Here is a 57,493-nt window from a genome sequence, read left to right as displayed (position 1 = left end):
CTCCTGCTTGATCTGCGCGTACAGCGCGTCGAGTTCATCGAGCTTTGCAGAATCGACGCGCACGCCGGTCACGTTGCCGCCGGCTTCGCGAATTCCCTTCACTGCGGCGTCGAGTTCGGCCTGACGGCGACCGGTGATATAGACATGCGCGCCTTCTGCTGCAAAGCGTTGAGCAGTCGCGAGGCCGATGCCGCTCGTTGCGCCGGTGACCAGTGCGATCTTGTTGTCGAGTTTGCGTGCCATGGTGTTTCTCCTTCAATTCGATAAGTGGATGACTACGTCGGGAAACTACGTTGGGTGTTTCGTGCTGCGATGTAAGGAGAATATCGACGCAGCCATCTTTTCGAAATAGAATTGATTGCAATCTAACGTTGCAAAAATGAGATGATGAGGCGAGATGGCGAAACTGCCTGATTTCGAGGGACTGGCGATGTTCGCGAAGGTCGCTGAGGAGGGATCGTTCGCGGCTGCGGCGCGCGCAGTGGGCGTTTCGGTGGCGACGGTGTCGCGCGGCGTCGCGCGCCTGGAAGACCGGCTCGGCGCGCGGCTTTTCAATCGCACATCGCGTCAACTGGCGCTCACCGAGTTCGGCCGGACAATCTGCGAGAAAGCTGGCCAGATTTACCGGCAGGCCGAGGAAGCCGAAAGCGCCGCCCGCGAGATGTCGGTGCAACCGCGCGGGCTCGTGCGTCTGGCGGTGCCGATGTCGTTCGGGCTGCGCTGGGTCGCGCCGCTCCTGCCAGCATTTTTTCGTGCATATCCGGAGGTGTCGATCGACCTGCATCTGTCCGATGCGCCGGTCGACCTGGTTGCTGACGGCTTCGACGCCGCGCTGCGCATCGCCGCACTGCCCGATTCGTCGCTGGTGGCGCGACGGATATGCGCGGTAACGCAATACGTAGTCGCGTCACCGGACTATCTGAAGCGTGAGGGACGGCCTATGCATCCGCGCGAACTGGTGGACCGCCCCTGCCTTTCGTATGCGTATCGCGCGCGCAGCGATGTGTGGCGCTTTACGAACGACGCGGGCGAGGAGGAACCGATCATGCCGATCGGTCCACTGCGCGTGACGAACTCCGACGCACTGTTGCCGACGCTGCTCGATGGTCTGGCGATTGCGGAGTTGCCCGAGTTCATCGCCGGCGAATATCTGGCCGATGGCCGCCTGGAAGCTATCCTCACCGATTGGTCTTTGACGAAAGGCGGCCTTTACTTCGTCACGCCGTCGGCGCGCGCCCGACCCGCAAAGGTGAGCGCGCTGTCCGATTACTTCGCAGAACATCTTTCCGATCCGTCGTGGCGATGGCCGAAGTGATCTGCTGCAGTGTTTTCATGTGGGCTAACCGGACAGACGTTCATCATTGAATGGGTGCAACGACGCATCCGGGCTCGACATAGCTTTCGCCGAATACAATGCAAGACGAAGAAGGGTCGCTTCGACCGACCCGTATAAAACACAGTGATCGATGAAAGTCCCCAAAACGTCTGCTAATGCTGAGCCCACGGCGGCCGACCGCGGCAAGACCGCACGCCCGGCTGCGGGCGCCATCGCACCGCACAATCCGCACAATCCGGACGAACAGAACGCTCCCCACGATTCGCGCGCTCGCAGCATCGCTCTCGCGGCGAGCCTCGCCTTGATCGCTTTTTCGCTGCGCACGCCGATCACGAGCGTGGGTCCGATCCTGCTCGAAGCAGTGCGGGCCACCAACCTTTCGCGCACGGGCGCGAGCGTGCTGACGACATTGCCGTCACTATGCTTCGGTCTTTTCGGACCGCTCGCGCCGCTACTCGCGCGGCGCCTCGGAAGTGAACGCGCATTGCTCGCGCTGCTCTTGCTGCTCACGCTCGGTACTGCGTTGCGCGTCTTTCCCGTGTGGGAGGCGTTGTATCTCGGCCAGATTGTGGCCTGCTTCGCCATCGGCTTGATGAATGTGTTGTTGCCAGGCGTAGTGAAGCGCGACTTCCCGCACCACGTTCCACTGATGACTGGAGTCTACAGCGCGGCAATGTGCGTCGGCGCCGCCGCGGCGGCGGCCGGGACGGTCCCCGCGGCCCATGCGATCGAATACCTGCTGGGCGGCGCGAGCGGCAACTCCTGGGCATGGGCACTGGCGCTGTGGGCGTTGCCCGTCGCGTTGGCCACGCTGGTCTGGGGCGTGCGTCTGCCAAAGAAGTCGACCCACGCAGGAAGACACGCGCAAGTCGTTCGCGGATTGTGGCGAGATCCGCTCGCGTGGAAAGTCACGCTGTTCATGGGTTTGCAATCGTCGCTGGCGTATATCGTGTTCGGCTGGCTGCCGACGGTGCTTCGCACGCGTGGCATGAGTGCGGTCGATGCCGGTTTCATGCTGTCGCTCAGCGTGGTCACGCAGGCCGCGTCGTCGCTACTGCTGCCGTTTCTGCTGGCGCGACTGCGTGATCAGCGCGCGGTGAATGTGGGGGCGTTACTGTCGACTGGCGTGGGTCTGATGGGCTGTTTCTTCGCGCCTGCGTCAACCATGTGGATCTGGGCGCTGCTTCTCGGCGCCTCGCAAGGCGCGGCGTTCACGCTCGCGCTCACCGTCATCGGCTTGCGCTCGTACGATTCGCACGTGGCCGCGCAACTCTCCAGCATGGCTCAGGGCATCGGCTATCTGATCGCGTCGTGTGGGCCGTTCATCGCCGGATCGCTGCTCCATGCAACCGGCTCGCTTTACAGTCTCGCTGCTTTGTGCGCGGGTATCTGCGTCGTGTCTGCATGGTTCGGCTATGCAGCGGGGCGACGGGAACACGTTAACGCGCATCTCGAGTCGACGCATTGAAGACGCAATAAATACGCTGCCGCCGAGGGCAATGGCCCGTTCGTAGCCGACGTGCGCCGTGACATCACGCGTCATGGCAACGTATCGGAAAGGCTCAACAAGGTCCGCTGGATCGCGGCGCGATTAGCTGACCTGCTGCTCAGCGGGTACGAGCCATTGCCTCGCCTTGCCCGCGCTCAATGCCTCAACCAGTTCGGCGAGCGGCATGGGTCTGCCGATGTAGTAGCCTTGCGCCTCGGTTGCGCCGATGTCCCGCAATGCAGCCAAAGCGACCGCATCTTCGACACCTTCGGCCACCACGCCCAGACCGAGCGATTCCGCCATCCGCACGATCGCCCGGACGATGGCGCGCGTGCGCGGACTCGACGTCAAGCCGACGATGAACGATTTGTCGACTTTCAGCGCACTGAAGTGATACTGATGCACATAGCTGAGCGATGAAAAGCCGGTGCCGAAGTCGTCGAGCACCACCGACACGCCGTTGTCGATCAGATGCTGCATCGTCTGCCGGGCGACTTCCGGCTCCGCGATCAACGCGCCTTCAGTCAGTTCCAGACGCACGCGCGACGGTGCGACGCCGTGCTGTTGCAGCAGCGCGAGTACGTCGCCGGCGAACTCCGCGCGCGTCATGCTGTAGCTCGAACAGTTGACATGGACGGGAGGCCAGCCGGCGTGCGCAGGCTGCGCGAGAATTGCCGCGACGCAATTGAGCATGTAGAGATCGAGCCGGCCGATCAGCCGCAGTCCTTCCATCGCCGGCAGGAATTCTCCCGGCGCGAGCAGGCGGCCATCTTCCTGCCGCCAGCGTACCAATGCTTCGAGCGAGGTCAGACGGCCTGTGATCGTGCAGATGATCGGCTGGAAGAACGGGATCAGTTCGTCGTCGCGTTTAAGCGCATTTCGTAGCGCGCCTTCGCGCCGCATCCGGTCCGAGACCTCATGGCGCAACTCCTGATTGAACACCACGTAACTATCGCGGCCACCGTTTTTCGCGCGATACATCGCCGTGTCGGCGTCGCGCAAGAGGTCGGCCGGTTCCCTATGGAATTCATGCTCGGCGGTCACGATCCCGATGCTGCATGACGAGAAAACGACGTGATCGTCGATATGAAACGGCAGGTCGAACACCGACAATATCCGCTCGGCGATGGTGACTGCCGCTTCGAGCGACGCTTCGGGCGAGAGGATCGCAAACTCGTCTCCCCCGAGGCGCGCGAGCATATCGGTTCTGCTCAGGCAGTCGCGCAGCCGTTTCGCTGCCGACACCAGCAGCTGATCTCCGAAATGATGGCCGAGACTGTCGTTGACTACCTTGAAGCGGTCCAGATCGAGGAACATCACGACCAAACGTCTTCCGGAATCCAGATGCCGGATCCATTCCGCGCCGAGCCGCTCGAGAAGATGGCTGCGATTGGGCAGCCCGGTCAACGAGTCGTGGAAGTTCTCGTGCAACAGTTGCGCGTTTGCCCTATCCAGTTCGCGAGTGCGCTCCTGCACGCGCGCTTCCAGTTCGAGGTTCGCGGCATACAGTGCATCGGCGGCGCTTCGCCGGGACAATGCCGTATCGATGTGACGCGAGACGAACGTCAGCAACTCCTGATCGCGGGGCGTGTACTGTACGTCGGTCGAATAGCTCTGCACCGCGAGCATGCCTCGCACCTTACCCGCTTCGAAAAGCGGCACACCTAGCCACGAACGCAGATTCAGGTGGTCGTGGTCGAGTTCGACCTTGCCGTCGCGGATCAGGCGCTCCGCATCGGTACGATTGAAAAGACACGGTCGACGCTGTGCAATAACGTATTCCGTGAAGCCGCGTTTATAGCGCCTCGGAGCCGGCTGCTCGTCAACCAGTTCATCGACGTAATAGGGGAAAGAAACCGTTGCTGTCGCCTCGTCATACAGTGCGATATAGAAGTTGTGCACGTACAGAAGCTCGCCCAGAATGCGATGCAGGCTGCGGAAGAACTCGACCATGTCCCCCGACGCGCTCGACAACTCCGCGATACTGAAAAGCGCACTTTGCAGATGTTCCGCGCGTTTTCGCTCGGCCACTTCCTGCCGGAGTGCGTCATTCAGTTCCGAGAGTTCCGATGTCCGGCGCGCTACGATATTTTCGAGGTTCGCTCGGTGAAGAATGCGGTCGAGCGCCATTGCAACATGACGCGCGACCACGAGAAACAGCGCCCGGTCGTCGGCGCTGTATATGCGCGATACGTCATAGACCTGCATGGCGAGCATGCCAAACACCTCGTCCGATGCGTTCTTCAACGGCGCGCCCATCCAGAATTCGGGGCGATCTCCAACGCAAAAGAAGCGGCCTGCCGCTTCCGCCTCCTGAATTCCGGCGGCGTCGATCAATAACGGCTGTCCGGTCGTCAGGACCTGTGCAGTCAGCGACAAACGATCCGGATCGAGCATGTCATAGCTTTCGGATTCGAGTGCGTCGACGTCGATCACATCCACATAATACGGATACGTGATACGTCTGCTTTCCGGTTCATACAGCGCGAGATAAAAGTTCTCTGCATCGATTATCGTGGCTAGCTGCCGGTGAACGGCATGCAGGAACGCTGAGCGTTCGCCGGTCGAACTGGCCAGGTACGCGATTTCGTGGAGCACGCGCTGGGTGTGTTGCGCGCGAACGAGCGCGTCGCCAAGCAGTTGCAGTCCCAATGTGTTGGCGAACGCCGCGAGTGCTTCGTCGTTCGCGTCCTTTAGCGGCGCGAGCAGCCAGCCGAGCGCTTTGTCGCCGGTTCCGGTCGGCCAGCAATGTAATGCTTGCGACTCGCAAAACGGGACTAACGCGTCGTTCGCGAGGGCCTCGGGCCAGACCGTTTCGGCCCCGGAATATGCCGCAAGGCGCAGCTTGTCTCCCGCGCGATACCATGCCCAGTCCCGCCCGCGCATTCGATCGCGGGAGGCTTGAAGCAGTGTATCGACCCGCGCTGCCGTCGCTAGCGACGTAGTCAGCTCCGCCTCTGGATTTGCGACATCGGTGGTCTGGTTATCGCTCTGACCGTTCCCCCAGTCGCGTCGGTGTCCGGAAACAATATTCATCAACGCTCCATGCATCTCTCATTCTGCATGCATTAAATCAGGTAGCGACCGGCCCCGGTCCGCGTGCCTTTTGTAATTTGCCTACCCGCTATCTGATAACGGCATCAAGGCCTCGATACTTTATCCCAACCCGTTTCCGGCCCATCCGGATGGCTGTCATTCCCGTGCCCGATCAATGCGCGATACGTGATTTTTCGGAAAGCAAGCGTTCGGAATATGTCACTTGCCCATGCATTTGTGGCTACCTAGCATCAGTCCGACTAGTCGCAGTGGGAGCGCTCGGTACAGCCGGAGCGGGCCCGATCTTTCCTCTCAGACAGACTCTCACGATGATCGACCCCAATAAAAGCAGGCGCGCCAGTATCGCGGTATTCGCGCTGCTCTATCTCGGCTACTGCATTTCGTACATAGATCGCGCGGCGATTGCGCTGTCGCTCGTCGCCATCGGCAAGGAATTCAACGTTGGATCGGCGGCGCTCGGCGTCGTCATGAGCACCTTCTATATCAGCTACGCCGCGATGCAGATACCCGGCGGCTGGATCGCGGATCGCTGGGGCAGCAAAAAGGTCATCGTCGTATCGGTGGCATTCTGGTCGCTGTTCACGCTGATGACGGGTCTCGCATGGTCGCTGGCCTCGCTGATCGCGATCCGCTTTATCTTTGGTCTCGGCGAAGGCGGTTATCCCGGCGCCGCCGTGAAAGGCGTCACCGAATCGTGCGCGCGTGCCGATCGCCCGAAAATGTCCGCATTGCTGATGTCATCGAACTACGTGGGCAGCTTTATTGCTCCGCTTGCGATCGCGCCTCTCATTCTGTACCTGGGATGGCGTCACGCGTTCGTCGTGGCGGGCATTGCCGGCGTCGTGTTCGCGCTGTTCTACCTGTTCGCCGTCAAGGACACGCATCAGAAGCGCGATGCGTCGGGCCGTGCCACACGCATCGACGGTGCGGCGACGCGCGCGCTCCTCAAGATGCCGCTGATGTGGAAGATCCTGCTCACGTGGTTCGGCATGGGCATCGTCAACAAAGGTCTGGATGCATGGATGCCCGCGTATCTGCTGACCGAACGTCATCTCGATCTGAAAGCGGTCGGCATGTTGACGCCGCTGCCCTTCGTCGCCGCGAGCATCTCGACGGCGCTCGGCGGATGGATTCTCACGCGCTGGTTCGATGGCCGCGAGAAATGGCTGATGGCCGCGTGCTGCGCGATCTCCGGCTTTTTCCTCTACGAGATGTATACGGCTGAAACCGTGACGGGCGTGATCGCATTTCAATCGATCGTGTATTTCTTCAAGTCCTTCGTATTCGCGGGTGTCTTCGCGCTGCCCACGAAGTTCCTCCCACAGAAGTTGATCGGTACGGGCGCAGGCATGGTGAACTTCGGCGGACAGGTAGCAGGTTTCGTCGCGCCGGCTGTCATTGGCCTGCTCGTGTCCATGACGGGCAACTACAACGCCGTGTTCGGCTTCCTGATCGCGGCAACGGCGCTCGCGGCGGTCACGAGCCTGTCGATTGGGCTCGCAAGCGAAAACGATGCGCGCCGTTTGGGAACCGCTGAAGAAGCCTGATTGCATGATCGCAGTGTGCGGGCGCTATGATGCGGACTACGCGTCACTACATCGATCCAGCATGAACGCCCGCATTCTTCAGGAAGCCGCTGTCCGTTACTTTCTCGAAGTCGTCAACACCGGGTCCATCGCCGACGCCGCGCATCGGCTGAACGTCGTGCCGTCGGCGGTGAGCCGGCAAATCACGCGGCTCGAAGGCGAACTCGGCATGCCGCTCTTTGTGCGGCAATCGCGCGGCATGGTGCCGAGCAAAGCAGGAGAAATGCTCGCAGCCTATGCGCGGCGCTCGCAACTGGACGCCGAACAGATTTCGCTCGAAATCGACGCGCTTCGCGGCGAGGCGGCCCGCAGGATTCGCATTGCATGCACCGAAGGTTTCGCGGCAGCTTTTCTGCCGCGCGCAATGGCCGATTTCCGCCGCACCGTCGCGCCCGCATCGTTCGAAGTCGTGGTGGATACCGCCGCTGGCGTCACCCAGCGTGTCCGCGAAGCCGGAGCCGATGTCGGACTGACCTTCAGCTTCGGTCCCGCGAAGGACATTCATGTCGCGTTCTCAGCGCCGTCACCCATGTTCGCGATCGTTGCGGCGTCGCATCCGCTCGCGTCATCGCCGCAGGTTTCGTTTCGCGAATTGCTTGCCTATCCGCTCGCGTTGCCCGGCGCTCATTCGACGCTGCATACGCTCATCGATATCTATTGCAGCCGCGAAGGCGTAGCTTGCAAGAGCGTGCTCAGCAGCGCGACGCTAGAAACGCTGCTCGGCTTCACGCTCGCAAGCGACGCGGTCACGTTCAGCGGCGAACTCTTCGTGCGTCCGCGTCTCGCGACGGGGGAACTGGTCGCGTTGCCTGTGCCCGAGTTCGCGACGAGCGAACGCGCCATCGAAATACAAACGCTCGCGCGGCGTGAATTGCCGCCGCTTCTGCAGTCGTTCGTCGAGCGCTTGAGCGATGAACTAACGCCGCCGGCGAGCGTTGTCCAAAAGTGAAGTCAGCGTTCGATAAACATCACTAGCCGCTCAATTTCTCGTCGTCTACATTGAGCGCACTCTTTGTATCATTGCCAAAGGATCGCTCGATGACCGACCGTCACGAACTCACGCGTCATAGCGCCGTCGCGCTGCGTGCGCTCTTGCAGGCGCGCGAAATCTCCGCCGTTGAATTGCTCGATGCCTGCATTGCGCGCATAGAAGCGCTCAATCCGTATGTGAACGCGATCACCGCAACGAGCTTCGAGCGCGCGCGCCTCGAGGCGCGCGCCGCCGATGCCGCGTTCGCGCGTAGCACCACGCTGGGGCCGCTGCACGGCCTGCCGATCGCCATCAAGGATCTCGAAGAGACCGAAGGCATTCTGACGACGTACGGCTCGCCGCTGTATCGGGCGAACGTGCCCGCACGCGACAACACGCTCGTACGACGTTTGCGCGCGGCGGGCGCGATCGTCGTCGGCAAGACGAATGTGCCCGAATTGGGCGCTGGCGCGAACAGTTTCAATCCCGTTTGGGGCGCAACGGGCAACCCGTTCGATCCGCGCCTGAACGCGGGCGGATCGTCTGGCGGATCGGCAGTTGCGCTCGCACTCGACATGGTGCCGCTTGCAAGCGGATCCGACACGGGCGGCTCGTTGCGCATTCCTGCTGCGAAGTGCGGTGTGGTCGGATTGCGCACATCGCCGGGACTCGTGCCGAGTGACCGCAAGCCGCTGGGCTGGACACCGATTGCCGTTGTCGGGCCGATGGGCCGCAACGTCGAAGACACGTGGCTGCAACTCGCGGCGACGGTCGGGCAATCGGACAGCGATCCGCTCGGCTATCCGTTCACAATGGCGCCCACGATGGACGGCCGCGCGCTCACCGACCTGTCGAAGCTGCGTATCGGCTACACCGAAGACTTCGGCGTCTGTGAGGTCGATGATGAGATCCGCGCCGTGTTCCGCCGCAAGATCGAATTCCTGCGCGGCCATGTCGCCGTTTGCGAGCCGGTCCAAGTCGATTTCGAAGGCGCGCACCGCTGCTTCGACGTGCTGCGCGCGGAGGCTTTCGTTGCGGGCCTGCAAAAGGCCTACGAAACCAATCCTGAACTGCTCGGGCCCAATCCGCGTGCGAACTACGAGATGGGCATCGGCATGGGACTCGCCGATTGCGTGCGCGCCCACGCCGATCAAACGCGGCTGTTCCGCCAATTCCAGACGCTGTTCGACCGCTACGACCTGATCCTGTCGCCGACCACGCCCGTGTCGCCGTTCCCCTGGACGCAGCCGTATCTGAAGTCCGTGAACGGCGTCGAGCTGGAAAACTACTATCGTTGGCTCGCGTTGACCTATGTGGTGACGCTCGCGACAAACCCGGCCTTGTCGTTGCCATGCGGTGTCGATCATCGCGGCATGCCGTTCGGGCTTCAGATGATTGGGGCGTTCCGCGGCGATCTCACGTTGCTCGATGCAGCGCGCGCCTTTGAAAAGCTCTTCGCGTCGTCCGATGAAACGCGCCGTCCGATCCCGGATGCCGCGAAACTGCGCACATCCGATGTCGATCTCAAGTCCATCGTCACACATCCACCCGTGTTCGATGCGGTGGCTCCTTCGAACAATTCCGCTTCCTCTTCAACGTCCGCCGTCTGACCGAACATGATCGATTCCATTTATGGGAAGCCGCTCGACGCGTGGCTTCGCGACTATCCGCTCTTGCGACCGCTCATGGAGCTTCAGCCCGTCGAATGGTTCAACCCGGCTGTCGCGCCGCTGGCCGATGCGATTGACGACATTCCGCTCGATGCATCCGATGTCGCCGACGCGAGCGCACGCCTGCAACGATTCGCGCCGCTGCTCGCGCAGACCTTCGACGATGTGCGCGACGCGGGCGGCATCATCGAATCGCCGTTGACTGAGGTGCCCTTGTTCGCGGACGCATTGAGCCGGCGCTACGAGGTCGAGACACCTCGTCGCCTGCTACTCAAGCAGGATAGTCATCTGCCCATTTCCGGTTCGATCAAGGCGCGCGGCGGCATCTACGAAGTGCTCTTTCATGCTGAGCAACTCGCGATACGCCACGGCCTGCTGAATGAAGGCGAGGATTACCGCATGCTCGCCACCGACGCGTGTCGCGCGCTCTTTCGCAAGCACAGCATCGCGGTAGGCTCGACGGGTAACCTGGGCATGTCGATCGGCATCGCGAGCGCGACGCTCGGCTTCACAACTACCGTGCACATGTCCGCCGATGCACGTCAATGGAAGAAAGACCGTCTGCGCGCGCACGGCGTGACGGTCATCGAATATGCGGGCGACTACGGCGAAGCGATCGAGAGCGGCCGGCGTCTCGCGTCGAACGATCCGCTGTGCCACTTCGTCGACGATGAAAATTCGACCACGCTGTTTCTGGGTTACGCAGTCGCGGGCGAACGCCTCAAACGCCAGCTCGATCTCGCGAACGTTGCTGTCGATGCCGGGCATCCGCTTTTCGTCTATTTGCCATGCGGCGTCGGCGGCGGTCCGGGCGGCGTCGCGTTCGGTCTGAAGCTCGCATTCGGCGATGCGGTGCATTGCGTCTTCGCGGAGCCGACGCACTCGCCATCCATGTTGATGGGCGTGCTCACCGGTTTGCACGAGAAGCTCGCGGTACAAGACTTCGGTATCGACAACCTGACGGCGGCAGACGGACTCGCGGTCGGTCGCCCGTCGGGCTTCGTCGGCCGCGCGATGCAGCGGATGATCGACGGCTACTACACGATCGACGACCGCGAGTTGTACGCCCTTCTCGCTTTGATGGCGGACACTCAGGCCATTCGGCTGGAGCCGTCCGCGCTTGCGGGCGCGCCGGGTTTCGCGCGGGTATCGAAAGAAGCTCAGGGCTATCGCGCGCGCATGACTCTAGGCGACGCAGCCATGCGCAATGCGACACACGTCATCTGGGCGACGGGCGGCGGCATGGTGCCGGAGGTTGAGATGTCGTCTTATCTGCAAACCGGCCGCGCCGCGTTGTACGGCGCGTAGACATCTGGCGGCGCGGTTTCCGGCGCCGCCACCTCCATGCGCGTGCACAGTTGTTTCGAAATGCTGCTCACTCACGACCGCACGCGAAGCGTCGGCTATACAGCGTCGTGAACGACATCGTGCAGTGCTCCCGCGAAGACCGTCCCTCTTATCGGTTCAGTACTTCAGACAAGTCGCGATCAAGCAAGATTTCGACACGTTTTGACAGAAACTGGAAAGAAACGCCGGCCCCCTTCCCCTAGACTCAATCCCGTCGCCCGAAGGGTTGTGGTGCAAGTATTCGCGCAAAGCCCTGCTGCCCGAGGACACGAAGGTTCGATGCTCAATGTCTCAACAACCGGATCAAGCAGGACCATCGCAACGTAAAGTCCAGAACAAACGCGATGCCCAGCTTCAAACGTTTCAGGAACGCGGTCACCACCGTAGCGGGCATTGAATCGATGCCCGCATTCGCAAAAGGGGCAATTTCGCCCGAATTGCCTGTACCTCAAAGATGCCACCATGCCTACCGCCTGGAGTTTGGTCCTCGCTGCTCGACAAGGTGTCCTGATCTGGTGGCGTTAGCTCGCCGAAATCGTCTATTTGCCAGAGCATGTTTACTCCGAATTCCACTCCCTATCAGCAACAACCTGGCTTTCAGCGCACTTACCGCCAAGGCCGCCTGAGCCTGGGTCTTTTCTTTCCCCTCGAAGCCTTCACCGGCGATACGCCGAGTATGTTGGACCAGGTGAGCTTGGCCCAACGTGCCGAAAAGCTGGGTTTCTCTGCCCTCTGGTTTCGCGACGTGCCGTTACGCGATCCCAGCTTCGGTGATTCGGGCCAGGTCTTCGATCCCTGGGTCTACCTGGGTTTTATGACGGCACACACTCGCTCGATTGCGCTGGGTACCGCGTCGGTCATCCTGCCAATCCGCAATCCCCTACACACAGCCAAGGCCGCAACCAGTGTCGATCAGCTCAGTGGTGGCCGCCTGCTGCTCGGCGTGGCTTCCGGTGACCGTCCAGTAGAGTTTCCAGCATTCGGTGTCGACCCGGAGCAACGCGGCAGCCTGTTCCGCGAATACCTCAAGGTGTTTCGCGAGGTTCAGCTCACCAGTTTCGTGCCTTTAACCTGGTCCGGCGGCAGGCTTGAGGGGGCAGACCTGATTCCCAAGCCGACCACGGCGGAAATTCCTTTTTTCGTCACCGGCCATAGCCGCCAGACACTTGAGTGGATCGCCCGCTACAGTCATGGCTGGATCACCTATCCGCGCGCACCGAAGGCACAGCAGCTGATTGTCGAGCGCTGGCGCACGGCGGTTCGTGCCGAATGTGGTGAACAGTTCAAACCCTTCACTCAGTCGCTATACATCGACCTGACAGATAACCCTCAGACACCACCACGACCGATCCACCTGGGCTATCAACTGGGGCGATATCACCTGACCGCGCTGCTGCACAGCTTGCAGGAGGAGGTCGGCGTCAACCATGTGATCATCAATTTGAAATACGGCCAACGCTCGGCGGGTGAGGTCATTGAGGAACTCGGTCAGTTCGTTCTACCTGACTTCGTGATGTCGGCATGAGCCGGCATGGTGCTGGAAAGCACCGCACGGGGAAGCCCACGCTCAGGTGGTCGAGACCTGACCGAAGAAGGCCAGGATGCGAACCGCGATACTCTCGCGCGGCATTCAATTGACGAATCTCTCGAGAGCAGACGAACATGAAAACAGTGGTCGTAGCAGGCGCGGTCGGAGTTATCGGACGCGGAGTACTCGCACACTATGAACCCAGCGGCGTCGGCCTGGTCGCCGTTTCCCGACGCGCACCTGATTTCCCTACGCGCGCCAGGCATTTGGCGGTCGACCTGCTGGACAGGGAATCCTGCGAGGCGCTACTTGCACAAGTACCGGAAGCGACGCATCTCGTGTTCGCAGCCTACCAGGAGAAGCCGACGCCTGCGGAACTGGTCGAGGTGAATCTGCGGATGCTGAAGAACATGGTTGAGGTTATGGAGAAGCACGCGGCGAACCTGCAGCACGTCACGCTGATGCAGGGAGGCAAGGCATACGGCGTGCATATTGGCCCGATTCCGTCGCCCGCGAAGGAGAGCGATCCGCGCCATATGCCACCGAACTTCTATTACGACCAGGAGGATTTCCTTCGGGAACGTTCAGTCGGCAAATCATGGTCCTGGACTGCATTGCGTCCCGAGGGTGTTGCAGGGGTTGCCGTGGGCAATCCCATGAATCTGCTGATGGTGATTGCAGTCTATGGAACGTTAGCGAAGGCCCTGGGCGTTCCAATGTCTTTTCCCGGCCCCCGCGCCGCTTTCGACGCGCTCTACCAGATTACCGATACTCGAATTCTCGCGAGCGCCGTCGATTGGGTGGGCGAGACCGACGCATGCCGAGGCGAGATTTACAACATCACGAATGGCGATTACTTCAGATGGTCTCGCGTCTGGCCGCGTCTGGCGGAGTTTTTCGATGTGTCGGCCGGTGAGCCGTTCCCCATGCTGTTACAACAGATGATGGCCGACAAGGCAGAGCTGTGGAACAGTCTGGTCGAGAAGCACAACCTTCGACACTACCCGTACGACCAGATCGTGTCGTGGAAGTTTGGCGACATGATTTTCAAAACGACCTTTGACAACATCTCTAGCACGATAAAGGCGCGCAAACATGGCTTCCATGATTGCATCGATTCGGAGGAGATGTACATCGAGATGCTGACCGAACTCAGGGAGCAACGCTACATTCCCTGATTGTGCTGTGTGTCCGGTGCTACGTGGCCCGCTCTGCCGCGTGTCGATCAGGATGAGAGTGGTGGCGTGACAGTGCCGCAGACTTTCCCCATTCAACCGCCTCGCGCAGGCAAGACTCCCAACGTCCCGCCACTCAACCGAAGACGCGATCCCGGTCATGGAAGCGTTGCATCCAGTAGGGGAACGGCACTGATGGTTCAGATACTTCATCGAGCCGCGCGCACTGCTCGGAGGTTAATACGAGATTCTGTGCATCGAGATTAGCTGCGAGTTGCTCACACGTGCGGGCTCCGACGATGACAGAAGTGATCTGCTCGCGCGCAAGCAACCAGCCCAATGAGACTTGAGCTGGCGTGGCCGCCAGTTCGTCGGCGACTTCACGCAATACTGCGAGGATCGGCTCCGCCCTGACTGTATCGACCGGCGGAAAGTCGAGCTTGGCACGCCGCCCGGCGGCTTCCCCATTCTGCGAGTACTTGCCGCTCAGGTAGCCACCTGCGAGCGGACTCCAGACCAGGAGGCCGATTCTGTTTGTCGCTGCAACCGGCATGATTTCGTGTTCGATATCGCGGCTCGTCAGCGAGTAGTGCACCTGATTGCTGACGACATGAGCTCGATCGGTACGGGACGTTATGCCGACGGCCCGCTCGAGATCGCCTGCACTGAAATTGCACACGCCAATATGGCGGACCTTGCCCTGGGTGACGAGGTCGTCCAGAACACGAAGCGTCTCGTCGAGCGGAACCAGCGCGTCACGGTCATGCAACTGGAACAGGTCGATGTGATCGCGACCCAGTCTCTTCAGGCTTGTCTCGACCGAGCGCATGATGTGTGAGCGGCCCAATCCTACTTCGTTATGGCCGGTGCCGGTGCGTAGCCGAACCTTGGTCGCGACGAGCATTCGATCTTCGTCCAGCCCCAGCGCTTTCAGGACATGGCCCACGACCTCTTCTGAGCGACCCTGCGAGTAGGCGTCAGCCGTGTCGATCAGGTTGACGCCGCGTTCCACGGCCATTGCGACGAGCCGGGCGGCCTGATCGCTGTTCAAGCCGGCAATACTGCCCCAGATGCCCGAGCCAGTTCCGAAAGTCATTGCGCCCAGGCTCAGCCGCGAAACCCGTAGCCCAGTTCTGCCAAGCATGCTGTATTCCATCGTGTATTCCTGGTTTGAACGAAATCCTGATGTATCGGTAAGTAAGACCCTGAGTCCACGCATCCCGCTATCGGCTCTGGTCAGGTGCGACGCGACACAAGCTCGCCCAGAACGGTCTCCAGTTCGACGTGGCCTCGCAAGATTTCGTCAGAACTGCTTTCGAAATCGATCCAGCCTTCGTTGAAGCCGTCCAGCATGCGCATGCGGGGCATAGGATGTTTCATGCCCTGCGTGCGGAACAGCGCTTCCCACGTCTGCCTTTCGACGGCTTCCGCACGTACAGGACGACTCAACACACTGGCGAAAGCCGCTGCGAGATCGTTAGGACTCGTCCGGCGTGGACCCTCAAGCTCGACGACGCGCACACCGCGCCACGTCTGCTGGAGCAGTTCGGCAGCAACGCGGCCCACGTCCGCGGTGGCGACCATCGGCACAGGCTTGTCGAGCGGCTGCAGGTAACTGGCAATGACGCCATCGTCGCTTGAAGACGCAACATCCCACGCGGCGTTCTCCATGAACCAGCCAGGCCGCAGGAACGTCACGGGCATCGGCATCTCGCGCAGCGCCTGCTCCATCAGCGTGCGTTGAGTGAGCAGGTTGACCTCGTCGGCCTGTGCGCCGATCGTCGAGAGGCAAACGACCTTGTCGGGCCGCGCCTCCAGGAGTGCTGCGCACACAGCCTCTATCACTGTGCGCGCTTCAGGAAACCCGGGCTCCGGATCGAACTCCGAAGGCGGCAGGATGAAAACGCCCGTCGCGCCTTCGAATGCGGCAGCGAGCGACGAAGGGTCTTCCATGAAAGCCGTCGCGATCTCGCAACCTCGCTCTGCCCACGCCTCTGCTCGCGTCGCATCGCGCACGACTGCGCGCACCGGGTGACCAGCAGCCAGCAGTTCGCGGGCCACTGCGCCGCCCACCTTGCCGGTGATTCCTGTGATTGCATACATTGCTCGTTCTCCATGTGTGGATATATCGGTTGACGCACGGTGAATGTGCCGACGGTCAATCGCTCAGGCGCGACGCAAACCGTCGTAAAACGCCTTCTCGAACTGTCCGTAGAGGTCCACTACGCGCGCATCGTAGAAGGGCAGCATCTGCGTAAAGAGCGATCCGGCGACCCGCTCGACCGGATCCACCCAGAAGTAGGTGTTCAACAACCCGGCCCAGCTCACACTGCCTGCGCTTCGTCCGTGGGGTCCTTGCTCTGTATTGATGTCGAACGACAGCCCCCACTTGTGCGCGGTGCCGGGAAACTGATCGAAGCTGTTCGACCACGACGGCTGCGCCGTCTTCATTTCCGCGACCTGCAGATCGCCAATGTGATTGCGGAACATCGTCGCGACGGTGTCAGCGCGTAGCACGCGTTCGCCGCGATACGTGCCGCCGTTCAACAGCATCTGCAGGAACGCCATGTAGTCGCGCGGCGTGCTGAAGAGTCCGCCTCCGCCCATGAAAAATTCGGGGCGCTGGTTGGTTTCGAACGGCTCAGGCGCGAGTAAGCCGTCCGCCTGACGCCTGTGCATGGTGGCGACGCGCTGCTTCTGCTTGCTACCGATGAGAAATCCCGTGTTGTGCATGCTCAGCGGATCGAAGATGTGCTCACGGAAGTAGACTTCCAGCGACTGATCGGTCACGGCCTCGACCAGTTTGCCGACCCAGTCCATGCTGATGCCGTACTCCCAGCGCTCGCCCGGCTCGAACTCGAGCGGCGCCGCGAATGCACCGTTCATCGAATAGCCGATGTCCGGCATGCCCGTCACCGTCTCGTACCGGCTGAGCTTGTCGCTCCAGATGCTGTACGTAAATCCGGAGGTATGCGTGAGGAGATGGCGTACCGTGATCGCATTGCGCGCGGGACGCAGCTTGGGTTGCCCGGAGACGTCGAATCCATCGAGGATTTGAGGCGACTTCAATTGCGGCAGGATTTCGCCCGCAGGTTGATCCAGCCGCAGTCTGCCCTGCTCGATGAGTTGCATGCACGCGGTTGCGGTAATCGCCTTTGTCATCGACAGGAGCCAGAAGACTGTGTCGGGACTAATGGCCTCGCCAGTGCGGGCGTTCGCCCGGCCACACGCTCCCTCGTACACCAGTCCGCGGTCGGTTGCGCCCATGGCGACAACACCGGCAACCGTGCCGTCGTCCACTGCCCTCTGCAGGCATTGATCGATCGAACTGTAGGCCGGGTGACGGGCCAGCGCGGCGTCGCCACTCGCGCGCGGCGATACTGCTCGCGCGTCGCGGCTTGCGACGCCACCAAGTGTCGCAAGAGCCAGCAGGCTCGACGCACCCTTCAGAAGACGACGACGATCTGTTTGAGCTGCCATTTTCCGTTTCTTCCCGAATGAATGAATCGCGGCACTACAGTGCTTCAGTGATGGGCGAAAACGCGCGCCGCGAGCGGTTTCCGTTGAAGCGTCCAGCGGATGTTTCGGTGAGACGTATTCTGGCCAAGCACTTAAAGAAACAAAATGACATGGGTGTCATCAGATAAGTGACAGAGCGTCACCTATTTGGCATGATCAGCAGACACGTCCACTGCTGCGCGGCGCAGCGTTCGATTTCACGCGGTCGATTGCGCTCCGCCAAACGTATTAACTCGAGCAACCATGAGATCCAGTAGCGAGAAGCTTTCCGGCAGCATTAGCGTGTTCGCCGCCGTAGTGGATGCGGGAACGTTTGTGGCCGCGTCGGAGGTAATAGGAATGACGCCGCCGGGCGTCAGTCGGGCGATTGCGCGGCTGGAAAAAAGGTTGAACATCCGGCTCTTCAGCCGGACAACGCGCTCCGTCTCCCTGACTGAAGAGGGCCGCCGCTTTTACGAGCAGGTCATGCCCCATCTCGCCGGACTTGAGGAAGCAGCGGCCGCTGCGGCAGGCGGCGCGTCCGCTGTGCGTGGAAAGCTGAGAATCAATCTGGATCCTGTCGTCTACCGGACCATTCTCGGGGAACAACTCGATGCGTTCATGGACGCACACCCCGAACTCGAAATCGAGTTCATCGCGCGAGACAGTCTTGGCGACCTCGTCATGGACGGCTTCGACCTCGCCGTACGATTCGGCGAACCCAAAGCGTCTACCCTGATCGCGAGAAAGCTGCTCGACACCCGCATCGTGACGGTCGCAGCGCCCTCGTACGTTGCTCGGTGGGGACGGCCGGCAAAACCCGAGGACCTGCAAGGTCGAAGCCACAGATGCCTTGAATTCCGCAACCCGGAGACAGGCAAGCCGTTCCAGTGGGAATTTCATCGCAAGCGGAAACGCATTGTGGTCGACACTCAGGGACGACTCACGGTCAACGATCCGGGTGCCTTGCTCAACGCATGTCTCGCCGGTTCCGGGATTGCGCAGATGTTGCTGTTCGGTGCCGAGCCCCTGATTGCCGACGGCCGGTTGGTCAATCTCTTTCCCGAGTGGGTAGACGAACGGTATCCGTTATACGTCTACTACGCATCCCGGCACCACGTGCCGGCAAAGACCCGTGCTTTTCTTGACTTCGTGGTGGAACTGACAGGCAATCACGGGCGCGCCGGCACGCGCTAGTGCTGTTTCGGCAAACTGGCGAGGCAATATCGAATGGCCAGTTACGTATGGGTTGCGGTCGGCCATGATCCGATTACGAACGTCCAGTTCTGGCCGGAAGTAAATCGTGTCGTTTTACGCGTGGTCCCAACAGTGCGCAGGCGTCTGTACCGGACACCATCCTCAAATCCGTACAGGTACTGTACCGGCAACGCTCGCTAGAATGCTCCAAAGTCCTCTGCCAGCCTTTGGAGTCCGCCATGTCTTACTTCACGCTCAGCGCGCTGCCAGCCGGCATCCTGTTCGCGCTCGTCACAACGATCACGCCAGGTCCGAACAACACCATGCTGCTGGCTTCGGGCGTCAACTTCGGTTTTCGCCGCACGTTGCCGCATCTGTCGGGTATTAGCGCCGGCGTGGTGCTGTTGATGCTGTCGGTGGGCATCGGTCTCGGCGAAGCCTTCATTCAGTTCCCGGTGCTCTACACGGTGCTCGAAGTCGCGAGCGTTGCGTACCTGCTTTACCTCGCGTGGAAAATCGGCACGTCCGGCGAATTGAAAGTAAAGCAGGGCGAGCGCAGGCCAATGAAATTCTATGAAGCCATCGCTTTCCAGTGGGTCAATCCGAAGGCATGGATGATGGTATTGACCGCCGCCACCACGATCCATTTGAGCGAGAGCTACAGCATGAACGCGATAGCAATGGCGGCGCTGTTCTATGTGATCGGCTTTCCGTGCATCTGCCTGTGGGCCGGTTTTGGCACCGCTATGCGCCGCGTGCTGTCCGACCCGAAGCGCCTGCGCGTCTTCAATATCGCAATGGCGCTGCTGCTGGTCTGCTCGCTCTATCCGATCGCACTGAAGCTGATCGACACCATCCGCGCGTGAGCGCGTGGGCACCCTTTTCATCCGGGCACCTGCGTGCGGCTAGATTACGCCACGCCCAACCTGCTCGATGAAGCGCCACAACGCGTCGTCGGTTGAATACGGGGCGTTGAAGCGGAACCATGCGCTCGGCGCGTCGTCGGGACGGAAGTAGGAGCCGGGCGCAAGCCAGATGCCGTGCGTGAGCGCGGCGGTCGCCACGTCGCCGGCGCGCGCGGCGTCGATCGGCAAACGCGCCCATAAAAAAAGCCCTGCGCGCGGGCGGTGAAACACTTCGAGCCCGAGCGAATCCAGCCGCTCCTCGACGGTTGCGTGCGCGAGCTTCAGCCGCTCGTTCACGGCTTCCACGTGGCGCGCGTAGCGCCCTTCGAGCAGCACTTTGTCCACGATCCGCTCGATCGCTTCCGACGACGTCAGCCCCACCGCCATCTTCGTGCGCGCCAGCTCACGCAGCACCGCGCGCTCCGCGACCACATAGCCGCAGCGCAGCCCCGGCGTTACCGTCTTCGAAAAACCGCTGACATACAGCACGCGCTGCAAGCCTTCCATTGCGGCGAAAAGCGGCGCACCGGACGGCGCCAGCTCGCGGCTCACGTCGTCCTCGATCACCCACATGCGCTGACGCTCGGCGATCTGCAGCAAGCGAAACGCGGCCGACATGCCGAAGGTCGCGCCGGTCGGATTCTGCAGCGTCGTGTTGACGAAAATAGCCTTGGGCTTGTGCTGCGCGACGAGTGTTTCGAGTACATCGGTATCGACGCCGGCGGGCGTGCGCGGCACGCCATGCACGACCAGTCCCGCCAGCTTGAGAATCTGCAGCAGGTTGCAATAACCCGGATCTTCGACGATCACCGAATCTCCCGCGCGCAGCAAGGTACGCACGATCAGGTCGAGCCCCTGCGTCGCGCCTTGCGTGAGCAACACGTTCGACACGTCGACCGGCAAGCCGCGCCGGTCGAGCTGCTCCGCGATGCGCTCGCGCAACGGCGCGAACCCGTATGGATGCCCGTAATCGCCGAACCGCGCCGCAGGCACGCGGCTCATCGCACGCAGCGCGTGCTGCAGACCCGTTTCGTTGATCCACTCGTTCGGCAGCCAGCCGCCGCCCGCCTTGATCGGCACCGAATGATCGGCGAACACGTCGGACAGGAGCCAGGTCGCGGTGAGGCTCGGCGGCTGCCAGTCGGTCACCGCGGGCCGCGCGGACGACGGGCGCGCCGCCACGCGATACCCGGAGCCGCGCCGGGCGACCACAAGCCCCATCGACACGAGACGGTTGTACGCTTCCGTCACCGTGAACGTACTGAGTTCGTGACTTTGGGCCAGTTGCCGGACGGAGGGCAGCAACGCGCCCGCGCGTAACGATTGAGCCTCGATCGCCCGGGCGAAGCCTTGCACTACCTGTTCGACCAGGGTCGGAGCGGCGCGCCGGTCGCGCTCGAGGTTCAATTCGATCATGGTCAGGACGAAAAAGGCGGCCGGCGAACGGCCCTAAATGAATGTTGCGGAAACGGCGCGCGGCCGCCTGCCGTTCGACGCTCGATCCGCGCTAGATTCACGCGATGCGCGTCGACACAGTTACTGCAAATCCACCAACACAGTTAGCGCGACACTGCGTCAACTGTTTATGCCGCCATTAAACCGCGAACGCTACAGTTTTGGCTATGCCCACGGGAAGTGCCCTCGGGGTGCCTCGACGGAAATGCGTCAGGGGCGCCCCAACGGAAGTCCCTATCGGGAAACCACTTCGAGGAGAAACCATGACTTCGCGCCCCGTCATCGACGATCTGTCGTCTTTCTGGATGCCCTTCACCGCCAACCGCCAGTTCAAGGCCGCGCCGCGCCTGCTGGAATCGGCGAAAGGCATGTATTACCGCAGCACGGACGGCCGCGAAGTGCTCGACGGCTGCGCGGGTCTCTGGTGCGTCAATGCGGGACACAGCCGCGACGAGATCGTTGCCGCCATTACGCAGCAACTCTCCACGCTCGACTTCGCGCCGACTTTCCAGATGGGCCATCCGCTCGCGTTCGAAGCGGCCACGAAGGTCGCCGAGCTGATGCCCGAGGGCCTCGACCGCATCTTCTTCACGAACTCGGGTTCCGAATCGGTCGACACCGCGCTGAAGATCGCGCTCGCCTACCACCGCTCGCGCGGCGAAGGGCAGCGCACGCGCCTGATCGGCCGCGAGCGCGGGTATCACGGCGTGGGTTTCGGCGGCATTTCGGTCGGCGGCATCGCGCCTAATCGCAAGACTTTCTCCGGCGCGTTGCTGCCGGCGGTCGATCACCTGCCGCACACGCACAACCTCGAACACAACGCTTTCTCGAAGGGCCAGCCGGCTTGGGGCGCGCATCTCGCAGAGGAACTGGAGCGCATCGTCACGCTGCACGACGCGTCGACGATTGCCGCGGTGATCGTGGAACCGGTCGCCGGATCGACGGGCGTGCTGATTCCGCCGCAAGGCTATCTGCAGAAGCTGCGCGAAATCTGCACGAAGCACGGCATCCTGCTGATTTTCGACGAAGTGATCACCGGCTTCGGCCGCGTCGGCAAGGCCACGGCAAGTGAATATTTCGGCGTGACGCCGGACCTCATCACGATGGCCAAGGCGATCAACAACGCGTCGATTCCGATGGGCGCGGTTGCGGCAAGCCGCACGGTGCACGACACGATCGTCAACGCCGGCGCGCAAGGCGCGATCGAGCTATTCCACGGCTACACGTATTCGGCGCACCCGGCGGCCGTCGCCGCGGCTATCGCTACGCTCGACCTCTATAGCCGCGAAGGACTCTTCGAGCGCGCCGCGTCGCTTGCGCCGACGTTCGAAGCCGCCGCTCACTCGCTGCGCGGCGCGAAGCACGTGAAGGACATCCGCAACCTCGGGATGATTGCGGGCATCGAACTCGAACCGCGCGACGGCGCGCCCGGCGCACGCGCTTACGAAGCATTCGTCAAATGCTTCGAAGCGGGCGTGCTGGTGCGCTTCACCGGCGACATTCTTGCGTTCTCGCCGCCGCTCATCATCAACGAAGAGCAGATCGCGCACATCTTCAAGACTGTCGGCGACGTACTGGCCACCGTGCAGTAAGGTCCACCACGGCTCAATGATGCGCGCGAGCCGCGCGCGTCTGAGCCGCCTTCTTGGCCGCCGCCGAACGGCCGGCTGCACCCTTGGTCGCAGCAGCCTTCTTGGCGGCCGCCGAGCGGCTCGCCGCCGGACGCTTCGCTGCGGCGGACTTTGCCTGCTTCGACATCGCCGAAGGCGATGCGCCTGCCTTGCTCTCGCGCTTCAGCGCATTGGTGGAGGCGCGTGAGCGCTTCGCCGTCGACTCCTTGCTGGCCGTCTTTTTTGCGCTGCTCTTCTTCTGCCCCGCAGCGCTGTCCTTCTCGGCTTTCTTGCGCGTGGCCTCGCTTGCGGCGCCTTTCTTCGGCGCCTTCAGATCCACGCCCGCGCGACGCGCTTCCGAGAGGCCAATGGCGATCGCCTGCTTCGGCGACCTCACGCCGTGCTTGCCGGCGCGCACCTTGTCCACCTGCTCCTTGACGAACTCTCCAGCTTGCGTGCTTGCTGACTTGCCGGCGCGTTTGTCGGCTTCGGCACGCTTCACGGTTTTCTTTTCGGGCATGACGGTTCTCCGGTTGAAAGTGGCTCTAGTCGCTGAGCAATGCGTGTGCCGGGGTCGTCATTCAAGCTGCCGGGACTCGCGCCGTTCACGTCGACGGCGTATGGTGTCATCAAGAGTTGGCACTTGACCGGCTCGAACGGGAGACATCCATGAAGATCCCCACCGTGCGCGCGGGTGCGCATATCGAAGGCGTGCATTGGATTGCCGAATACGCGGAAGACGTCCACGAGATTCGCATCTTCCGCGAGGGGCAGGAAATCGACGTGCACGACGCGCCTTCGTCGCTGTTCGGCGACGAAGAGAACGCCGGCTCAAAGAGTACCGCGGATCATCGCGCGGCCGAGGCAGCCGTGCTGGCGTATCTGAGGCGCTTCGTGGCCGAGCACGACGCCGAGGAATAGCGCCTTCGGCTCAAGCGAGCCAGCCGGAAGATCGGCCGGCGGCCTGGCGCCTCATCGACACCTCACCGACGCCTCATCGGCGCCGGCATGGATGGACGCCTGCGGCATGGGCCGCCGCAGGCGCGGCGGCACGCTCGCGCCGCGACAGGAAGCTTACTCGGCGGGCCGCAGCTTCTTCACCTCGGCGTCCGACGGCTGAACGCTCGCGCCGTCGACATAGCGATACGACGTCATCACGCCTTTGCCGTCCTTCAGACCAGTCACGCCGACGTAAGCACCCATCGTCGACTGATTGTCCTGCGCGCGATAGGTGATCGGCCCGAACGGCGTTTCCACGCCGAGGCCCTTGAAAGCCGCCGCGAGCTTGTCGGTATCGACGGAACCCGCCTTTTTGATGCCGGCCGCAATCGACATGAGCGCCGAATAACCAACCACCGAACCGAGCCGCGGATAGTCGTGATACTTCGCCTGATACGCGTCGACGAATTTCTTGTTGGCCGGCGTATCGATCGAATACCACGGGTAGCCCGTCACGATCCAGCCGGCCGGCGCTTCGGCGCCTAGCGGATCGAGATAATCCGGCTCGCCCGTCAGCAGCGAAACAACGCTGCGGTCCTTGAACAGCCCACGCGTATTGCCCTCACGTACGAACTTGCCGAGATCGGCGCCGAACAGCACGTTGAAAATAGCGTCGGGCTTGGCGTCGGCGATTGCCTGCGTGACCGCGCCTGCGTCCACGTTGCCAAGCGGCGTGGCCTGCTCGGCAACGAACTGCACGTCAGGTTGCGCGGCGCTCAACAGTTTCTTGAAAGTCGCGACCGCCGATTGTCCGTACTCGTAGTTCGGATAGACCAGCGCCCAGCGCTTCTTCTTCAGCTTGGCCGCTTCGGGCACGAGCATCGCCACCTGCATGTACGTGGAAGGACGCAGACGATACGTATATTTGTTGCCGTCCGCCCAAACGATCTTGTCGGTCAGCGGTTCGGCGGCAAGGAAAAAGATCTTCTTCTGCTTCGCGAAGTCGGTGAGCGCGAGCCCTGTGTTCGACAGGAAACCACCGAACAGCAGCTGCACCTGTTCCCGCGCGATCAGCTCCTGCGCGACTCGGATCGTGTCGCCGGGGTTGCCGTTGTCGTCGCGCGAAACGACTTCGAGCTTTTTGCCGAGCACGCCTCCGCCAGCGTTGATCTGTTCCAGTGCAAGATTCCAGCCGTTCTTGTAAGGACCGAGAAAGGCCGGCTGCGCCTTGTAGCTGTTGATTTCGCCGATCTTGATGGTCTGCTGTGCGTTCGCGGCGAAGGCGGCGAACGACAGCACCGTCGATAGCGTGAGGCGAGAGATCCATCTTGCGCGCGTGGTCATGCGTTTCTCCGTATCAAAGGGATTGCGGGAATGCGTTGGTTTTCTGTCCGGCATTGCAGCGGCGCTCGAGCGAACGGTCGACCGGTCGTTGCGTAGCACGCTCACTCGGCGACCGGCGTTGCGCGAATCCGCGCGACGCTTGCGGCAACGTCCTGCCAGGCCGGCTTGCCGCCCGCGAACTGCTGCCGCAGATACGTCACGAGTTCGGCGACCTGGGCGTCGTTGAAACTGTCGCGGTAAGCCGGCATCGTACCGAGTTCGGGCCGCGCAGGCGAGCCGATGCCGTCGAGTATCACGCGGATCAGATTATCGGGCGTCGCGCTGTGCAAATTCGTATTCAGCGCCAGCGACGGATGCGCGCCGAACAGTTGCGGCCCGCTGCCCGTGTGATGACAGGCGGCACATGCACCGTCGAAAAGCCGTGCGCCGACGCCGGCCGGCGTGCCGGTGATCGCGCTTGCGTGTTCGTATTGACGCGCCATCGCGGCGGTATCGACGTTCGCTTCAACGGGATTGAGCGACGCAAGGTAGTTTGCCATCGCGCGAATATCGCTGTCGGGCAACGCAGCGAGATCTGCGACGACCGGCGCCATCGGGCCAGCCGCAACGCCATGCAGCGGCGCGTGTCCGAAGCGCAGATAGCTGAACAGTTCGTCTTCGCTCCACGGCACAGGAGAGTTAGAGAGCGACGACAACGCGGGCGCTTCCCAGCCTTCCGCGCTACCACCGCCCATGAACGCCGCGCCGGTCTTCTCGGCGCCGAAAGCGTTGCGCGGCGTGTGGCATGCGCTGCAATGCCCGAGACCGTTGACGAGATACGCGCCGCGATTCCACTGCGCGCTTTGCGTCGCGCTCGCAACGAACGTATTGCGTCCGAGGAAGAGGCCATTCCATGCGGCCATCAGCGGACGCGCGCTGAACGGAAACGGCAGCTTCGTTTCCGGCGGACGGAAGCGAACCGGCGTTTGCGACATCAGGTACGCGTAAAGCGCCTTGAGGTCGTCGTCGGAAGTGTTCCTGAACGACGTGTACGGAAACGCCGGATACAGCCGATGGCCGTCGCGGCTAATGCCTTCGCGCATCGCGCGAACGAACGCTTCGAGCGACCATGAGCCGATGCCCGTCTGCGCATCGGGCGTGATGTTCGTACTGTAGACGGTGCCGAACGGTGTCTCGAGCGGCTTGCCGCCCGCGTTCGGCACACCGTTGCGCGCCGTATGGCACACCGCACAATTGCCGAGCGAGGCCAGCAGCTTGCCGCGCGCGACGAGGTCCGGCGCGAACGCACTGGCAAGCGGCGGTGCGATCGGCGCAATGGGCGGCGGCGCCCACGCCGACGCACCGAGCCAGCCCGCAGCGCCCGCGGCAAATGCGCCGAGAAAACCCAAGCGCCAGCGCTTCTTGCGGCGCGACGCGGCGTCTTCGGCCTGCGCATCGGCGAGCGCGGCGCGGATCGTTTCGGGCGTGAAAGGAGGCTTGCGAAAACGCACGCCGGTCGCGTCGTACAGCGCATTCGCAATCGCCGCCGCGCCGGGCAGCGACGCGGACTCGCCGGCGCCCATCGGCGGCTCGCCGTGGCGCGGCATCATCACGACGTCGATCACGGGCACTTCACGGAACGTGAGGATCGGGTACGCACCCCACTCCTGACTCGTCACCGCGTTCTGGTCGAACGTCACGCGCTCTTTCAGTGCGCGGCTCGTCGCCTGAATCACGTTGCCGTGAATCTGATGACGCACGCCGTCGGGGTTGATCATAGTGCCCGTGTCCTGGCCGACCACCACGCGCGTTACCGCGAGTTCGCCGCTTCGGCGGTTCACTTCGACGTCGGCGACCCACGCGCACCACGCCGCGCCGAAGCCGGGAAACTTGCTGTGCACATAGCGTGCGTAAGCAATGCCGCGGCCGCGCGCGATGTCGCCCTCCTCCCGCGGCTGGTCGGTCCGCGGCTCTCGCGGCTGCCAGTCCGCACGCTCGGCGACCGCCTTCACGAGTTCGACGGCACGGGGGTCGCTCAAATGTTTCAGGCGAAATTCGACCGGATCGACGCCCGCCTCGGCCGCGAGTTCGTCGATGAACGACTCGTGCGCGAACGTGTTCGGCAACGCGGACACGCCGCGCAGCCACGACGCACGCACGATGGGCGGCGTGTCGTCGCAGACCACGCGCATCGACCGATAATCGTATGGGGGCACCGCCGTCCGGTCGCCCATTTCGAAGACCTGCGGCTGCGCGGACAGCACGCCGGTCAGCAGCAGCGCCAACGTAGGTGCGTCGTTCGACGGATAACGCGTCGCGAAGTCGTAGGCCGCCAGTTCGCCTTCGGCGCTCAACGCGCCGCGCACGTCCATCAATTGCGCCGCGCCCTTCGGCTCCCACGCGTGCTCGTCCTCGCGCGACAGTTGCACGCGCACCGGGGCGCCGGTCGCGCGCGAGAGCAGAGCGGCGTCGGCGGCGACATCGTCCGCGCAATTGCGACCGTAGCAGCCGGCCGCATCCATCCGCACGATGTCGATGAGCGCCTCGTCCATCGACATCAGCAATGCAAGGTCGGCGCGCAGCGAATGCGGATTTTGTGTACCCGACCACACTTTCAGCGCGCCCTCGCGATAATCGGCGACCGCGCACGAAGGGCCGATCGACGCGTGCATCTGAAACGGCCACACGTAGGTGCGATTCAGCGTGCGGCTCGCGCCCTGCGAAAGCGCCGCGTCGACATCGCCGTCGATCACGAGGTCCCGCCGTTTCGCCGGATTTGCACGCAATGCGGCTTCTACCTCTTCACTGGTTTCGAGCGGCGGCAACGGTTGGGCGGCTTTCCACTGCACATGGAGCCGCTTCGCGGCCTGCTGCGCGACTTCCTCGCGTTCGGCCACGATGCCTACAAAGTCGCGTATGACGACTACTTTGACGATGCCGGACAAGTCGCGAATCGATTCTTCGTCGACATGCAGCAGGCTGTTGCCGACAAAATCGCCCTGCGCGATCCCCGCATACGGCGGGCGCACAACGCGGCCGTGCAGCATGCCGGGCACACGCACGTCGTGCACGAAGCTCAATTCGCCCGTCGCCTTCGCGGGAATGTCGACGCGCGGCGCGCTCTTACCGACAATCTTGTAGGCGTGCGGCGATTTCAAAGGCGCGTCGGTAGTCAGCTGCAATTCGACTCGCTGCCCTGCGATCAACTCGCCGTAGCCGATGCGTCTTGCTTTCTCTACCGCGTTGTCGCCGTCTTGTTCGAACACCATGCCGTCGCGTACAGCGAGCTTTTCGATATCCACGCCGAAGCGCGCCGCCGCCTGCGCGAGGAGCCATTGACGCGCCTGCGCCGCCGCATGCCGCAGCGGCACTGCGGTTATCTGCATCGTGGCGCTTGCGATAGTCGGCCCCTGATTCGGCGTTTCGTTCGTGTGACCGAGCACGATCGACACGCGCGTCAAAGGCAGATCCAGTTCTTCTGCGACGATCTGCGCCAGCGCGGTGCCGATGCCAGTGCCGAGATCGACATGGCCGTTGAACGCGATCGCACTGCCGTCGTCGCGGACGGCGAGAAACATATCGGGCTCGCCTGGAACAAACGACGACCGCGAGCCGGGTTGCCCAACAGCCGGCTTGACCGGCGCTTGCGGCGCGCGCATGACGATCAGTACGCTCTGCGCGTCATACAACTGCTTGCGCGACGGCGCAGCGGCCCGGCGGTCGACGCTGAAATCCGGTCCTGTCATGCGCGCGCCCCTTCGGAAGCATTCTTTTGCGACGCGATTAGTTCAGCGGCGCGCTGCACAGCACGCACGATCTCCACATGTGTGCCGCAGCGGCACAGGTTGCGCGACAACTCGCGTCGGATCGTTTCCACACTGGGATGCGGGTCGCGATCGAGCAACGCCTTCGCCGTCATGATCATCCCGCTCAGGCAATAGCCGCATTGCGCAGCCTGCTCTTCGATAAAAGCCTGTTGCACTGGATGCAGCGCGGCGCGTGTACCCAATCCTTCGAGCGTGGTGATCTCGCGGCCTAATGCCACTTTGGCGGTCGTCACGCACGCACGCGTCGGCACGCCGTCGAGCAGCACCGTGCATGCGCCGCATTCGCCCAGTCCGCAGCCGAATTTTGGACCGTTGAGTGCAAGGTCGTTACGCAGCAGATAGAGCAACGGCGTGTCGGCGGCGGCGCTGACAAGATGCGTCGCGCCGTTCACTTTCAGCGCGAGCGGCGCCGGCCCGTTCACGAGCACACCGCGCGCGCTAAACGTTGCGTGCTCACAGCACGACCGGCACTTCGGTCGCGGGCGGCGTATTACGACTGCGCCTGCAACGGATCAAACCGTCGATCATCACCATGCCAACGCCCGGAATGTCGCCGAGCTGCACGCTTTCGAGCAGCGTGTCAGCCGCCGTATGTTGCGCGCGGTCCATGAAGACGAGGTCGGCGGGACGTCCCACTTCGATCAAGCCCTGGCGTAAGTTCCGTTGACGCGCGGTATTGCCGGTCGCAAAGCAGAACGCGATTTCAGCGGGCACATCGGCGAGACTGGAAATGAGCGCGATCATCCGCAAAATGCCCAGCGGTTGCACGCCGGAGCCGGCGGGACTGTCGGTGCCGAGAATAATGCGGTGCGGGCATTTCAGTTCGACCGCATGACGAGCCGTCAGCAATGCGATGCGTTCGTTGCCGTTGTGCACTATCTCGAGCGCACGGCTCGACTGCTCGCACAAATCGCAAACATGCCGGTAAGACAGCGACGTATGCCCGCCGTTGATATGGCCGATCACGTCGGCATCGGCTTCCAGCACCACGTCGCGGTCGATCAGACCGGAGCCGGGAATCGAAGGGCCGCCCGTATGAATCGTGCTCTGAATGCCGTACTTACGCGCCCACGCAACCATCTGCGCGGCTTCCGCACCGGCCTTCACGCTGCCGAGACCGACTTCGCCGAGCAGCTTCACGCCCGCTTCGGACAGCTCCTTGAAATCCTCCTCGACCATGCCTTTCTCGATGACCGGCGCGCCCGCCATCACCTTGACGCCGCCGCCGACACCCGCGCCGCGCATGCCTTCGAACGAACGCTGCGCGGTGATCGCCAGCGCCTTCACGCCGAGCACATCTTTCGGACGACCAGGTAAATGTACTTCGCCGGCGGAGATCATTGTTGTCACGCCGCCGTTCAGATTCGATTCGATCCAGCCCATCTGGTTCTGGCGCGGCGTCCAGTCGCCGAATACCGGATGCACATGCGAATCGATCAGGCCGGGCGCGACGGTCGTACCCTTGCAATCCACCGTAGTGCGCGCGCCTTCAAGGTCGCAGTCCTTCTCGTTGCCAACGGCAACGATAACGCCGTCGTCGATCACCAGCGTGTCGGCGTCGAGAATCGGCTGATCGATGTCGCCGGATAACAGCAGCCCGATGTTCGTTACCGCGACCTTGCCCGACAAGCCTGTCAACGTCTCTGCTGCCATCTGCCTCTCCTTTCGCAACGACTGTCCTAATCACGCGCGAATCAAACGCTCAGATAAGCGCGCCTCACTGTTTCGTTACTTGCCAGTTCGCCGATCGTGCCGCTAAAACGGATCTGCCCTTTTTCGAGCACATACGCGCGGTCGCTGACCAGCTCCGCGAAGTGCAGGTTCTGTTCGGATAACAGAATGGATAGCCCTTCGCGCTTGAGTTCGAGAATCATATTGGCCATCTGCTCGACGATCACAGGCGCCACGCCCTCGGACGGTTCATCGAGCAACACGAGATACGGGTTACCCATCAACGTGCGCGATACGGTGAGCATCTGCTGCTCGCCGCCGCTCATCTGGCCGCCGGGGCGTTTCGGCATTTCGCCGAGATTGGGGAACAGACGGAACAGCTTCTCCGGCGTCCATTGCGGCGCGCCTTCGCGCGGCGGCTGGCGGCCAGTGTCGAGGTTCTCCATCACTGTCAGATCGGCAAAGACACGCCGGTCTTCCGGGACGAAGCCCATGCCCATGCGAGCGATCTTGTAGGGCGCGAGCGCAGCAATGTTCTGCCCGCGAAAGATGACTTCTCCCTGGCGGCGCGGCAGCAGACCCATTACCGCTTTCATGGTGGTCGATTTGCCCGCGCCGTTGCGGCCCATCAACGCGACAACTTCGCCGCGGCCCACTTCCAGGCCGACATCGAACAGAATGTGAGCGCGGCCATAAAACGCGTTGAGGCCTGCTACTTTCAGCATCGGCTCGCTCATTGCAGCGCTCCCCTTGCCGCATGCCCAGCCGCCATGTCGTGCAGCGCCGCGTGCGGCTGAAACGTCTTGCCGGTGCCGAAATACACTTCCTGCACGCGCGGGTCGTTACGGATCGTGTCACCGTCGCCCTCGGCGATCAGCTTGCCGCGCGCGAGCACGATCATCCGGTCGGCGTAAGCGAACACCACGTCCATGCTGTGCTCGGTGAACAGCACGCCGATTTTCTGCTCCGTGACGAGCCGCTTGGTCAGCGCCATCAGTTCGTTGCGCTCCTTCGGCGCCATGCCTGCAGTGGGCTCGTCCATCAACAGAAGCTTCGGCCGGTTCGCGAGTGCAATGGCCAGCTCGACACGCTTCACGTCGCCATACGCGAGAACGCCGCATGCGCGGTTCGCGTCGGCGGCCATGCCGACCTGTTCGAGCAGCGCGAACGCTTCGTCTGCATAGCGCGAAGCCGCGGGCTTCCACACGCCGAAGGTTTTGCGTTCGCGTGAGACAAGGGCCATCTGCACGTTTTCGAGCACCGTCATTGAATTGAAGGTCGCCGCGATCTGGAATGTCCGGCCCACGCCGAGCCGCCAGATGTCGCGCGGACGCATGCCGACGAGTTCGTGTCCGTCGAAACGGATTGAGCCTGACGAGGGCGATAATTGTCCGTTGACCATGTTGAAGCAAGTGGACTTGCCCGCGCCGTTAGGCCCGAGCAATGCGAGAAGCTGTCCGGCTTCGAGCGTGAACGAAACGTCGTCCACCGCTTTCAGACCGCCGAACGATTTACAGAGGCCGGATACGTGCAGCAAGCTCATAGCCCCTCCTTGATCGCTGTGCGTTGCGACGGTTGCGGGCCGCTCTTCTCAGCGTTGTCGGCCGTGTCATCGCCAAAACGATCGCGGATAAAGCCGACGATGCCCTGCGGAAACGCGATCACCAGCAACAGAATCGTGAAGCCCAGCAGCGCTTGCCAGTAATCGGTCTGCCGCGCGACGGTGTCCTGCAGCCACGTGAAGACAGCCGCGCCGACTATCGGCCCGGTGAGCGTCTGCAAGCCGCCGAGCAGCACCATTACGAGGCCGTCGACGGAACGGCTCACGCTGATCACCTCCGGCGAAATCGTGCCCTTGGAGAACGCATACAACGACCCTGCGAGACCGCAGAACAGCGACGCGATCACGAAAGCGGCCCATTGCACGCGCTTCACGTCGATGCCGATCGCCTCCGCGCGCAGCACCGAATCGCGCGACGCGCGCATTGCATAACCGAGCGGCGAGAACAACATGCGGCGCAGGAGCCATACGCCGATCACCGCACACGCAAGCGTCAGGTAATAAAACGCCACCGGCGACGACAGCCAGTTGGACGGCCACAAGCCGAGAATGCCGTTGCTGCCGCCCGTCACATCGTCCCATTGAAAGACGACCGACCACACGATCTGCGCGAACGCGAGTGTCAGCATCGCGAGGTACACGCCGGAAAGGCGCACGCAGAACCACCCGAACACCAGCGCGCCTGCAACGGCCAGAAGCGGTCCGAGCATCAAAGCGGCTTCCATCGGCAGGTTCAACACCTTGAGGAAGAGCGCGGCGCCATATGCGCCGAGTCCGAAGTACGCAGCATGACCGAACGAATGCATGCCGCCGGGCCCCATGATGAAATGCAGACTCGTCGCGAACAGCACGGCGATGAGAATTTCCACGAGCAGCACCGGCATATACGGGAACGCATTCGCCGTGAGCGGCGCGAGCAACAGGACCAGCAATGCAATCGCGGCAAGCCATTTGAGTCGCTTTCCCGCAGGACGCAGAGGCACTTCGGGCGCAGCCATGCCCCGCACAGCGGCACTCGCGCGACCGAGCAGACCCCAGGGCCGCACCACGAGTACGACGGCCATCACGACGAATTCCGCAACCAGCGTAAAGCGGCTCAACGAGAGACCGACGCCGAATAACGTCACATGTCCGATGCCGATGCACAGCGCCTTGATCTCGGCGATGATCAGCGCCGCGACGAACGCGCCCGGAATCGACCCCATGCCGCCGACCACGACGACCACGAACGCATTGCCGATCGTCTCCAGGTCGAGCGAGAGGTTCGCCGACATACGCGGCCCTTGCAGCGCACCGCCCAATCCGGCGAGAAATGCGCCGACGAAAAACACGCCTGTAAACAGCCACGCCTGATTGATGCCGAGCGCGCCAAGCATCTCGCGATCGTGAGTGGCCGCGCGCACGAGCGTGCCCCAACGCGTGCGCGTCAACGCATACCAGAGCAGGAGCAAAACAACCGGGCCGATGACAATCAATGCGATGTCATACGTCGGCAACGGATGGCCGAGAAAATCCACCGCGCCCGCAAGATGCGGCGCTCGCGGTCCGAACAGATCTTCCGGTCCCCATAGCCACAACGCGGCGTCGCGAAAGATCAGCACGAGTGCAAACGTGGCAAGAAGATGGAACAACTCCGGCGCCTGATAAATGCGCCTGAGCACGATCACCTCGACGAGCGCGCCGAGCACCGCCACGACCAGCGCGGCGGCCAGCACCGAAAGCCAGAAGCCGCCCGCGGTGTGACCGAAGCGGCTTGCGATGCTGTAGGCCACGTAGATGCCGAACATGTAGAACGAGCCGTGCGCAAAGTTGACGATGCGCGTTACGCCAAAGATCAACGACAAGCCGGCGGCGACGAGAAATAGCGTCGACGCATCGGCAAGTCCGTTGACCAGTTGTACCAGCAAATTCGAAAGCATCGAGACCCTCGGCAGCTTGCTGACGATCCACGCGCCAAACGGCAAGAGGCTCGAACAGCAGACGTTGCGGCGCGTACGGCACCGTGCTCGCACGCATCAACGGCAGCACACTACCTGAAAGAAAGCCCTTGCGGGAAGCCGTGAAAAAATCGCATGCAAATCCCGGTGCAAGCGTCAGCGCAAACCATCCTCGCCCTTGATTTCACTTGCCTGCAAACCGCCGACACGCGGCAACGGCCGGCCCGACGCGGTCACGGCCACCGCGACCACGATCTCGTTGGCGCGCGGCGCGTCCGACACGCGCGCCTCGATCGCGTCGAAATGACTGCGCACGAAAGCGGCGTCTTTATGGCCGAGCGGCACGTCGATCGCGGTGCCGAGCGTGCCCATTTTTTTCGCCGACGGCACGAGCGCCGCACCCTTTTCGACCGCTGCGCGCAGCGGCGCGCCGAGCTTCGGGTGCAGAATCGCGGCGGCGTGTTCGAGTTCGCCCGCCTCGCCGACAATCGCTGCCTTACCGTAACTTTGCGCGTCGCCCGGTTCGATGCCGAGCGCTTCGACGCACCTCTTGCCGAGCAGCGCGCCCAGTTCCTCGCCGGCCTCGATCAGCGCGTCGAGCTTCGCTTCGTAACGGCCCGCATACGGGTTGTCGATCACCGCGATCGCCACCGCGCGGCGTGCCGGCGGATCGACGTTCTGACCCATTTCAATGCGTGTTTCGTCCACTTGCACGACTAGCTTGCGAAGCCTGATTGCCATTTCGCTCTCCGTGTTTCCATGCCTGCGTTGCTCTGTGTTGCTCTGTATTGTTCGTGCGCCCGTTGCAACCTTCGACGTGGATTAGCGCAGGCCGTCCTTGCCCACAATCGCCTCTTTCGCCAGTCCGCCGACGCGTGCATGCACGCGCTGACCGGTGCTCATCGCGAGGATGTACACCACTTCGTCGGCGGACGGTGCGCCGGGCACGCGTACTTCGATCGCGTCGAAATGACTGCGCACGTAGCTCGCATTCACATGCGTGAGCGGTACGTCGAGCGCGGCGGACGGCGCGCCGACCTTTTTCGTCGACGGCACGATGGCGTTGGTGGGCACGCCGTTATTCTCCAGCAACTCGCGCATCGCATAGCCGCCCGGCACATGCCACAACGCGCCGTGTTCGAGTTCGCCACGCGAGCCGACAATCGCGCCCTTGCCATAACCTTCGATCGACGCATGCGGGACCGCCATCGCCGCGAGCAGCCGTTGCGCCATGTCGACGCCGATGGGCTTGAGCGCTTCCATCGCGTGTTCGATGTTCGCTTCATAGCGGCCGGCGAACGGGTTCGTCATCACAGCGGCAATGGCACCGCGGCGCAACGGCTGTGCGGGCGCGGGGCCGAACTCGTGGAAGATGTCTTCGACGTGCGTCAGCACGCGGCGTATTTCGAACACGGAACCTCCGTTGTTGTTTGAGCGCGATGCGAAAGCAACCCGCTCGTGTCGTGCATACCGGCGACTCGCACTCGTCCTTGCAAGAACAATGCGGCGCCTTCAATCATCTCTCTATCGAGCAAACGCCGCGCGACTTCAACGCCGCGTGCAAGTGCGAAATCGACGAGCGGCTGTGGCAGCAAAGGCACGTTGGCGGTAACAAGCCGGTCGCCCAGATCGGTGTCGTCCTTCAGCGACGAAGCCGGTACACGTACGATGCCTGCATGATCGAGATTCACGGCGTTGGCGATCATCGTCGCGGCAGCGTCGGCGCTTGCCGCATTGCGTGCGAGCACCGTCACACTGTCCGCGATACCGAGACTGAAACTGCGGCCGCGCCAACCGCTCGTGGCAATGCCGCGAATGGGCGCGTTCGCGTCGAGCGTGAGATTGGCGTCGAGCGCGTCGCCGCCTCGGCGCTGCACCTTCGCGAGCGCTTGCGAGACGTCCGCAAAGACACCAACGCGATATTGCCTGCCTTCCGTCAAATAAAACGCTATGTCGCCGCCATTGTTGATGAACGCGCGAGAGATGCCCTCACGCGCGAATGCAGCGATCAGTTCGTCGGCGACACTGCCCGCAACGGCCGCCATTGGCGTGATAAAACGCGCGCGGTGCGGATGGCACGCGGACCACATGCGGCGCGCAACATGGCCTTGCAGCGCGCAATCATCAGGCGACGCGTCGGCGCTGATGGGCCGCCGAAGCATTTTTAATTCACCGACCAGTTCAGGCAATACGTCCACGAAACGCGTCCAGCACGCATCAAAAGCAGCTTGCAGCGCGGCGGGTTCTCCGTCGGCGCCGAGGATCAGATCGATCGGCCCGTGCTGCCAATGCCAGCGGGTTGCGTCGATGCGGATGCGGGTTGGGCTCATAGCGTTGTCGTGACAGTCCGGTTAGCCGAGCATTGGCGGCATGACGGGTGGCCACGGATTGTCCGGATTGGCGGCCACCATGCGGCGCGCAAGCGGCGCGCCTTCGGTATGCTCCGGACCGTTGATCAACACGTTTTCCAATGAACGCACTGCATCCAGATGGCCGCCGAGATCGCGATAGGCGTCGTACGTCATGGTGAATTCGATCGGCGCGACAATCGCGGGCGTCGGCACAGTACCGAACGACCGGTCAGGCATGCGCGATACGTCGACCATCACGGTAATGCCGCCGCCTGGCCACACATAAGCCGGCGCGCCGCCGCATGTCACGTTGACGAGCTTCTGCTTGATCGCCCGCGTGAGCAGCACCGGGTTCTCGGTCGCGCCCGCGCGCAGACTGCCGCCCGCGCCGCCGAGAAACAGCACCGTTGCAAGCGACGGCTCGCAGTTTTCGCCGATCCGCTCCACTGTTCTGCGCACCGCGTCGGGCATCTCGGCCACGCGCGGAATGAGATCCTGATCGAGCTCATACCACTGCGCGTGTTCGCCGGTGGTCGACACCATCAGCAGGCGCATGCCGGGTTTCGCAACTGCAGGATCGAAGCCTTCGATAATCGCAAGCGGGTCCTGAATGTCGGTGCCGCCCCAGCCAATGCCGGGATTCGCCACCTGAAAGTAGCGGCCGGGCGTCGACTTGCGCCCGCGAATCCGGATGCCGGAGCGCGTCATGCCGAGGCAGCGCCCCGCCTGATGTTCGGTCAGCACGCCGGTGATGTGATCGTCCACCACGACGACTTCGTCCGCGTGTCCGAACCATTGTTTAGCGAAGATGCCGATAGTCGCCGACCCGCAACCCACGCGCATGCGCCGCTCTTCGACACCGTCGACAACCGGCGCGGCACCGGCGCGAATCGCGAGGCTCGCGCCGCCGTCGATGCTCAACTCCACCTCCTGCTTGTTGCCTAGCGCGAGCATCATGTCGCAAGTCACGCGGCCTTCTTTCTTGCTGCCGCCGGTCAGATGATGCACGCCGCCGAGACTCAACATTTGCGAGCCGTATTCGGCCGTCGTCACATGCCCGACGATCTCACCCTGACAGCGCACGTTGGCCTGCTCCGGACCGAGAAAACGGTCAGTGTCGATTTTCACCTTGAAGCTGCAATAGCTGAAAATGCCTTCGGTAACGACCGTGATCATGTCGACGTCGTCGCGCTTCGAGGCAACGATGAAAGGCGCGGGTTTGTAGTCGGGGTAAGTGGACGATGCGCCGACACCGGTCACGAAAAGCGCCTGTTCGGCGGGGTCATTTCGAGCATCTGACGATGCACCGAATTCGACCGTGGAGTCCGCTTCGTTTGCGCGGGATAGAAACACCACCGGATCGACGCGAATCAGCCGTCCGCTTGCATTCGCATAGCGATCGCATGCGCCGGTACGGCCTTCCGATATCTGACACAGCACCGGACAGGCATTGCATTCGATCTTGTTCGACGCCATTCGCTCGCTGCGCGGCGCCGCCTTCTCGAGCACGGTGGGGCCGGGCGTCGAGGCGGTTTCGCCGTCGACGCGCTCCGCACCGAAATCGACCTTCGTATGTTCTGTCATGGTGGGGTTCCCATACGACGACATTACAATCGGTCCTGCCCGGCTGACGAATAGCCCTTGTTTCAAGGGACGTTTCGTGTGACTCGCGAATTTCATGTTGCGGTCACTTACCGTTCGTGTAGTATCCGCTACACCAAAGTTCTTGCAAATCTACTCGATCAAAATAGACTGCGCAATGTGTTTCCCGGGCGTATGCGGATGGTGCAACGCGGCATTTAAAGAGCGCGCGTTGGATCGATCTTCCAGTTTGCGCCGAAGCCGTCGTACTCGCAGCACTCGCACTATGCAAGGCCCGCTGTATGATGAGGACGCGTATCTGCCCTGGCGAACAGCAGACGCAAGGTCGCAAGGTGCAAACCGTTTAACGACGCCAAAAGAGATATTGGACCGCCATGAGTTCCACTGCCGCTCGCAAACCGGGAGCCACCGGCATTCGTGCGAAACAGGCGCAAGACACGCGCGCCAAGATACTGAAAGCGGCAATCAAGGTGTTCGCGAAGCAAGGCTATGCGAGCGGGCGCGTGGAAAGTATTTCGAAGGCTGCGCGCTCGCACGACCGAATGATCTACTACTACTTCGGCAGCAAGGAACAGTTGTTTATCGAAGTACTGGAAACGATCTACACGCAGTTCAACGAAGCGGAAAGCAAGCTCGATCTCGACCTGGACGATCCGGTGCACGGCCTCGAACAGATGGTCGAGTTCGTCTGGCAGTACTACCTCGACCACCCCGAGTTCGTTACGCTGCTGTCGAGCGAAAATCTGCATCAAGGCAAGCACGCCAAGAAGTCTTCGAAGCTGAAGGAGATCTCGGGCTATGCGATCTCCGTGGTGCAAAAGCTGTTGGATGCAGGCAAGGCACAGCGCGTTTTCCGCGCCGACGTAGAGGCGCGCGACGTGTATCTGCTGATCGCATCGCTCGGCTATTTCTATAACGCGAACCAGTACACGTTGGGCGCGTTTCTCGGCGAGTCGCTAATGGACAAGGCGGCGCTCGCGCATTGGCGCGAAGTTATCAAGGACACCGTATTGCGCGCTGTCCGGATCGACTCGGTAGGTCAGGCACGCCCGAATGCAGATGCCGGGATTGACGTCGATGCCAATGCACGTCGCGAAACCGAGCCCGCACGGCGCGCCATGTAAAAACGCGCGCCGTATCGGGCGCGCGTCTTATCGTTAAAGCATGACTGCAGCCAATCAACTCACTGCTTCGCCGCGGCGTCGTCCTCGCGGAACAGTTTGTCGGCGAGATGAAACGCGGAGTTGGCCGCCGGCACACCGCAATAAATGGCGGTTTGCAGCAACACCTCTTTGATCTGTTCACGCGTCACGCCGTTGTTTTTCGCCGCGCGCAAATGCAGCGCAAGTTCTTCGCTGCGATTCAACGCAACCATCATTGCAATGGTCAGCAGGCTGCGCGTGTGCCGCGGCAAGCCATCGCGCGTCCAGATTTCGCCCCACGCATAACGCGTAATGAAGTTCTGGAATTCTTCAGTCAACTCGGTGCGATTCGCGAGCGAGCGGTCCACGTGCGCATCGCCCAACACTGCACGGCGCACGCCCATTCCTGCTTCGTATCGGTCTTCGTCGTTCATTTCGGCTCCGTCAAAAAGTCGATGACTGTCTTCGTGAAAGCATCGGCCTTCTCGATGTTGGAAATATGCGACGCGTCCAACTCGACGTACCGCGCGCCTGGAATCGCCTGCGCGAGTTCGCGTCCTTGCGCAGGCGTCGCCGCGACGTCGTGCGTGCCGCTGATCACGAGCACCGGCAGCTTGATGCCGTGCGTTTCGGGCCGAAGATCGGTGGCGTCGATCGCATCGCAATTCGATGCATAACCTTCCTTGTCCGTGTGCACGAATACGTCGCGAATCATGGCGAGCACCACCGGCTCCCGCTCGATGTAATCGGCGGTGAACCAGCGCGGCAACACCGCGTCCGACAGCGCCAGCATGCCCTCCGTGCGCGCCCGCGCGGCGCGCGGCACCCACACTTCCGGCGAGCCGATTCGCGCCGCCGTATTGGCGAGCACGACGCGCTCAAAACGATTCGCATGACGAGCGGCCAGCGCGACGCCTGTCAGCCCGCCCATCGACACGCCGCAAAAATTCGCGCGCGCGATCTTCAGCGTGTCCATCAGGCCCAGTACGTCGCCACTCAGTTGTTCGATCGTGTACGGACCTTTCGGCGCTTCGGAATGGCCGTGGCCGCGCGTGTCGTAGCGCAACACGCGGAAGTGCTTCGACAGCGCCGCGACTTGCGGCGTCCACATGGACAGGTCGCTGCCGAGCGAATTCGACAGCACGATCCACGGTGCATTGCCGTGACGGTCGCCGTCGATCCGATAGTGAAGCTCCGTGCCGTTGACTGCGGCGTAAGGCATGCCGGTTACTCCTTCGAAGGGGCGCGCTCTGAACGCGCGGTATGAAGCGCCAGCGCGGCGTCCACATATGCGTGCGCCTGGCCGACGTATTGAGCGGGGTCGAGCAGTTGTTTCAGGCGCTCGACCGAAAGATGCTGGGTCACGGCCGCGTCTGCGGACAGCACATCGAAAAGCGTCTGGCCGTCGCGAATCGCGGCTTTCGACGCGCGCTCCACGAGATGATGCGCGTCCATCCGGCCGATGCTGTCGCCGAGCGCGAGCATGACCGCTTCGCCGAGAATCAGCCCGCGCGTGACGTCGAGATTCGCGGCCAGGCGCGGCACGTTCACGTTGAGTCCGGCCGCGATCAGTTCGATGTTGGCGAGCGCGCCGCCAGCAAGCCGTGCAAGATCGGGCAGCGCGTCCCATTCGGCCTGCCAGCCGCCGAGCGCGCGCTCGTGTTCCTGCACCATGCCCGCGAATACCGTGGCGACGAGTCCGGGCGCACGCGTGGCCGCCGTGAGAACCGCTGCGCAGCCAACCGGATTGCGCTTGTGCGGCATCGTCGACGATCCGCCTTTGCCCGAAGCGGCAGGCTCGGCGAGTTCGTCGATCTCGGTTTGCATTTGCAGCGAGACGTCGCGCGCAATCTTTCCGAGCGTGCCGATCAACATGCCGAAGAACGATGCGCTCTCCGCAATCCGGTCGCGCTGCGTATGCCACGGCAATGTGGGCACCGTGAGGCCGAGTTCTTGCGCGAGCGCTTGCGTGACTTGCGGCGCAGCATCGCGAAGACTCGCCAGCGTGCCGGCCGCGCCACCGAATTGCAGCACGAGCGCGCGCGCACGCAGGGCATCGAGCCGCTCGCGGTGACGCAACAACGCATCGAGCCATTGCGCGAATTTCAGGCCGAGCGTGATCGGCAACGCCTGCTGCAACCATGTGCGGCCGATCATCGGCGTCGCGCGATGGGTGGCCGCAAGCTTTGCGATTGCGTCGCAAGTGGCTTGCAAGCCGCTGTCTAGCAGGTTGAAGGTATCGCGTAGTTGCAGCACCGTTGCGGTGTCGATGATGTCCTGGCTCGTCGCACCCCAATGCACGTATTTCGACGCTTCGGCGTCAGCCGCTTTCACGCGTGCGGTGAGTTGCTTGACGAGAGGAATCGCGAGGTTGCCGCCGAGCGCCGCGTCGCGCGCTAGCGCGTCCGCGTCGAGTTGATCGGCGTGGCAGGCTGCTTCGATTGCCTGGACCGCCGTTTCAGGAATCACATGGTGCGCTGCCGAAGCCCGCGCAAGCGCCGCTTCTACGTCGAGCATGCGTTGCAGCGTGGCACGCGGCGACCAGATGTCGTTCATCGGCTGCGTGCCGCAAAGAAGGCCGGTGAGGCGACCGCTGGAGTCGAGCATGATGACGTGGATGGCCGGATGATTTTATTGAATGTAGCATTGCTCGGCGAAACGCGGGGCGCACGGCAGCATGCGTGCCGCCGCGCGCCCCCACGCCACGCCACGCTTACGCGGCGCGCGCGTCCTGCGTACCGTCGATCAGCGGCACACCCGTGAGTTTGAGCAGCGCGTCGAAGTCGATATCCGAGAAAATCTCGCGTACCACGAGGCCCTGGTCGGTGACGTCAATCATGGCCAGGTCCGTGTAAATGCGATCGACGCAACCGACGCCCGTCACCGGGTACGTACATTCAGCGGCGATCTTGCTTTCGCCCTGCTTGGTCAGGTGCTCCATCATCACGTAGACCTGTTTCGCGCCGATGGCGAGATCCATCGCGCCGCCGACAGCAGGAATCGCGTCCGGTGCGCCCGTGTGCCAGTTCGCGAGGTCGCCCTTCGCCGACACCTGGAACGCGCCGAGCACGCAGAAGTCGAGGTGGCCGCCGCGCATCATCGCAAACGAATCGGCGTGGTGGAAAAACGCGCCGCCCGTCAGCAGCGTGACATGCTGCTTGCCGGCGTTGATCAGTTCGTCGTCTTCCTCGCCCTTCGCGGGTGCGGGGCCCATGCCGAGCAGGCCGTTTTCGCTGTGCAGGAAGATTTCCTTGTCGGCTGCGAGGTGGTTCGCCACCAGCGTCGGCACACCGATACCGAGGTTCACATACGCGCCTTCCGGAATATCCAGTGCAACGCGCTTGGCCATTTCATCGCGGGTCAGTTTCTTCATGTCGGTCTCCGGTTCAGGCGGCAGCGTCGCGGGGATTGGGCAGCGGAGCATGTGCCGCTTGCGGCACTTCGATCACGCGTTGTACGAAAATGCCCGGCGTCACGATGTTTTCCGGATCGAGCGCGCCGAGCGGCACGACTTCCGACACCTGCACGATCGCGGTTTTCGCCGCACTTGCCATGATCGGCCCGAAGTTGCGAGCCGTCTTACGATAAACGAGGTTGCCCCAGCGGTCGCCCTTATACGCCTTGATAAGCGCAAAATCCGCATGCAGCGGCGACTCGAGCACATAGTGCCTGCCGTCGATCAGACGCGTTTCCTTGCCTTCAGCGAGCTTCGTGCCGTAGCCGGTCGGCGTGAAAAATCCGCCGATGCCCGCGCCCGCCGCGCGGATGCGCTCGGCCAGATTGCCCTGCGGCACGAGTTCGAGTTCGATTTCGCCGGCGCGATAAAGCGCGTCGAACACATACGAATCCGTCTGGCGCGGAAATGAGCAGATGATTTTGCGGACACGCTTCGCCTTGAGCAGCGCTGCAAGGCCAATGTCGCCGTTACCCGCGTTGTTGTTGACGATGGTGAGTTCGCGCGCGCCTTGCTCGATCAGCGCGTCGATCAGCTCCGACGGCATGCCGGCCGTGCCGAAGCCGCCGATCATGACAGTCGCGCCGTCGTGGACGTCGGCGACCGCCGACTGAAGTGACTCGAAAATCTTGTTGATCATGTCGAATTTCCTTGTGAGGCGCTACGCACGCCGGGCATCGCCGTGACGGCAGCCTACGCGGGCGGTCTCCAGACAGATGCGGGCCGTGCAAACCTTGGGGCTGCTTTCGCCCGTTCTCCGCCGCCTGGTTCCATTGAGTCCGCGCGGCGATTCTGTGTGCGACAAATCATCTGCCAGCTCGCTCGGTTTGTTCGCACAGTGAACAGTGATTCGTTTAGCGAACGATTCGGCGATTATGGTTGCGCTTTAACTGCATTGTCAAGGCACGGACTTTCCCTTAATCATAGGTTGCCGACGTCCGGGGTGCGCGCCTGTATGCCTCGCTCGCACTCTTCCTGCTCGGCGAGCAAAGAAAATCCCACTATCCCGCATGCCAATTATTCGGCTACCCTTTATCCATATATCGAATAGCACCTACGGCCGCTGGCCGAAAAGCATGTCGGACACCAACCTCGATCTGAATCTGATTCCCTACCTCGTCGCAATGGAGGACACCCGCAACGTCAGCCGCGCGGCCGAGCAACTCGGTGTAAGCCAGCCGCGCGTGAGCACGGCACTCGGGAGGCTGCGCGAGTATTTCGACGACCCTCTGTTCGTGCGCACATCCAAAGGTATGGAGCCCACGCCCCGCGCGCTCGCCATTCTCCCGGCCGCGCGCGACGCGCTTCTGCGGATCGAGAAAGGCATGCTCGACGCGCAGGAGTTCGACCCGGACACGAGCACGCATACGTTCTCGATCGCGCTTTCCGACGTCGGTGAGATCGTCTTTTTGCCACGGCTTTTGCACCTCTTCGCCGAGCGCGCGCCGCATGCGAACCTGCGTTCCGTATCGCTGTCGCCGGCGCACGTCGAACGCGGGCTCGAATCGGGCGACGTCGATCTGGCGGTCGGCTACTTCCCGGACCTGTCGGGTAATAACTTTTTCCAGCAGCGGCTCTTCACGCACCGCTTCATTTGCCTGATGCGCGCCGGTCATCCGCTTTCAAAGGCGCCGCTCACGCTCGCGCAATTCGTCGCGTCGGGGCACGCGGTGGTGCGCGCCGAAGGACGCAGCCAGGAAGTCCTCGAACAATATCTGGTGAAAAAGCGCATCAAGCGACGGGCGGTGCTGGAGACGCCCCACTTCATGAGCCTGCCGTTCATCCTCGCGCGCACGGATCTGATCGCGACCGTGCCGCATGCGATCGGCTTCGCCTATGTGTCGGAACATGCGTCGATCACGCTCGTCGAGCCGCCTCTGCCGCTGCCGCGTTTCGATTTGCGGCAGCACTGGCATCGCAAGTTTCATAACGATCCGCGCGGAAGCTGGCTGCGCGGCGTGGTCGCGCAGCTCTTCAACGACGCAATGGACGAGTGGCCGAAATGAAACCGTCAGCCCCGCGACGTCGGAAGGGGCATCGGCACGATCCGGCCTAAAACATGGAACAATGACCCCACTCATGAACCCGCGCGCTCCATCCTGGCCCGACGCGCGATCCCGGAGGAGCGACGGATGACCAGCAGCAAGACAGAACAAACCACACCGGCGGCCACGAACGGCCGTCCGAGCCGTGAAGAAGCAGAAGCAGCCGTGCGCGTGCTGCTGCGTTGGGCCGGCGACGATCCGCAGCGCGAGGGCCTGCTCGACACACCGGCGCGCGTGGTGCGCTCATACGAAGAGTTCTATGCGGGCTATCAGGTCGATCCGCGCGAAATCCTCGCTCGCACGTTTTCCGAGGTGGACGGCTACGACGAGATGATCGTGCTGAAGGACATCCGCTTCGAAAGCTATTGCGAACATCACATGGTGCCGATCATCGGCCGCGCGCATGTCGCGTATCTGCCGCAGCACCGCGTCGTCGGCATCTCAAAGCTCGCTCGTCTCGTCGACGCATTCGCGAAGCGCCTGCAGATCCAGGAAAAGATGACCGTGCAGATCGCCGATACGTTGAACGACGTACTGCAACCGGCGGGCGTGGGCGTCATTCTCGAAGCCGCGCATCAGTGCATGTCGACGCGCGGCGTGCACAAAGCCGGCGTGACAATGGTCACGTCGCGCATGCTCGGCACGTTCCGCACGGACCCGTCCACGCGCCGCGAGTTCCTGGCGATCGTCGGCAATCCCGGCGCCGTCGCGGTGCCCAACACGTAAGAACACGTTTCCAGCCGAACGCGCGGCACCACACGTGGCTCACGCCGCCTTGCGCGTGCTGCGCGGTTGCCCGAATGTCGCGAGCATCACGGCGCCGAGCACACAGGCAACGCCTGCGAGTTGCGCCGCGCTAACCGGCTCGTGCAATAGCAGCGCGGCCAACGCCAATGCACTGACCGGCACGAGCGCGGTCGTCAAGCCGGCCTCCGCGCCGCTCACGCGCGCGGCGCCTTCATACCAGAGAACGAAGCCGGCCACGGTCGGCACGAGCGCGTAATACAGCACGCCGCTCAGAGCGCCGGCGTCGAGCGGCAAGCTCCAGGGTCTTTCAAAGTACGCGGGCACGATCGATACCGCGAAGCCGATGCCGCACATCAACGCCGACAACGGCAGCGGCGCAACCGGCGTGCGCAGCTTGCGATTGAGCAGAATGAAGAGCGCCTCGCAGACAATCGCCGCGAACACCAGCGCGTTGCCCACGATAGAAGAACCGCCCGGATGGGACGCAACGCTTTCGCCGGGATGCACGGTGCAAGCAAGCACGCCCGCAGTGGCAAGACAGACCGCACCGAGCAGCGAAGGCGACGGCCGCTCGCCCAGCGCCAGCATCGCGACTATCGCCGACACCGCGGGCAACGTGCCCGCGATCACGCCCGCATCGCCGGCGGAGGCAAGTTTCATCCCGCTGATGAGCAACACCGTATAGCCGACGCTGCCCGCCGCGGCCTGCGCGACCACGAGCGCGGCGTCGCGCCGGTCGAGGCGCGGCCAGCGCACGCCGCGCCAGCGCATGATCAGCACAAACAACGGGAACGCGATCGCGAAGCGCAGCGCGGTCGCGCTGAACGGCGGCAATCCCGCCGCGATCGACTTGCTCACCACCACGGTGCTGCCGACGCCGACCATCGCCAGCGCGCAGCACATATAACCGATGTACCGTGAGTTCATCCGGCATCTCCGAGGCAAAGGGACGAGCACGCAGCTTAGACATGCGTCGGCAGGCGGTCTTGAACGAAATTGCAGCGGGTCGCGCAGTGGCCCCGCGGGAAGTCGATCGAGTATCCTGATCGACGGGAGAAGCCACAGCGCGACGGGAACGGTCTTTGCATCGGCAGTCGAGCCAGGCAACAATAGGCGCGCTTTCAACTTCCCAACAAGAACCCAGGAGCCGCTCAATTGGTAGAGTTTCCGTCGTCGGCGGTATCCACTTGGGGCGGCGCGGTCGTCTTCGGCAACGTGCTGTTGACGCGACTCGGCGTGCCGATTCCCGCCGTCCCCGTGTTGCTGTTTGCCGGCTCCGCGATCGCGGCGGGCACGCTGTCGTTCTGGCCGGTGCTATGCGCCGCCGTGCTCGGCGCGTTGATCGGCGACGGCCTGTGGTTCACGGCCGGCCGCCTCTACGGCCGCAGGCTGATCGGCGTACTCGGTCAACTGCTGCCCGCTCTCGATGCCCGGGTCGAACAGGCGCGCTCGATGTTCGAGCGCTTCGGCGTGCCGCTGGTGTCCATCTCGAAGTTCGTCCCTGGCCTCGCACTGATTACGCCCCCGCTGATGGGCACCACGGCCGTCGATGCCCGCATCTACGCGATCTGGGACCTGACTGGCGCAATGGCGTGGGCCGCTTTCTGGCTGCTCGGCGGCGCGGCAGCGGAACGGCAACTGCACATGCTGTTCGAGTTCGTTAGAGCGCAAGGCGGCACCGTGATCGATTTGCTGCTGGGCGCCGCGTTGCTGTATCTCGCCTATCGCCTTTTTCTGCAGCGGCGGGCACGCCGGCAATCGGCGCTTGCCGATGGCGGCGCGCAACCGCAAGCGTCGAGCCGCGCGGCGGCCCGCAAGCCGACACCCAAGGTGCTCGACGCACGTCCGCCGGGCGCGGCGCCCGACGCAGCGTCGCCGATTCCGGGCGCGTTCGCACTCGACCCGCACTCGCCCGAACAGATCGACTTCGCGCTGCGCGCTTACGACATGGTGATTTACTGCGTGTGTCCGGACAGCGCGACGGCTGCCGAGATCAGTGTGCGGATGCGCAACTACGGCTATACGCGGATTCGTGCGCTTCGCGGAGGGCTGGATGCATGGCAGCGGCGCGGCTTCCCGGTGGGCCTGCTGCTGGCCGACGAGCAGGGCGCAAGCCGGCCAGCGCAGTCAGTTGGCGGATTGCGCGGCGGACTACATGGAGATGCACGAAACGCCGTGACCCTGCGCGGCTTCGCGCCGCGAAGCCGCGCAAGCGCATAAGTGCCGGCTGCGCCGTTCAGGTTAACCTCGCCTCTTGTGCATCAAGCTAGTCAATAGCAGCGCGTGCTAAGTCATCGAACGCATGGGCGACTGCGCGGCAGAGACGCGATTGCGGCCCGCCGCTTTTGCCACGTAAAGCTGCCGGTCGGCCGCGGCGAGCAGGTCGAATGCGTTCGCACCTTGCGCGGGCACGCAGGTCGCGCAACCGACGCTCACCGTGACCGCCACTGTGTCGTCGCCGCCTTGCAGAATGTCTTGTGCCTGCACTCTTCGGCGAATCTTTTCGGCGACCGTGAGTGCTCCGTCGGCCGATGTGTCCGGCAGTATCACGGCAAACTCCTCGCCGCCATAGCGCGCGACCACGTCGACTGAACGGCGCACCGCGGTCGATATGCATTCGGCCACCGCGCTCAGTGCCTCGTCGCCGCTTGCATGCCCGTGTGTGTCGTTGAAGTGCTTGAAATGATCGATGTCGATAAAGAGCGCCGACAGCGGCTGGCCCGTGCGCCGTGCGCGACGCCACTCTTCGTCGAGCCGGTTGTCGAGCACACGGCGGTTGCTAAGCCCGGTTAGCGGATCTGTAGCGGCGAGGCGCGTCAGCGCAGCCTGCGCGCGCAACTTGCCGCGCAGCGCAAACGCCAGCAGCCACGACACCGCCACGAAGACTGCGCCGAACGCGAGCGTCAATGCGCCGCTAATCGTCGCGCGACGACGCCACGGCGCCAGCACGTCGTCGACGGCGGGCGCAACAACCGCAATCAGCGAGGTGCCCGGCACGTGCGCGTAGGTGAACATGCGCTCGACACCGTCGACCGCGGACGGCGCAACATAGGAACCGGCGTTGTGCGCGGCCATGCGGACGAAGCTCGGAGACCTTGCAATGCTCGCGCCGATATCTTGCGGCGAGTACGGCTTGCGCGCGATGAGCGTGCCGTCGTCCATCGCGATGAATACCGAGCCCTGCTTGCCAATGTTGATTCGTTCGAGCAGGCGCTGGAAGTACTCGATGCGAATCGCAAGCAACGCCACGCCGGCAAAGTTGCCATTGGCGTCGTTGATCCGCCGTGTGAGCCCTATCGACAATTTGCCGTCGCGCAAGCGGGAGCGGAACGGATGCGACAGATAAAGACCCGCAGCCGCGTTGCGCCGATGGACCATGAAATAGTCGCGGTCAGTAAAGCGGGCATCCCGGTTGACGTCGCCGCTTTGCGAAGCGATCACCTCGCCCTGCAGGCCCAGGATATACGCGCCGCCGAGATACGCGGCCGTCGTAGCACGGTCGAACAGCACTGCTCGCTGCGCGTCGGGAGGCAACCCGGCGCCCAGGTGGCGCTGCGCGCCATCGGCCATCGCCTGCAACGAGAGGTTATAGATTTCGACGTTCCTCGCCAGATCGCTGGAAATGATCGACACAAGGTTCTGCGACGTTTCGCGCGCATGGTCGAGCGCGTCAGTGCGGCCGCTAAGGAGCGTCAGCAACGTGAGCGCCGCCATCGCCACCGCGACCAGCGTACCGGCCACACCCGCCAATACCGGACGATTGCCTACATAACGCGCGACGCTGCCTGCTCCATGCCGGAAGGTCCTGCGCCAGCGGCGCCCCTGCAAATGCGCTCGATTTGCCACCTGCGCGTTGCCTCCATTGCAGGCGGGCCGCATGAGCGTGCGGGCCGCCATTCGAAATTATGCGCGGGTGCATTGCCTGCCGCGTGTCAGGCCGCGTTCGCGCTATAGCTTGCGCAACAGTCCTGCCGCCGAACGCATGCGGCGTTTGCGCTCCTTGTGCAACCACTGCAGTACGGCGTCGGTGTCGCCCGATCCGGCAAACAAGGCCGCATTGTCGCGCAGCAACATTTCGCTCGCGACAATATCGTTTAGCGTTCCGAAACGTTTTTGCACCTGCTTGAGTCGCTTGAGCGTGCGCTTGTGGCTGCCGCTCAATACCGGCTGAAAAAATTCGAGCAGATAGCGAAGCTTCTTGCCGGCTTTCCTGACGTCGTGAAAAGCGGCGTAATTAGAAGGTTTCGCGCGGCGCGCGCGCCTCGCGCGCTTGAACAACGAACGCTCCGACGCTGCCACCCGTTTGCCCGCGAACTTGCTCAGCGGAACGCGTTCGTGCGTCGTGTTGATTTCCGTCGATGCACTCGTCAACGCCTCGCGCAGCAGATGCTTGACGTCCGCGTTCGACAGCGTTTCGCGGCTCGTCGCAAGCGCATCGCCGCGCGCCTGCTCCAGCTTCGGCGCGAGGCTGCGTGCACCGCTGTCTTCCTGGCCGAGCAGTTCGATCAGGATGTCCCAGTCGCGGGTTTTGCCGGCTGCAGTGGCCAGATACTTGTACAGCGCGCGCTGCCGCGTGTTTTCGCCCTTCTCGAGGAGCGGCGCGAAGGCCCACCACAACGACCGCAAGCGGCGGAGCGAAACCCTCAGCTTGTGCAGCGCTTCCGGCGATGGATCTTCACGTACTGCAGTCGCGAACGCTATCGCGTCGTTCACGAGCGGGGCCGCATACGACGCGAACGCCGCGTGCGCCGTGGGCTCTTGCACAACCGGATCGGCGACCGACGCGCCTTCGTCCGCCTTGCGGCTTTCCTTGCGACTGTCGCGCGTCATCGAATTTCCCCCGAAAGGTGTACCCCGCATCCTCAGCGAAGCAAAAACGATTCCTGTGCGCTATGCAGAGCTGGCTTCGGGCCGTGAGGCAAGGCGCCGCCCGCCAAATGTCGGTGGATGCCCGCTCATATGCATCCGCCGGTGCAGATGTCATCGTACAGACACATATGCCCCGCAGGATCGGCAACTCACCGACATTCCTCCAGGGGCACACCTCATGCCGGAACTTTCGTACCCGCAACCCAGCGCGGCCAGTGGCAAGGGGCGCAATCTCGGTCTCGTGATCTTCCTCGCCGTAATCGTAGCCGGCGTGGGCTATTGCGGTGTGCAACTCGCGGGCGATCTCCAACCCGTGCGAGAGGGTTCCATCCTGCCGTATCTGCTGCTCGGCGTGGCCCTGCTGATCGCACTTGGATTCGAATTCGTCAACGGCTTTCACGACACCGCGAACGCCGTGGCCACCGTTATCTACACGCATTCGCTTGCACCGAATCTCGCGGTCGTGTGGTCCGGCGCCTGGAATTTCCTGGGCGTGCTGACCTCGAGCGGCGCGGTCGCGTTCGGCATCCTGCAACTGCTGCCGGTCGAGCTGATCCTGCAAGTGGGCAGCAGCGCGGGCTTTGCGATGGTGTTCGCGCTGTTGATCGCGGCAATCATCTGGAATCTCGGGACCTGGTATTTCGGCTTGCCGTCGTCGAGTTCGCATACGCTGATCGGCTCGATCATAGGCGTCGGCCTGATGAATCAGTTGATGCACGGCGTGAACGGCACGAGTGGCGTGGACTGGACCCAGGCGCTTGGCGTGGGCAAGTCGTTGCTGTTCTCGCCGCTCATCGGTTTTCTCGCAGCCGGACTGCTGCTGATGATTCTCAAAGCAGTCGTGCGCATTCCCGCGCTGTATGCGGAACCGAAGGGCAAGGAGCCGCCGCCGTTCTGGATTCGCAGTCTACTGATCCTCACCTGCACCGGCGTTTCGTTTGCGCACGGTTCGAACGACGGCCAGAAAGGTATGGGCCTCATCATGCTGATCCTGATCGGCACGGTGCCGACGGCGTATGCGCTGAACAAGGCGGTGACGCCAGCTCAGACGCAGACGTTCGTCGCGGTCGCGGAGCAAACGTCGGGTGCGCTCGCGCGCTACACGAACGGTGCGCCGCCTTCCGCCAATCCGCGCGCCGATGTTGAAGCGTATGTGCGCACGCATCAACTGACGCCCGCGACGGTGCCCGCCTTGAAGCAACTCACGGATATCATCGCGCACCAGGTCGGCACATCCGGTTCGATGGCGGCTGTTCCGCAAGGCATCGTCGACAACGTGCGCAACAACATGTACGTGGCGTCGGAGGCGATTCGGCTGATGGACAAGGCGAAGCAACCCGCCTTTGCGCCGGAAGACGCCAAGGCGATCAACAACTTCAAGGGGCAAACCGATCACGCCACGAAGTTCATCCCGACGTGGGTGAAGGTCGCTGTGGCTATCGCGCTGGGCCTGGGCACGATGGTCGGCTGGAAGCGGATCGTGGTGACCGTCGGCGAAAAGATCGGCAAGCAACACCTGACGTATGGACAGGGCGCGTCGGCCGAACTCGTTGCGATGATGACAATCGGCGCGGCCGACATGTATGGCCTGCCCGTGTCCACGACTCACGTTCTGTCTTCGGGTGTGGCCGGCACGATGGCAGCCAACGGCTCGGGCTTGCAATGGGCGACCGTGCGCAGCCTCGTGCTCGCGTGGGTGCTGACGCTGCCCGCCTCTATCGCGCTCGCGGCCGGCTTGTACTGGGTTTTCCGCGCCGTGTTTTAAGCAGTCCGTTCGCGGTCGTTCATGCATCTGCATGCATGGACCGGCATAACGAAAAAGCGCGGCATATGCCGCGCTTTTTTCGTTTCTTCTACTTCAGATATCAGCCCGGTCGAACCGCTCAATACACCTCGGGCACGATCATCGAAGCCGGCACGGGCTGACGGCTGTACTCGTCGTGATAAACGCGCGCCGGCAATTCGACACGCGGATGCTCGATCTCGTGATACGGCACCTGGCTCAGCAGATGGTGAATGCAGTTCAGGCGCGCCCGCTTCTTGTCCACTGCCTGTACGACCCACCACGGCGCCTCGGGAATATGCGAGCGTTGCAGCATCACCTCTTTCGCGAGCGTATAAGCCTCCCAACGACGCCGGCTTTCCAGGTCCATTGGGCTGAGCTTCCACTGCTTCAGCGGATCGTGGATGCGGTTCTGGAAGCGGATTTCCTGCTCTTCGTCGGTGATCGAAAACCAGTATTTGACGATCTGCACGCCGCTGCGCACGAGCATCTTCTCGAACTCGGGCACCGAGCGAAAGAACTCTTCGTATTCTTCGTCGGTGCAAAAATTCATTACGCGCTCGACGCCAGCGCGGTTGTACCAGCTGCGATCGAACAGCACCATCTCGCCGCCGGCGGGCAACTGCGAGACGTAGCGCTGGAAATACCATTGCGTGCGCTCGCGGTTGTTCGGTGCGGGCAATGCCGCAACGCGGCATACGCGCGGATTGAGCCGCTGCGTGATGCGCTTGATCGCGCCACCCTTGCCCGCAGCATCGCGCCCTTCGAAAATCACCACGAGACGATGCCCCGTCTGCACGATCCAGTCCTGCAATTTGACGAGCTCGCCCTGCAAGCGGAACAGTTCGCGAAAATACATCTTGCGTGCTTCGCGGTGCTCAAGCGTGAAGCTCTCCGCACCGTCGAGGATGCGGTCGTCGACCTCCATCTCGAGTTCCTCGTCGTACGCGTCGATGAGGTCTTCCTCGAAACGGCGTTGCCGCTCCACGAGCAACTCAGCTTCAGGTCTCGGATCCTGCTCTTTCATTGCGGCTCTCCCTGGCGACGAAAATGATCAGGCGCGCGGCGGCAAAAGCGACGCCGGCGCGCCCGATTATCGGTGCGTCCGGTGTCAGCCGTGTTACCGCGGCCTGTTAATGATAGCGAGTTTCACGCCGACGCCGCCCGCTAGCGCAACGGTTTTGCGAAGCTGAGCTCGTGGCCGTCCGGATCGGAGATGTGAAAATAGCGCTCGCCCCACGGCGCATCGGAGGGCTCGAGCGAGGGCTTGAATCCGGCGGCCAGCGCCTTGCGATAGATCGCATCGACGTCCGACACATAGACGATCACGCGGCCCCACCAGCTGACCGGCGCACGCGAATCGGCGATCAGGTTCAGATACGTGCCGCCAAACGCGAACGACGTAAATTCGGCTTGCCCGCCGCCAAATTTGAGTGGGAAACCGAGGGCTTCGTAGAAGCGCACCGCTTCGCGCATGTCGCCGGTGGCGAGCGTGATAGCGCTGAGCGACTCAATTCGCGGTTTGACCTCGGAGGATGAAGCTGACGAAGCCGAAGCATCGGTCTCGCCGGATGGATGAGCGGGCAGGTTCATGACGGCGGTCTCCTTGGCGTGCGGTCGCGGACGGCTCGCGGTGGCATCACAGTGTCTCACACGCCGAAAGCTCGCTCGACGTCGGAGATGGCCGCCCACGCCAGATTCCGGTCGATCTCTGCCCAGGAGAGCCAGGCGGGCGCAGCCGGATTCGCACTTGAAAAGCTCAGCCGCGCCCCGCATCTGCAATTCCGTTTATCCGGAGCATCGCCATGGGAAGCCGTCCACGCTTCATCGATGACCTGTCGCGCGCCGCATCCGACGCCCCCGGGCCAAACCACCTCAATTCTCTATCCGACGACGCCCTGCTCGACGCCTATTCGCGCACCGTCATTGGCGCGCTGGAACGCGTGCAGCAGGCCGTCGCCTTCATTTCCGTCGAACGCCGGCTGGCGGGCACCGCCACGCGCGAACGCGGCGCGCGCGGCGGCACGGGCTCAGGCTTCATCTTCACGCCCGACGGCTACCTGCTGACCAATAGCCACGTCGTGCATGGCGCGACGCACATCCAGGTCACGCTCGCCGACGGCTCCAGGTTCGACGCCGATCTGGTCGGCGACGACCCCGGCAGCGATCTGGCCGTGCTGCGAATCGGCTCGCCCGAGCCGCTGCCGCATGTGGAACTCGGCGACTCGTCGAAGCTGCGCGTCGGGCAGATCGCCATTGCGGTCGGCAATCCGCTCGGCCTCGCGCAAACGGTGACAACGGGAGTCGTATCGGCACTCGGCCGCTCGCTGCGCTCCAATTCCGGCCGCATGATTTACGACGTGATCCAGACGGACGCCGCGCTCAATCCCGGCAATTCCGGTGGCCCGCTGATCAATTCGGCAGGCCAGGTGATCGGCGTGAACACCGCGATCATTCCCGGCGCGCAGGCCATCTGCTTCGCCACCGCGATCGACACGGCGAAGTGGGTCATCATGCAGATTTTCGCGCATGGCCGCGTGCGGCGAGCGTATATCGGCGTGGCGGGAACGACGACGCCGATATCGCGCCGCGTACAGCGCTACTTCGGTTTGAGCGCGCAAAGCGCCGTGCATGTGATGGAAATCGTCAAAGGCAGCCCTGCCGCGGCGGGCGGTCTGCGCACCGACGACACCATCGTCGCAATCGACTCGCTGCCGGTGCAGGACGTGGATGCGCTGCAACGCACACTCGACGCTTCGCGGATCGACAAGCCCGTCAACGTGACGGTGCTGCGGGGCGCGCAGCGGCTCGAACTGACGCTGACACCGGTGGAACAGGCAAGCTGATCGTGCGTAAAAAAACCTCGGGCTCTTTCGAGCGCGAGGTCTTGTGTTCGTGAACGGCGCATCGCGATCGACACGCCGTCCACACCATTCGAATAACGCTTACTGAATGATCCGCGTGACGCCACGGCCGCGAGGGTCGGCTGCGGGCTCCGGCGTGTCGTCATTGATCTTGATGGCCTGAATGTCACCGTTGAAGTTCTGGGCCTTCAGCGTATAGCCCTTTGCTTCGACCTGCTTGGCGAGTTCGCCGTCGATCGGCTGGTACGGCTCCCAGAAAATCGTATTCGGCGGCAACAACTGGTGATGGAAACGCATCGCGCCGACCGCTGCCGGCAACGGCATGTTGAAGTCGTAGATGTTGTTGATCACCTGGAAGATCGACGTGAAGATGCGCGAGCCGCCCGGCGTGCCGATTACGAGCGAGACTTTGCCGTCTTTCGTGAGAATCGTCGGGCTCATGGACGACAGCGGGCGCTTTTTAGGTTCGATCGAATTCGCGTCGCTGCCTACCACGCCGAACATGTTGGCCACGCCCGGCTTCGCGGAGAAGTCGTCCATCTCGTCGTTCAGCACGATGCCCGTGCGATCCGCGACCACGCCCGAACCGAAGTAACCGTTCACCGTGTAGGTGTTCGACACTGCGTTACCCCACTTGTCGACCACCGAGAAATGCGTGGTTTCCGCTTTCTCCGGCATCGACGTGCCGAGTCCGGGCTGCACGCTCTTGGTGTCGGACGGGGTTTCCGGGTTGACCTCAGAGGCGCGCTTCGCGAGGTACGCGTCGTCGGTCAATTGCGCAACGGGCACCTTGTAGAAGTCGGGGTCACCGAGATATTGCGCGCGGTCGGCGAACACGCGCTTTTCAATTTCCGCGATCAGATGGATGTATTGCGGCGAGTTGAGCGGGACGTCCTTGAAGTCGGCTTCGCGGTCGGCCTTCATCTTCAACAATTGCACGAGGCCGATGCCGCCCGAGCTGGGAGGCGGTGCGGTGTACACGCGGTAGCCTTTCCAGTCCGCCTGGATCGGCTGGCGCCACACGGCCTTGTACTGCTGCAGATCCGCCTTCGTAATGAGGCCGTGACCGCGCATGGATTCAGCGATCAGGTCGGCGGTTTTGCCCGAGTAGAAGTCTTTCGCGCCCTGGTCCGAAATGCGCTGCAGAACGGCGGCAAGATCGGGTTGCTTGAAGTTGACGCCTTGCTTCAGGTTGCCGAAGTAGGTGTCGAAGTTCGTCTTGCCGGCGAATTCTTTCGCTGCCGCGTCGCGACGCTCCTGCAGTTGCTCGCTGACCGTGAAGCCGTCGCGTGCATAGTGGATGGCCGGTGCGAGCACCTGTTTCCATTTCAGCTTGCCGAAGCGGCGCTGCGCCTGCCACATGCCGTCGACGGTACCGGGCACGCCCACGGCACGGTACCCGTACAGGCTCATGCCCTTGATGACCTCGCCCTTGTCGTCCAGATACATGTTCTTCGTCGCCGCGAGCGGCGCGCGCTCGCGATAGTCGAGGAAATACGGCTTACCGCCCACGTACAGCGTCATGAAACCGCCGCCGCCGATGTTGCCCGCTTCCGGATAAGTCACGGCAAGCGTGAAGGCGATGGCGACCGCAGCGTCGACGGCGTTGCCGCCTTCCTTGAAGATCTGTTCGGCGGCGTCGGCGCTGTACTCGTCGGCAACCGCGATTGCGGACGCGGTCAGTACAGCCGGCTGGGCTTTCGCGGGCGGCTTCGCGACTGCCGGCGTGGCCTCGAGAAATCCGACCGAAACAGACAGCAGTGCAGCCAGCGCAAATCCGCTAGCAGACGATTTGGCGTTGCGGAACAACTTCATTGATATCCCCCAAGACGACTGTTTCACCAGACGATAACTTCCGTTCCCTTGGGGCTTATAACATGTGAACAGGCTCTTTGCGAAGCAGCGGTAGCCCGTAGGGAGACTGATGCGGCACACAAAAACCGTAAGTCGCGTGTCTGCGTTATGCCGTGCCGCGGCGGCCACGGGCGATTTCGTCGCCGGCGTCGTGCGGCAAGCGTGCCGTGACCGGAATAGACAGAAATGAGAACAGGCCGACTACGACAAACGCCGGCCAGAAGTCCGAGAACACGATGCTCGAATGACCCTGCACGTTGTGCGAAATCTGCAGCACGATGCCTGCGATCGTCACGCCCAGCCCAAGTGAAAGCTGCTGGATCACGCTTGCGACGCTGGTCGCGCGGCCCACGTCGCGGCTCGGAATATCGGCGTAGGCCAACGTGTTCAACGACGTGAACTGCAGCGACGGAAAGAAGCCGCCGACCAGCACGACGCACCAGATCAACCAGTGCGGCGTGCCGGGAAAGAACAGTCCGTATATCGCGATGGCAATGCCCGCGCAGCCAGCGTTGACCATCAGCACGGTGCGAAAGCCGAAGCGTCCGAGTATGCGCGAGGTCGCCGCCTTCATGAAGATCGAGCCGAACGCGGACGCGCATGTGATCGAACCCGACAGAAACGGAGTCATGCCGAGGCCTTCCTGCAACGCGAGCGGCAACAGGAACGGCACGGCACCGAGACCGATGCGAAACAGCGAC

The 57,493-nt window shown here is 62.8% G+C and carries 49 protein-coding genes (2 of these 49 only partly in view); 19 read left to right on the top strand and 30 right to left on the bottom strand.

The genetic code is table 11. The annotated features are described in order from the left end of the window. Positions 1–243, bottom strand: partial view of an SDR family NAD(P)-dependent oxidoreductase gene (locus ACTJLB_RS17435; RefSeq protein ID WP_131318270.1) — the 5' end (the start) only. 522 nt of this gene lie to the left of the window's left edge; only the first 243 of its 765 coding nucleotides appear in the window; it begins with the start codon at positions 241–243; the stop codon falls past the left edge of the window. 154 nt (positions 244–397) lie between these two features. On the opposite strand from ACTJLB_RS17435, the gene ACTJLB_RS17430 reads away from it, so the two are divergent. Further along, positions 398–1,315 carry a LysR family transcriptional regulator gene (locus ACTJLB_RS17430; RefSeq protein ID WP_020066592.1) on the top strand — a complete coding sequence of 306 codons (918 nt, stop codon included), beginning with the start codon at positions 398–400 and terminating at the stop codon, positions 1,313–1,315. Positions 1,316–1,466: 151 nt separating this feature from the next. Then, positions 1,467–2,804, top strand: a complete 1,338-nt coding sequence (locus ACTJLB_RS17425; RefSeq protein ID WP_440783971.1) for an MFS transporter — start codon at positions 1,467–1,469, stop codon at positions 2,802–2,804. A 123-nt stretch (positions 2,805–2,927) separates the two neighbouring features. On the opposite strand, the gene ACTJLB_RS17420 is transcribed toward ACTJLB_RS17425, so the two are convergent. After that, on the bottom strand, positions 2,928–5,861 hold the full coding sequence (locus ACTJLB_RS17420; protein WP_440783970.1) for a sensor domain-containing phosphodiesterase: 2,934 nt from the start codon (positions 5,859–5,861) through the stop codon (positions 2,928–2,930). A 329-nt stretch (positions 5,862–6,190) separates the two neighbouring features. Here ACTJLB_RS17420 and ACTJLB_RS17415 point away from each other — a divergent pair, with 329 nt between their 5' ends. The 7 genes from ACTJLB_RS17415 (at position 6,191) to ACTJLB_RS17385 (ending at position 14,161) form a co-directional block, all read left to right on the top strand. Further along, positions 6,191–7,429 carry an MFS transporter gene (locus ACTJLB_RS17415; RefSeq protein ID WP_440783969.1) on the top strand — a complete coding sequence of 413 codons (1,239 nt, stop codon included), beginning with the start codon at positions 6,191–6,193 and terminating at the stop codon, positions 7,427–7,429. 61 nt (positions 7,430–7,490) lie between these two features. Then, on the top strand, positions 7,491–8,417 hold the full coding sequence (locus tag ACTJLB_RS17410; RefSeq protein WP_227471191.1) for a LysR family transcriptional regulator: 927 nt from the start codon (positions 7,491–7,493) through the stop codon (positions 8,415–8,417). A gap of 89 nt (positions 8,418–8,506) precedes the next feature. Continuing rightward, on the top strand, positions 8,507–10,048 hold the full coding sequence (locus ACTJLB_RS17405) for an amidase (RefSeq protein ID WP_440783968.1): 1,542 nt from the start codon (positions 8,507–8,509) through the stop codon (positions 10,046–10,048). Positions 10,049–10,054: 6 nt separating this feature from the next. After that, the gene (gene dsdA, locus ACTJLB_RS17400; protein WP_440783967.1) at positions 10,055–11,416 is read left to right on the top strand and encodes a D-serine ammonia-lyase; all 1,362 of its coding nucleotides are present in this window, start codon (positions 10,055–10,057) and stop codon (positions 11,414–11,416) included. A 278-nt stretch (positions 11,417–11,694) separates the two neighbouring features. Continuing rightward, entirely contained in the window at positions 11,695–12,081 is a 387-nt protein-coding gene (locus ACTJLB_RS17395) for a DDE-type integrase/transposase/recombinase (protein WP_440784017.1), read from the top strand. After that, positions 12,009–12,980 (top strand): LLM class oxidoreductase, encoded by a 972-nt coding sequence (locus ACTJLB_RS17390; protein WP_440783966.1) that lies wholly within the window; start codon positions 12,009–12,011, stop codon positions 12,978–12,980. Before ACTJLB_RS17395 ends, ACTJLB_RS17390 begins: the two co-directional genes overlap by 73 nt. 137 nt (positions 12,981–13,117) lie before the next feature. Continuing rightward, positions 13,118–14,161 carry an SDR family oxidoreductase gene (locus ACTJLB_RS17385; protein WP_440783965.1) on the top strand — a complete coding sequence of 348 codons (1,044 nt, stop codon included), beginning with the start codon at positions 13,118–13,120 and terminating at the stop codon, positions 14,159–14,161. A gap of 133 nt (positions 14,162–14,294) precedes the next feature. On the opposite strand, the gene ACTJLB_RS17380 is transcribed toward ACTJLB_RS17385, so the two are convergent. From ACTJLB_RS17380 to ACTJLB_RS17370, 3 genes are all read right to left on the bottom strand, one after another. After that, complete coding sequence (locus tag ACTJLB_RS17380) at positions 14,295–15,314, bottom strand: aldo/keto reductase (RefSeq protein ID WP_440783964.1); 1,020 nt, start codon at positions 15,312–15,314, stop codon at positions 14,295–14,297. An 80-nt stretch (positions 15,315–15,394) separates the two neighbouring features. After that, the gene (locus tag ACTJLB_RS17375; protein ID WP_440783963.1) at positions 15,395–16,261 is read right to left on the bottom strand and encodes an NmrA family NAD(P)-binding protein; all 867 of its coding nucleotides are present in this window, start codon (positions 16,259–16,261) and stop codon (positions 15,395–15,397) included. A 63-nt stretch (positions 16,262–16,324) separates the two neighbouring features. After that, positions 16,325–17,638 carry a serine hydrolase domain-containing protein gene (locus ACTJLB_RS17370; protein WP_440783962.1) on the bottom strand — a complete coding sequence of 438 codons (1,314 nt, stop codon included), beginning with the start codon at positions 17,636–17,638 and terminating at the stop codon, positions 16,325–16,327. 282 nt (positions 17,639–17,920) lie between these two features. Between ACTJLB_RS17370 and ACTJLB_RS17365 the strand changes: the two genes are divergently transcribed. Both ACTJLB_RS17365 and ACTJLB_RS17360 read left to right on the top strand, forming a co-directional pair. Next, positions 17,921–18,853, top strand: a complete 933-nt coding sequence (locus ACTJLB_RS17365; RefSeq protein WP_440783961.1) for a LysR family transcriptional regulator — start codon at positions 17,921–17,923, stop codon at positions 18,851–18,853. 239 nt (positions 18,854–19,092) lie between these two features. After that, positions 19,093–19,719: a LysE family translocator gene (locus ACTJLB_RS17360; RefSeq protein ID WP_020066606.1), complete on the top strand. Its 627-nt coding sequence runs from the start codon at positions 19,093–19,095 to the stop codon at positions 19,717–19,719. 39 nt (positions 19,720–19,758) lie between these two features. On the opposite strand, the gene ACTJLB_RS17355 is transcribed toward ACTJLB_RS17360, so the two are convergent. Continuing rightward, positions 19,759–21,174, bottom strand: coding sequence for an aminotransferase-like domain-containing protein (locus ACTJLB_RS17355; protein ID WP_088174207.1), 1,416 nt, complete (start codon positions 21,172–21,174; stop codon positions 19,759–19,761). A gap of 302 nt (positions 21,175–21,476) precedes the next feature. On the opposite strand from ACTJLB_RS17355, the gene ACTJLB_RS17350 reads away from it, so the two are divergent. Beyond that, positions 21,477–22,805 carry an aspartate aminotransferase family protein gene (locus ACTJLB_RS17350; protein WP_087753581.1) on the top strand — a complete coding sequence of 443 codons (1,329 nt, stop codon included), beginning with the start codon at positions 21,477–21,479 and terminating at the stop codon, positions 22,803–22,805. 13 nt (positions 22,806–22,818) lie between these two features. Here the strand turns inward: ACTJLB_RS17350 and ACTJLB_RS17345 are convergent, their stop codons facing one another. After that, positions 22,819–23,343, bottom strand: a complete 525-nt coding sequence (locus ACTJLB_RS17345) for a DUF6496 domain-containing protein (protein ID WP_088174205.1) — start codon at positions 23,341–23,343, stop codon at positions 22,819–22,821. A gap of 149 nt (positions 23,344–23,492) precedes the next feature. On the opposite strand from ACTJLB_RS17345, the gene ACTJLB_RS17340 reads away from it, so the two are divergent. Continuing rightward, positions 23,493–23,744 (top strand): hypothetical protein, encoded by a 252-nt coding sequence (locus tag ACTJLB_RS17340; RefSeq protein WP_020066610.1) that lies wholly within the window; start codon positions 23,493–23,495, stop codon positions 23,742–23,744. A gap of 153 nt (positions 23,745–23,897) precedes the next feature. On the opposite strand, the gene ACTJLB_RS17335 is transcribed toward ACTJLB_RS17340, so the two are convergent. The 11 genes from ACTJLB_RS17335 to ACTJLB_RS17285 form a co-directional block, all read right to left on the bottom strand. Further along, positions 23,898–25,106 carry an ABC transporter substrate-binding protein gene (locus tag ACTJLB_RS17335; protein WP_087753582.1) on the bottom strand — a complete coding sequence of 403 codons (1,209 nt, stop codon included), beginning with the start codon at positions 25,104–25,106 and terminating at the stop codon, positions 23,898–23,900. 101 nt (positions 25,107–25,207) lie between these two features. Beyond that, positions 25,208–28,831, bottom strand: coding sequence for a molybdopterin cofactor-binding domain-containing protein (locus ACTJLB_RS17330; protein WP_440783960.1), 3,624 nt, complete (start codon positions 28,829–28,831; stop codon positions 25,208–25,210). Then, the gene (locus ACTJLB_RS17325) at positions 28,828–29,334 is read right to left on the bottom strand and encodes a (2Fe-2S)-binding protein (RefSeq protein WP_440783959.1); all 507 of its coding nucleotides are present in this window, start codon (positions 29,332–29,334) and stop codon (positions 28,828–28,830) included. Before ACTJLB_RS17325 ends, ACTJLB_RS17330 begins: the two co-directional genes overlap by 4 nt. Before the next feature lie 31 nt (positions 29,335–29,365). Then, a complete protein-coding gene (locus ACTJLB_RS17320) occupies positions 29,366–30,565 on the bottom strand; it encodes an amidohydrolase family protein (RefSeq protein WP_440783958.1) in 1,200 nt (399 codons plus the stop codon). Between the two features lie 41 nt (positions 30,566–30,606). Beyond that, complete coding sequence (locus ACTJLB_RS17315) at positions 30,607–31,320, bottom strand: ABC transporter ATP-binding protein (protein ID WP_020066615.1); 714 nt, start codon at positions 31,318–31,320, stop codon at positions 30,607–30,609. Beyond that, positions 31,317–32,126 (bottom strand): ABC transporter ATP-binding protein, encoded by an 810-nt coding sequence (locus ACTJLB_RS17310; RefSeq protein WP_020066616.1) that lies wholly within the window; start codon positions 32,124–32,126, stop codon positions 31,317–31,319. Before ACTJLB_RS17310 ends, ACTJLB_RS17315 begins: the two co-directional genes overlap by 4 nt. Then, a complete protein-coding gene (locus ACTJLB_RS17305) occupies positions 32,123–34,063 on the bottom strand; it encodes an ABC transporter permease (RefSeq protein ID WP_310066292.1) in 1,941 nt (646 codons plus the stop codon). The genes ACTJLB_RS17310 and ACTJLB_RS17305 overlap by 4 nt, the downstream gene beginning before the upstream one ends. Positions 34,064–34,237: 174 nt before the next feature. Continuing rightward, positions 34,238–34,822 (bottom strand): amino acid synthesis family protein, encoded by a 585-nt coding sequence (locus ACTJLB_RS17300; RefSeq protein ID WP_440783957.1) that lies wholly within the window; start codon positions 34,820–34,822, stop codon positions 34,238–34,240. An 81-nt stretch (positions 34,823–34,903) separates the two neighbouring features. Further along, positions 34,904–35,494 (bottom strand): amino acid synthesis family protein, encoded by a 591-nt coding sequence (locus ACTJLB_RS17295; protein WP_440783956.1) that lies wholly within the window; start codon positions 35,492–35,494, stop codon positions 34,904–34,906. Further along, the gene (locus ACTJLB_RS17290) at positions 35,470–36,411 is read right to left on the bottom strand and encodes a UPF0280 family protein (protein WP_440783955.1); all 942 of its coding nucleotides are present in this window, start codon (positions 36,409–36,411) and stop codon (positions 35,470–35,472) included. The genes ACTJLB_RS17295 and ACTJLB_RS17290 overlap by 25 nt, the downstream gene beginning before the upstream one ends. Before the next feature lie 21 nt (positions 36,412–36,432). Continuing rightward, positions 36,433–38,016 carry a 6-hydroxynicotinate reductase gene (locus tag ACTJLB_RS17285; protein ID WP_440783954.1) on the bottom strand — a complete coding sequence of 528 codons (1,584 nt, stop codon included), beginning with the start codon at positions 38,014–38,016 and terminating at the stop codon, positions 36,433–36,435. Between the two features lie 392 nt (positions 38,017–38,408). On the opposite strand from ACTJLB_RS17285, the gene ACTJLB_RS17280 reads away from it, so the two are divergent. After that, positions 38,409–39,158 (top strand): TetR family transcriptional regulator, encoded by a 750-nt coding sequence (locus ACTJLB_RS17280; protein WP_440783953.1) that lies wholly within the window; start codon positions 38,409–38,411, stop codon positions 39,156–39,158. Between the two features lie 59 nt (positions 39,159–39,217). On the opposite strand, the gene pcaC is transcribed toward ACTJLB_RS17280, so the two are convergent. The 5 genes from pcaC to ACTJLB_RS17255 all read right to left on the bottom strand — a co-directional run bounded on the left by pcaC (position 39,218) and on the right by ACTJLB_RS17255 (position 43,270). Then, complete coding sequence (gene pcaC, locus ACTJLB_RS17275) at positions 39,218–39,610, bottom strand: 4-carboxymuconolactone decarboxylase (protein WP_020066623.1); 393 nt, start codon at positions 39,608–39,610, stop codon at positions 39,218–39,220. Continuing rightward, positions 39,607–40,398 carry a 3-oxoadipate enol-lactonase gene (gene pcaD, locus ACTJLB_RS17270; RefSeq protein WP_020066624.1) on the bottom strand — a complete coding sequence of 264 codons (792 nt, stop codon included), beginning with the start codon at positions 40,396–40,398 and terminating at the stop codon, positions 39,607–39,609. Before pcaD ends, pcaC begins: the two co-directional genes overlap by 4 nt. Before the next feature lie 5 nt (positions 40,399–40,403). Then, entirely contained in the window at positions 40,404–41,783 is a 1,380-nt protein-coding gene (locus ACTJLB_RS17265; protein ID WP_440783952.1) for a 3-carboxy-cis,cis-muconate cycloisomerase, read from the bottom strand. Positions 41,784–41,889: 106 nt separating this feature from the next. After that, positions 41,890–42,549 carry a 3-oxoacid CoA-transferase subunit B gene (locus ACTJLB_RS17260; RefSeq protein ID WP_020066626.1) on the bottom strand — a complete coding sequence of 220 codons (660 nt, stop codon included), beginning with the start codon at positions 42,547–42,549 and terminating at the stop codon, positions 41,890–41,892. A gap of 13 nt (positions 42,550–42,562) precedes the next feature. After that, positions 42,563–43,270 carry a 3-oxoacid CoA-transferase subunit A gene (locus ACTJLB_RS17255; RefSeq protein WP_020066627.1) on the bottom strand — a complete coding sequence of 236 codons (708 nt, stop codon included), beginning with the start codon at positions 43,268–43,270 and terminating at the stop codon, positions 42,563–42,565. Between the two features lie 436 nt (positions 43,271–43,706). Between ACTJLB_RS17255 and ACTJLB_RS17250 the strand changes: the two genes are divergently transcribed. Together ACTJLB_RS17250 and folE are read left to right on the top strand one after the other, a co-directional pair. Further along, a complete protein-coding gene (locus tag ACTJLB_RS17250; RefSeq protein WP_440783951.1) occupies positions 43,707–44,636 on the top strand; it encodes a LysR family transcriptional regulator in 930 nt (309 codons plus the stop codon). Between the two features lie 126 nt (positions 44,637–44,762). After that, on the top strand, positions 44,763–45,401 hold the full coding sequence (gene folE / locus ACTJLB_RS17245) for a GTP cyclohydrolase I FolE (protein ID WP_020066629.1): 639 nt from the start codon (positions 44,763–44,765) through the stop codon (positions 45,399–45,401). Positions 45,402–45,440: 39 nt separating this feature from the next. Here folE and ACTJLB_RS17240 read toward each other — a convergent pair whose 3' ends face one another. Beyond that, complete coding sequence (locus ACTJLB_RS17240) at positions 45,441–46,349, bottom strand: DMT family transporter (protein ID WP_131318306.1); 909 nt, start codon at positions 46,347–46,349, stop codon at positions 45,441–45,443. A gap of 228 nt (positions 46,350–46,577) precedes the next feature. On the opposite strand from ACTJLB_RS17240, the gene ACTJLB_RS17235 reads away from it, so the two are divergent. Beyond that, entirely contained in the window at positions 46,578–47,642 is a 1,065-nt protein-coding gene (locus ACTJLB_RS17235; RefSeq protein WP_088174190.1) for a VTT domain-containing protein, read from the top strand. A 66-nt stretch (positions 47,643–47,708) separates the two neighbouring features. On the opposite strand, the gene ACTJLB_RS17230 is transcribed toward ACTJLB_RS17235, so the two are convergent. Both ACTJLB_RS17230 and ACTJLB_RS17225 read right to left on the bottom strand, forming a co-directional pair. After that, positions 47,709–49,268 carry a diguanylate cyclase gene (locus tag ACTJLB_RS17230; protein WP_440783950.1) on the bottom strand — a complete coding sequence of 520 codons (1,560 nt, stop codon included), beginning with the start codon at positions 49,266–49,268 and terminating at the stop codon, positions 47,709–47,711. A 102-nt stretch (positions 49,269–49,370) separates the two neighbouring features. Next, entirely contained in the window at positions 49,371–50,252 is an 882-nt protein-coding gene (locus ACTJLB_RS17225; protein ID WP_131318308.1) for a CHAD domain-containing protein, read from the bottom strand. 217 nt (positions 50,253–50,469) lie between these two features. Between ACTJLB_RS17225 and ACTJLB_RS17220 the strand changes: the two genes are divergently transcribed. After that, on the top strand, positions 50,470–52,056 hold the full coding sequence (locus ACTJLB_RS17220; protein ID WP_087751038.1) for an inorganic phosphate transporter: 1,587 nt from the start codon (positions 50,470–50,472) through the stop codon (positions 52,054–52,056). Positions 52,057–52,174: 118 nt separating this feature from the next. Here the strand turns inward: ACTJLB_RS17220 and ppk2 are convergent, their stop codons facing one another. Beyond that, a complete protein-coding gene (gene ppk2, locus ACTJLB_RS17215) occupies positions 52,175–53,101 on the bottom strand; it encodes a polyphosphate kinase 2 (protein ID WP_020066635.1) in 927 nt (308 codons plus the stop codon). Positions 53,102–53,241: 140 nt separating this feature from the next. After that, a complete protein-coding gene (locus ACTJLB_RS17210; RefSeq protein ID WP_440783949.1) occupies positions 53,242–53,667 on the bottom strand; it encodes a VOC family protein in 426 nt (141 codons plus the stop codon). A 212-nt stretch (positions 53,668–53,879) separates the two neighbouring features. Here ACTJLB_RS17210 and ACTJLB_RS17205 point away from each other — a divergent pair, with 212 nt between their 5' ends. Continuing rightward, entirely contained in the window at positions 53,880–54,920 is a 1,041-nt protein-coding gene (locus tag ACTJLB_RS17205; protein ID WP_392393914.1) for a S1C family serine protease, read from the top strand. 99 nt (positions 54,921–55,019) lie between these two features. Here the strand turns inward: ACTJLB_RS17205 and ggt are convergent, their stop codons facing one another. Together ggt and ACTJLB_RS17195 are read right to left on the bottom strand one after the other, a co-directional pair. Continuing rightward, positions 55,020–56,753 carry a gamma-glutamyltransferase gene (gene ggt / locus ACTJLB_RS17200; RefSeq protein WP_020066638.1) on the bottom strand — a complete coding sequence of 578 codons (1,734 nt, stop codon included), beginning with the start codon at positions 56,751–56,753 and terminating at the stop codon, positions 55,020–55,022. Positions 56,754–56,898: 145 nt separating this feature from the next. Continuing rightward, positions 56,899–57,493, bottom strand: partial view of an MFS transporter gene (locus ACTJLB_RS17195; protein ID WP_020066639.1) — the 3' portion only. 809 nt of this gene lie beyond the right edge of the window; 595 of the gene's 1,404 nt are visible here — the last part of the coding sequence; its start codon lies beyond the right edge, outside the window; the stop codon is at positions 56,899–56,901.

The sequence above is a fragment of the Paraburkholderia sp. 22098 genome (assembly GCF_052045935.1).
GTDB classification, from domain to species: Bacteria; Pseudomonadota; Gammaproteobacteria; order Burkholderiales; family Burkholderiaceae; genus Paraburkholderia; species Paraburkholderia caledonica.
The sequence above is the reverse complement of the archived record's forward strand: the minus strand, read 5'-3'. Positions and strand labels throughout refer to the sequence as shown.

Excerpts from the sequence above, each read along its gene's own strand:
- ACTJLB_RS17410 (WP_227471191.1), top strand. The coding sequence starts at position 7,491 with ATGAACGCCCGCATTCTTCAGGAAGCCGCTGTCCGTTACTTTCTCGAA.
- ACTJLB_RS17240 (WP_131318306.1), bottom strand. The coding sequence starts at position 46,349 with ATGAACTCACGGTACATCGGTTATATGTGCTGCGCGCTGGCGATGGTC.
- ACTJLB_RS17340 (WP_020066610.1), top strand. The coding sequence starts at position 23,493 with ATGAAGATCCCCACCGTGCGCGCGGGTGCGCATATCGAAGGCGTGCAT.
- ACTJLB_RS17205 (WP_392393914.1), top strand. The coding sequence starts at position 53,880 with ATGGGAAGCCGTCCACGCTTCATCGATGACCTGTCGCGCGCCGCATCC.
- ACTJLB_RS17300 (WP_440783957.1), bottom strand. The coding sequence starts at position 34,822 with ATGGCAATCAGGCTTCGCAAGCTAGTCGTGCAAGTGGACGAAACACGC.
- ACTJLB_RS17315 (WP_020066615.1), bottom strand. The coding sequence starts at position 31,320 with ATGAGCGAGCCGATGCTGAAAGTAGCAGGCCTCAACGCGTTTTATGGC.
- ACTJLB_RS17365 (WP_440783961.1), top strand. The coding sequence starts at position 17,921 with ATGAGATCCAGTAGCGAGAAGCTTTCCGGCAGCATTAGCGTGTTCGCC.
- ggt (WP_020066638.1), bottom strand. The coding sequence starts at position 56,753 with ATGAAGTTGTTCCGCAACGCCAAATCGTCTGCTAGCGGATTTGCGCTG.
- ACTJLB_RS17430 (WP_020066592.1), top strand. The coding sequence starts at position 398 with ATGGCGAAACTGCCTGATTTCGAGGGACTGGCGATGTTCGCGAAGGTC.
- ACTJLB_RS17385 (WP_440783965.1), top strand. The coding sequence starts at position 13,118 with ATGAAAACAGTGGTCGTAGCAGGCGCGGTCGGAGTTATCGGACGCGGA.
- dsdA (WP_440783967.1), top strand. The coding sequence starts at position 10,055 with ATGATCGATTCCATTTATGGGAAGCCGCTCGACGCGTGGCTTCGCGAC.
- ACTJLB_RS17210 (WP_440783949.1), bottom strand. The coding sequence starts at position 53,667 with ATGAACCTGCCCGCTCATCCATCCGGCGAGACCGATGCTTCGGCTTCG.
- folE (WP_020066629.1), top strand. The coding sequence starts at position 44,763 with ATGACCAGCAGCAAGACAGAACAAACCACACCGGCGGCCACGAACGGC.
- ACTJLB_RS17350 (WP_087753581.1), top strand. The coding sequence starts at position 21,477 with ATGACTTCGCGCCCCGTCATCGACGATCTGTCGTCTTTCTGGATGCCC.
- ACTJLB_RS17310 (WP_020066616.1), bottom strand. The coding sequence starts at position 32,126 with ATGAGCTTGCTGCACGTATCCGGCCTCTGTAAATCGTTCGGCGGTCTG.
- ACTJLB_RS17375 (WP_440783963.1), bottom strand. The coding sequence starts at position 16,261 with ATGTATGCAATCACAGGAATCACCGGCAAGGTGGGCGGCGCAGTGGCC.
- ACTJLB_RS17335 (WP_087753582.1), bottom strand. The coding sequence starts at position 25,106 with ATGACCACGCGCGCAAGATGGATCTCTCGCCTCACGCTATCGACGGTG.
- ACTJLB_RS17265 (WP_440783952.1), bottom strand. The coding sequence starts at position 41,783 with ATGCTCGACTCCAGCGGTCGCCTCACCGGCCTTCTTTGCGGCACGCAG.
- ACTJLB_RS17320 (WP_440783958.1), bottom strand. The coding sequence starts at position 30,565 with ATGGCAGCAGAGACGTTGACAGGCTTGTCGGGCAAGGTCGCGGTAACG.
- ACTJLB_RS17370 (WP_440783962.1), bottom strand. The coding sequence starts at position 17,638 with ATGGCAGCTCAAACAGATCGTCGTCGTCTTCTGAAGGGTGCGTCGAGC.
- pcaC (WP_020066623.1), bottom strand. The coding sequence starts at position 39,610 with ATGAACGACGAAGACCGATACGAAGCAGGAATGGGCGTGCGCCGTGCA.
- ACTJLB_RS17415 (WP_440783969.1), top strand. The coding sequence starts at position 6,191 with ATGATCGACCCCAATAAAAGCAGGCGCGCCAGTATCGCGGTATTCGCG.
- ACTJLB_RS17305 (WP_310066292.1), bottom strand. The coding sequence starts at position 34,063 with ATGCTTTCGAATTTGCTGGTACAACTGGTCAACGGACTTGCCGATGCG.
- ACTJLB_RS17380 (WP_440783964.1), bottom strand. The coding sequence starts at position 15,314 with ATGGAATACAGCATGCTTGGCAGAACTGGGCTACGGGTTTCGCGGCTG.
- ACTJLB_RS17425 (WP_440783971.1), top strand. The coding sequence starts at position 1,467 with ATGAAAGTCCCCAAAACGTCTGCTAATGCTGAGCCCACGGCGGCCGAC.
- ACTJLB_RS17360 (WP_020066606.1), top strand. The coding sequence starts at position 19,093 with ATGTCTTACTTCACGCTCAGCGCGCTGCCAGCCGGCATCCTGTTCGCG.
- ppk2 (WP_020066635.1), bottom strand. The coding sequence starts at position 53,101 with ATGAAAGAGCAGGATCCGAGACCTGAAGCTGAGTTGCTCGTGGAGCGG.
- ACTJLB_RS17260 (WP_020066626.1), bottom strand. The coding sequence starts at position 42,549 with ATGAAGAAACTGACCCGCGATGAAATGGCCAAGCGCGTTGCACTGGAT.
- ACTJLB_RS17290 (WP_440783955.1), bottom strand. The coding sequence starts at position 36,411 with ATGAGCCCAACCCGCATCCGCATCGACGCAACCCGCTGGCATTGGCAG.
- ACTJLB_RS17285 (WP_440783954.1), bottom strand. The coding sequence starts at position 38,016 with ATGACAGAACATACGAAGGTCGATTTCGGTGCGGAGCGCGTCGACGGC.
- pcaD (WP_020066624.1), bottom strand. The coding sequence starts at position 40,398 with ATGCCTTACGCCGCAGTCAACGGCACGGAGCTTCACTATCGGATCGAC.
- ACTJLB_RS17255 (WP_020066627.1), bottom strand. The coding sequence starts at position 43,270 with ATGATCAACAAGATTTTCGAGTCACTTCAGTCGGCGGTCGCCGACGTC.
- ACTJLB_RS17250 (WP_440783951.1), top strand. The coding sequence starts at position 43,707 with ATGTCGGACACCAACCTCGATCTGAATCTGATTCCCTACCTCGTCGCA.
- ACTJLB_RS17345 (WP_088174205.1), bottom strand. The coding sequence starts at position 23,343 with ATGCCCGAAAAGAAAACCGTGAAGCGTGCCGAAGCCGACAAACGCGCC.
- ACTJLB_RS17355 (WP_088174207.1), bottom strand. The coding sequence starts at position 21,174 with ATGATCGAATTGAACCTCGAGCGCGACCGGCGCGCCGCTCCGACCCTG.
- ACTJLB_RS17330 (WP_440783960.1), bottom strand. The coding sequence starts at position 28,831 with ATGACAGGACCGGATTTCAGCGTCGACCGCCGGGCCGCTGCGCCGTCG.
- ACTJLB_RS17420 (WP_440783970.1), bottom strand. The coding sequence starts at position 5,861 with ATGAATATTGTTTCCGGACACCGACGCGACTGGGGGAACGGTCAGAGC.
- ACTJLB_RS17225 (WP_131318308.1), bottom strand. The coding sequence starts at position 50,252 with ATGACGCGCGACAGTCGCAAGGAAAGCCGCAAGGCGGACGAAGGCGCG.
- ACTJLB_RS17220 (WP_087751038.1), top strand. The coding sequence starts at position 50,470 with ATGCCGGAACTTTCGTACCCGCAACCCAGCGCGGCCAGTGGCAAGGGG.
- ACTJLB_RS17280 (WP_440783953.1), top strand. The coding sequence starts at position 38,409 with ATGAGTTCCACTGCCGCTCGCAAACCGGGAGCCACCGGCATTCGTGCG.
- ACTJLB_RS17390 (WP_440783966.1), top strand. The coding sequence starts at position 12,009 with ATGTTTACTCCGAATTCCACTCCCTATCAGCAACAACCTGGCTTTCAG.
- ACTJLB_RS17405 (WP_440783968.1), top strand. The coding sequence starts at position 8,507 with ATGACCGACCGTCACGAACTCACGCGTCATAGCGCCGTCGCGCTGCGT.